Genomic DNA, 56,098 nt, shown 5'->3' with positions numbered 1-56,098 from the left:
CGTTCCGGGATTCAGACAGTGAACTCTCCGGATGTGCGCGGCCCAGATGACGCGCCAGCCATCGGGCAGGGCGTTGTGCAGCGCGCTGTACGCCTCCGCGTAGTTCGCCCCTCCGCGCTAGTCTCGCGAGTGACTTGCACGGTCGTGCCGCTGGAGTCGGTGAGGGGCTGCTCGATCAGCACGCGATGGTGGTCCCGCCTACAAGGATGTGGCGCATGACGCAGACCCCCGCGGTCGAAGCGGAGGACGTGCCCCCGGACGACGTTGAGTTGTCCGCCTGGCAACGCTTTCGCACGGGTGCGACGACCGTGCGGTCCTGGACTGGTGCCCGAGTCGTGGCGGGGGCACTCCTCGGGGGGGCGTTCGTCGTATTGGTTGACCCACCGATCGACATGAATTGGACCGAGCTGGCACCGGTCATCAACGACCTGGCCCCGATCGCGACGCTCACCGCTGCCTCGCTGGCAGCGTGGATTGCGTGGCGCACGCTGCGACAGCGGGACGAAGCAGACCGGCGCAGCGAGTGGTGGCGTCGAGCCCAGTGGGCCGTAGACAAGTCACTGAGCAGCGAGGCGAACGTCAAGGAGGTCGGCGAGGCCGCGATGCGCATGCTGATCGACAGCCCTCTGGCTGATAAGGGCGAGGCCGAGCTGCTCAAGGCTTTCGTCGTCGACGACAACGACTCGCTGCCGGACCTGCCCGGTCATCTCGACACGGACACCGGCGAGACCGATACTGGAAAAAGCAAAACAGCTGAGCGAACGGAGGAGTCATGAAGGTCTACAAGATCACCCCCTCCCAGGTCTACGCCGCCCAGACCCGTGTCAAGGCCGACCGAAAGCTCGGGATCACGACCCGTGACGCGCGCGTGCTCCTGGCGTCCAGGGGGATCGCAGGTCAGCGGGTGCCGGTCGAGTTCAATGGCGTGAAGTACGTCGTGGACGCCTCCCGTACGCCCAGCGTCAGCGCCTGACGCCCACTCCGGCCGTCGCGGCAATCTGCGTCATGGTGCGCCGGTCCACCCGAATGTCCACACCCTCGGAGTTGCAGCACCGGCGACGTCGCTCCAGTCTGGCCAGGTACCAGTACGTGGGATTTTGGTCCTTTGGACGCGTCGTCCGTGCGCACCGTCCCTGACTGCTTCGCCGTCTCGGAGGAACTGGCTACTAGGTCGAGCGGCGGGGCGTCGGTCAGCCGGACGCGGAGGCTCTCCCAGCCGACCGCGGCGATCGAAGCCATCGGTTCCGGAGGCTCTCGGCGTGGCCGAGCGCCTCGTGGCCCGGATGACCTGAGGCCGGTGACGTGTACGACGGCGTTCTCATCGAGCACCGCCTGGCGTGCACCGCGCGGGCTCGGCACCATGGGCAGCATGGATCTCGACGACCGCCCCATCGCCCCCGACCCCTACGACCAGCTCCCGCCGGTCCCCTCGTTCACCCTCACCAGCACGGACGTCACCGACGGCGAGGAGATCGCGAACACCTTCGCCGCCGCGGGCGACGACGTCTCCCCCGCCCTCGGCTGGTCCGGCTTCCCCGACGGCACGCGCTCCTTCGTCGTCAGCTGCTTCGACCCCGACGCGCCGACGCCCGCCGGCTTCTGGCACTGGACCGTCCTGGACCTCCCCGCGACGACGACGGCGCTGCCCACCGGCGCGGGCGCGCCCGACGGCGCCGAGCTACCAGCCGGCGCCCTCCAGGTCCGCAACGACGGCGGGGGCACCGGGTACACCGGGATGGCGCCCCCGCCGGGCGACCGCGCCCACCGGTACGTCTTCGCCGTGCACGCCCTGGACGTGGCGTGGCTCGGCCTCGATGCCGACGCCTCCCCCACGGCGGTGGCGTTCAACGCCCTGTTCCACACGATCGGCCGGGCGACCCTGACCGGCACCTACGCGGTCCCCGCGGAGGCCGAGGCGTGAGCGACGCGCACCCCGCCTCCGTCCTCCCCTCGCTCGGCAGCCTCGACTGGGTCCCGGCGCTGGAGCGCCCGGACCTCCTCGCCGTCCCCGTCCTCGACGCGCTGCGGCGCTGGGCGGCCGACGACGCCCGGGTCGCCGGCCAGGTCGCGGTCACCGAGATCGACCCCGACCACGCGGACACCGCGACCCTCAACGCCGTGCACGGCCTCGCGCCGGAGGCGTCGGCCAACTGCGTGCTCGTGGCGGGGCGCCGGGCCGGCGAGGAGCGCGTCGCGGCCGCCGTCGTGCGGGCCACGACCCGCGCCGACGTCAACACGCGCGTGCGGCACCTGCTCGACGCGCGCAAGGCCTCGTTCCTCGCGCAGGAGCGTGCCGTGGTGGAGTCCGGGATGGAGTACGGCGGGATCACCCCGATCGGCCTGCCGTCCGCGTGGCGGGTGCTGCTCGACGCGCGGGTCGCCGAGCCGGGCACGCTCGCCCTGATCGGCAGCGGGGTGCGGCGCTCGAAGCTGCTGCTGCCAGGCGACCTGCTGGGCGCCCTCCCGGGGGCCGAGGTCGTCGACGGGCTCGCCACCCCGGTGCCACCGGCCTGAGCCGGGCGGCGGGCTCAGCGTCCCGCGACGGCCGCCCCCGTGGCGACGTCGGCGATCCGGGCGAACCGCTCCCACAGCGCCGGGTCGAGGGCGTGGTCGGTGCCGAAGGCGTACACCACGAGGTCGCCACCGACGAGCTCCGCCGCGAGCGCCGGCGCGGCGACGAGGTGGGGCGCGACCGCGTCGACGAGCTCGCCCGCCGGCGACCCGTCGGCCAGCTGGGCGGCGTCGCGCGGGTCGCCGTGGACCTCGACGCCGCTGCGGGTGCCGATCACGGGCGGCTCGATCGTCCCGCGGTAGGCGTGCGTGCGCCCGGCCGCCAGCAGCGCCACGCGCGGCAGCAGCGGTCCGTCCTGGCCGGCCGACGCCAGGCGCACGACGAGGTAGCGACAGCTCTGCTCGCGCGGGCCGACCTGGGTGCGCCCGTAGGTCGCGACCTCGACGGGCGCCTGCCCGCTGCCGGTGCCCTGCACCCAGGTGACGCGGTCCGTCGTCGTCCCGCTGCGCCCGAGGGCGAACCAGGTCGCGGGCGGCTCGCCGGGCGCGGCGACGGGCTCGACCACCAGGCCGTTGGCCTGGGCGAGGGCCACGACCCGCGCCCGCTCGCGCCACCGGCGTCGCATCACGGCCCGCCCGACCACGACGAGGACGACCCACAGCACCACGTCGGCGGCCAGCAGGCCGAGCACGATCGGCAGGTTCGCCAGGTCACGCGAGAGCGGGACCGACAGGATGAGGCAGAACGCGATGCCTCCGCCCACGAGGGCCGCGAAGCAGCCGCCCGCACGGCGGTCGGCGCGCGCGGCGTCCCGGGTCGCGAGGCCGTAGTCCCCCGCGCGGGCGTCCGTCTCGAGCTGTGCCACAGCGGCCCTGCTCGGGCGCGCGGACAGGGGTGTGGTGTCGATCGTGCGGGCAGGCATGTGCCCGACGATAGTTCGCGGACCTGGGAGGTCGCTCGGGGCGCTCGCTCAGAGCTCGGAGCGGCCCTGGCGCCAGTAGCCCATGAACGCCACGGCGCGGCGGTCCACGCCGAGCTCGCCCACGAGGTAGCGGCGCAGCGTCTTGATGACGCCGGCCTCGCCCGCGAGCCACGCGTAGAGCACGGTGTCCTGGACGAGCGGGATCCCCGCCTCGTCGAGCGGGACCTCCCACAGCAGCGCCTGGTCGACGTCGACGTCCTCCAGCGCCGCGGGCAGCGCGCCCGACGACGCGGCGGAGAGCTCGCTCTCCGAGCGCCGCACGCCCATCGCGAGCAGCCGCTCGGCGGCGGCGCTGACGGCCGGCACCAGGGCGTCGCCGTGCGGGGCGCCGTCGCGGGGCAGCCACGTCACGCGGACGCCGGCGGGGGTGTCGAGGGTCCAGGTGTCCCCGGCGGTCGGGACCTCGAGCAGCACGTCGCCGACGGCGTCGTCGGGCAGCGACTCGCAGATCGCGGCGATGGCCGGCACGGCGGTCTCGTCGCCGGCCAGCAGGAGCGCGTGGCTGCACGCGGGCGGCGTGAACTCGAGCCCCCCGTGGCGGCCGTCGTGGCGGGCGTTGGGCCCGAGGATCACCAGGGGCGTCCCGGGGCCGGCGGAGGTGGCCCAGCGCGACGCGGGCCCGCCGTCACCGTGCAGGACGACGTCGACGTCCACCTCGCGGCTCTCGTGCCGCACGGCGCGGACCGTGTAGGTGCGCAGCGGGTTGCGGCGCTCCTCCGGCTGCGCCCGCCACGCGGCGTACCACTCGGGGCTGCGGTCGAGGTGCACGTACCCGCCGTCGGGCGCGGGGAGGACGAACTTGATGCGCTGGTCGCGGCCGTTGTCGGCGAACTCGTCGAGGTCCTCCCCCGTGAACGTCACGCGGACGAACGAGGAGCACAGGCGCGTGACCCGCGCGACCCGGACGTCGAACATGCGCCACGGCTGGGTGGTGGTCGCGGTCGAGAGCTCCGTCATGGTGGCAAGGCTAACCTCACAACGGCCCAGCCGGAAACCACCGTCCACGGGCACGGGGATGCCGGGCGTCAGACGCGCGTGGCCCAGAACGCCACCGCGCTCGCCGCGGCCACGTTGAGCGAGTCCACGTCCCCCGCCATCGGGATCTTCACCACGGTGTCCGACGCAGCCACGGCGGTCGCGGACAACCCGTCGCCCTCGGTGCCGAGCACCAGGGCGAGCCGCTCGGGCGGGTCGGACTCGAGCTCGTCGAGCGAGAGGGCGTCGTCGGACAGCGCGAGGGCCGCGACCGTGAACCCCTCCGCGCGCAGCGCGTCCAGCCCGCCGGGCCACGCCTCGAGGCGCGTCCACGGCACCTGGAACACGGTGCCCATCGAGACCCGCACCGAGCGGCGGTAGAGCGGGTCGGCGCAGCGTGGCGAGACGAGCACCGCGTCGACGCCCAGCGCCGCGGCCGAGCGGAAGACCGCCCCCACGTTGGTGTGGTCGACGAGGTCCTCGAGCACCGCGACCCGGCGGGCACCCGCACCGCCGCGCGCCGCGGCGAGCAGGTCGTGCACGGCCGGGAGCGCCGGGCGGTGCATGGCCGCGAGCGCTCCGCGGTGCACGTTGAACCCGGTGACCTGCTCCAGCACCGCGGGCTCGGCGAGGTGGACGGGGACGGGCGCGCCGTCGTCCCCGGGCGGCAGGCCGGCGATCAGCGGGGCGAGCTCGGGGAGCCACTTCTCCGCCATGAGGAACGAGCGTGGCCGGTGGCCCGCCGCGATCGCCCGCCGGATGACGGTCGAGCTCTCCGCGATGTACAGGCCCTTCTCGGGCTCGTGCTTCGAGCGCAGGCGGACGTCGGTGAGGTTCGTGTAGTCGCCGAGGCGCTCGTCGGCGGGGTCGGTGACGCGGACGACGCCAGGGACGCCGGCGGGATCGGAGGTGCTCACCCGGCGATTCTCCCGCACCCGTCAGCCCTGGCCCTGGTCCTGCACGAGCCACCGCCCCGTGGCCGCGTCCCGGACGAGGAGGTAGGTCCACCCCGTCGTCTCCCCCTCGGTCATCGAGGCGTCGCCGTGGCGGATCACGAACGTCACCGGGACGTCCGCGCTCGTCTCCTCCGGGCCGGGGCTCGCGGCGTCGTCGCGCGGCAGGAACGTCAGGTCGTCGATGCGCGTGCCGACCCAGACCTCGCTCTGCTCGGCGGTGGCGGGCGTCGAGAGCGCCCGCAGGGTCTCGCGGTCCCGACCGTTGATCGCGGCGACGTACGCCCCCACCACCTCCTCGGGGGACGCGCCTTCGGGCGGGAGCGGGACGTCCTCGTGCGTCGCGGCGTGCCACCACAGCGCCCCGGCGACGATCACGCCGACCCCTGCGAGGCGCAGCGCGACGGCGCGGGTCGCCCGGGGCGGGGCGACGCGCCGCGGCGCCGTCACCATTCGTCGTCGGTCGCCAGGTCGTCGCCGGCCGCCAGCTGGTCGCGGAGCGACGGGGGCCCCTCGCCGGACGCCGGAGCGCCGTCGGCGAGCACCTCGGCGCCCGGGTGCTCGGGCTCGCCTCCCTCTCCGTCGCTGACCGGCGCCGCGAACTGGCTCTGGTACAGCCGCGCGTAGGCGCCGCCGGCCTCCAGGAGCGCGTCGTGCGAGCCCTGCTCCACGATCGAGCCGTGCTCCATCACGAGGATCACGTCGGCGTCCCGGATCGTGGAGAGCCGGTGGGCGATGACGAACGCGGTGCGCCCGGAGCGCAGCGCGTTCATCGCCTGCTGCACCAGCACCTCGGTGCGGGTGTCCACCGAGCTGGTGGCCTCGTCGAGGATGAGGATCGCCGGGTCGGCGAGGAAGGCCCGCGCGATGGTCAGCAGCTGCTTCTCGCCGGCGCTGACGCTGCCGCCCTCGTCGTCGATGTGCGTCGCGTACCCGTCGGGCAGCGTCCGGACGAACGCGTCCACGTGCGTGGCGGTGGTCGCCGCGAGGAACGTCTCCTCGTCGACCGTCTCGCCCTCCCGGACGCCGTAGCGCAGGTTCTCCTCGATCGTCCCGCCGAAGAGCCAGGTGTCCTGCAGCACCATGCCGATGTCCTCGCGCAGCTCGTGGCGGGTCATCTGCCGGGTGTCGACGCCGTCCAGCGTGATGCGGCCGTCGTCGACCTCGTAGAACCGCATCACGAGATTCACGAGCGTCGTCTTGCCGGCACCCGTCGGGCCGACGATCGCGACCGTCTGGCCCGGCTCCACGACGAGGTCGAGGTGCTCGATGAGCGGCGCGCCCGGGTCGTAGGAGAACGACACGTCCTCGAACGCGACCCGGCCCCGCACGGGGCGCACCGAGGTCCCGCCGGCCGGGTCCGCGTCCTGCTCGTCGGCCTCCAGCAGGTCGAACACCCGCTCGGCCGACGCCACCCCGGACTGCAGGAGGTTCATCATCGACGCGATCTGGGTGATCGGCTGCGTGAACTGGCGCGAGTACTGGATGAACGCCTGCACGTCCCCGAGCGTCAGCGATCCCGACGCGACCTTGAGCCCGCCCACGACCGCGACGATCACGTAGTTGAGGTTCGCGATGAAGCCCATGGCGGGCTGGATGGCGCCCGAGATCGCCTGGGCCTTGAAGCTCGCCCCGTACAGCGCCTCGTTCTCCCGGTCGAAGTCCTCGAGCGCGGTGTGCTGGTGGCCGTAGACCTTGACGAGCGTGTGGCCCGTGTACATCTCCTCGACGTGGGCGTTGAGGCGTCCCGTCGCGGCCCACTGCTGCACGAACTGGGGCTTGGACCGCTTCGCGATGGCGGCCGTCACGATCACGCTCAGCGGCACCGTGACCAGCGCGATCACCGCGAGCAGCGGCGAGATCCAGAACATCATGCCGAGCACACCGACGACCGTCAGGACGGCGGTCACCAGCTGCGAGAGCGTCTGCTGCATGGTCTGGGAGACGTTGTCGATGTCGTTCGTCACGCGCGAGAGGATGTCGCCGCGCTGGTTGCGGTCGAAGTACGACAGCGGGAGCCGGTTGAGCTTCGCCTCCGCGTCCGCCCGCAGGGTCCGTGCGGTCCGCTGCACGACGACGGCGGTCAGCCGGCCCTGCATCCAGCCGAAGACGAACGAGCCGACGTACACGAGCACGACGACGAGCAGGATCTGGCCGAGCCGCGTGAAGTCGATGCCCTGGCCGGGCACGACGTCCGTCCCGGCGACGAGGTCGGCGACCTGGTCCTGACCCTGCGACCGCAGCCCGTCGACCGCCTGCTCCTGGGAGATCCCCGCGGGCAGGCGCGCGCCGATGACGCCGTCGAAGATGACGTTCGTCGCGTCGCCGAGGATCTTGGGCCCGGCGACGGCGGCGGCGACGGACGCGATCCCGAGGAAGGCGATCAGCACCACGAGCAGCCGGTGCGGGCGCAGCCGGACGGCGAACTTCTTCAGCGACCCGCCGAAGTCCATGGCCTTCTCGCCCGGCATGCCCATGTTCCCCATGGGGCCGCGGCCCTGCGGGGGCCGGGCCGGCGCCGCCGCGCCGGTCGGCGCGCTCGCGGCCGCGGGCGGTGCCGTGCGTCCCGCCGGAGCCTGGTTCGTGCCGCTCATGCCGTCGCCTCCTCGGCCGAGAGCTGGGAGTAGACGATCTCCTGGTAGGTCTCGTTGGTCTCCAGCAGCTCGTCGTGCGTGCCCTGCCCGACGATGCGGCCGTGCTCGAGCACGACGATCACGTCCGCGCTGCGGATCGTCGCGACGCGCTGGGCGACGACGACGACCACCGAGTCCCGCGTCCGTGGCGCGAGCGCGGCGCGCAGCGCCGCGTCGGTCGCGTAGTCGAGCGCCGAGAACGAGTCGTCGAAGAGGTACACGCGAGGGTCGCGGATCACCGCACGGGCGATCGCGAGCCGCTGGCGCTGCCCGCCGGAGAAGTTGGCGCCCCCCTGGGAGACGGGCGCCTCGAGCCCCGCCTCGAGACGCTCCACGAAGTCGCGCGCCTGGGCGACCTCGAGGGCCTGCCACATCTGCTCCTCCGTCGCGTCGGGACGCCCGTAGCGCAGGTTGTCGGCGACCGTCCCCGAGAACAGGAAGGCCTTCTGCGGCACGAGGCCGATGAGCGACCCGAGGTCCTGTCCCGACAGCTCGCGCACGTCGATGCCGTCGATCCGCACCGAGCCCTCGGTGGCGTCGAACAACCGCGGCACGAGGTTGAGCAGGGTCGTCTTGCCCGAGCCGGTCGAGCCGATGATGGCGGTCGTCCGCCCCGGCTCCGCGACGAGGTCCACGTGGTGCAGGACCGCCTCCTCGGCGCCCGGGTAGGCGAACCCCGCGCCGACCAGCTCGAGGCGGCCCGTCGGCCGCGCCGGCAGCGGCGTCGGCGCCGTCGGCTCCACGACGCTCGAGGCGGTGTCGAGGACCTCCGTGATCCGCTCGGCGGCGACCGCCGCGCGGGGGACCATGACGAACATCATCGTCGACATCATCACGGACATCAGGATGTACATGATGTAGCTGAGGAACGCCGTGAGCTCGCCGATCTCCAGCTCGCCCTGGTCGATCTGGTGGCCGCCGAACCACATCACGGCGACGCTGGAGAGGTTCATCACCAGCATCACCGTCGGGAACATCAGGGCCATGAGCTTGCCGGCGCGCAGCGAGGTGTCGAACAGCGACTCGTTGGCGACCTCGAACCGCGCCTCCTCGTGGCGCTCGCGCACGAACGCCCGGATGACCCGGATGCCCGTGATCTGCTCGCGCATCACCTGGTTGATGCGGTCGATCCGCTTCTGCATCACGCGGAAGTACGGCACCATCCGGGAGACGATCAGGCCGACGGTCACGGCCAGCACCGGGACCACCACGACGAGCAGCAGGGACAGCGTGGCGTCCTCCTGCAGGGCCAGGATGATGCCGCCCACCAGCATGATCGGCGCCATGATCATGATCGTGAACGACATGAGGACGACCATCTGGACCTGCTGGACGTCGTTGGTCGAGCGTGTGATCAGCGACGGTGCGCCGAAGCGGTTGACCTCCTGGGCCGAGAACGACTGCACCTGGCGGAAGAACCCGCGGCGCACGTCGCGCCCCATGGACATCGCGGCGCGGGCGCCGAAGAAGACCGCGGCGACGGCGCACACGACCTGCCCGAGGCTGATCAGGAGCATGACCATGCCGGTGTGCATGATGTAGTCGGTGTCGCCCGTCGAGACGCCCTTGTCGATGATGTCGGCGTTCAGGCTCGGCAGGTAGAGGGTCGCGAGCGTCTGCGCGAGCTGCAGCACGAGCACGGCGGTGATAGCGGCGGTGTAGGGCCGCAGGTACTCCTTGAGGAGTCTGATGAGCATCGGTTCTCCGTGGTCTCGGCCGGCCCGCACCACACTAGTCGCGGCCACCGACGACGCGCCGCCCGATCGAGGGCGGCGCGTCCGTCGCGCGGATCAGTCCCGGGTCGTGCCCGGAGCGTCGTCGTCCGCCGGCGGGACGGGAGGCACCGGGGGCGCGGGAGGAGCGTCGTCCGTGGCGGCGTCGTCCCCGCCGCCCAGCGCGCGGGGCGCCGCCCCGCGCCGGGACGAGCCGCCCCGCGTCGGCGCACCGCCCGGGCGCTGCCCGGACTCGCTCGACGGGTCGAACGGGCGCCCGGAGTAGGTCCCCGCGCTCGTGGCGTCCGCCGTGGCGGCCTGCGCCTGGCGGCGCGCCTCCGCGAGAGCCTCGGCGGGGTCCGTCAGCGACGTGCCGAGCGGAGACCGCTCGCGGCGGCCCGACCGGCCCGGCTCGTCCTCGCCGGCCGGGCCGGCGTCGTCCCCGGACGGTCCGGCCGACGGCGCGGCAGGTCCGGCGCCGCCGCCGAAGCCCTTGGTGATGCTCTCGAGCGCCGCGGTGAACTCCGTGGGCACGAACCACATCTTCGACGACTGGCTGTCCGCGATCTGCGGGAGCATCTGCAGGTACTGGTAGGCGAGCAGCTTCGGGTCCGCGTCGCCCTCGTGGATGGCGTCGAACACCTGGAGGATGGCTCGCGCCTCGCCCTCGGCGTTGAGGATCGCCGCCTGCGCCTGCCCCTCGGCCCGCAGGATCTGGGACTGCTTCTCGCCCTCGGCGGTGAGGATCTGCGACTGCTTGACGCCCTCGGCGGTGAGGATCGTCGCGCGACGGTCGCGCTCGGCGCGCATCTGCTGCTCCATCGCGCCCTGCACGCTCTGCGGCGGGTCGATCGACTTGAGCTCGACGCGGTTGACGCGGATCCCCCAGCGGCCGGTGGCCTCGTCGAGCACGCCGCGGAGCTGGCCGTTGATCTGGTCGCGGCTCGTCAGCGTCTGCTCGAGGTCCATCGACCCGATGACGTTGCGCAGCGTGGTCACGGTGAGCTGCTCGATCGCGGTGATGTAGTTGGCGATCTCGTAGACCGCCGACTTCGGGTCCGTGACCTGGAAGTAGATGACCGTGTCGATGCTCACGACGAGGTTGTCGGAGGTGATCACCGGCTGCGGCGGGAAGGAGACGACCTGCTCGCGCAGGTCGACGCCGGCCCGCTGCCGGTCGATGAACGGCACCAGCAGGTGCAGGCCCGCGTCCAGGGTGCGCGAGTAGCGCCCCAGGCGCTCGACGATCACGGCGGTCGCCTGCGGCACGATCTGCACGGCCTTCGCCAGTGCGACGAGCACGAAGATGACCACGACCAGGAGGACCGCGTACAGCACGAAGGTCCCGGGTCCGATGTCGCTCATACAGCTGTTCCTCCGGTCGGTGGTGCGGTGGTGGTGCGGTGGCCGGTCACGCGGCGGCCGAGGAGCCGGGCGTCGTGCCCGCCCCGGGGCCCTCGACCCGGGTGCCGCGCACGACGGCGGTGGCACCCGCGATGCGCACGACGCGCACCTCCTCGCCCACGGCGAGCTCGGGCGCGTCGTCCTCCGTCCGGGCCGACCACACCTCGCCGGAGAGCTTGACGAGCCCGCCGTGCCCGGTGACCCGCTCCACCACGAGGGCGGGGCGCCCGACCTGGGCCGCGACGTTCGTCTCCGTCAGCGGCACGCGCGAGCGCAGGTGGCGCAGGAGCCACGGCCGCAGCGTGAAGAGCAGGAGCGCCGCGACGACGAGCGCGACCAGGACCTGGAGCCAGACCGGGCCGCCCAGCGCGGCGACCAGCGCGCCCGCGAGCGCTCCACCGGCGAACATGATCAGCACGAGGTCCAGCGAGACGATCTCGAGCAGACCGAGCAGCGCCGCACCGCCGATCCACCACAGCCACGCCATCGTGCGTCCCTTCCCCTGCCGGGCCGCGTGTGCGGCCCGTCACATGTCGGTCACACTACCGAAGTCGGACGGCGATTCCTACCGTCCGCTCCGCCCGCCTCGCGGCGGGCACCGGCCGCTCAGCGCGCCGCGCGCGCCGTCCAGCGCCCCGCGTCGTGCGAGACCTCGAGCGGCACGCCGAACGCCTCCGTGAGGTTCTGCGAGGTCATGACCTCCTCGACCGGGCCGGCCTGCAGGACACCGCCGTCGCGCATGAGCATCAGGTGCGTGAACCCGGGCGGGATCTCCTCCGGGTGGTGCGTGACGAGCACCAGCACGGGCGAGGCGGGGTCGCCCGCGAGCTCCGCGAGCGCCGCGACGAGCTCCTCGCGCCCACCCAGGTCGAGCCCCGCGGCCGGCTCGTCCAGCAGCAGCAGCTCGGGGTCGGTCATCAGGGACCGGGCGATCTGGACCCGCTTGCGCTCGCCCTCCGAGAGCGTGCCGAACCGGCGGTCCGCGAGCGTGTCGACGCCGAAGGCGGCGAGCAGGTCGCGGGCGCGGTCCTCGTCGAACTCCTCGTAGGCCTCGGTCCAGCGCCCGGTGACGCCGTAGGCGGCGGTCAGCACGACGTCGCGCACCGTCTCGCCCCGGGGGATGAGGTCCGCGAGCGCCGCGCTGGCCAGGCCGATGCGGGGCCGCAGCTCGAACACGTCGACGCCGCCGAGCCGCTCGCCGAGGATCTCCACCGACCCGGCGGTCGGGTGCATGCGCGTGGACGCGAGCTGCAGGAGCGTCGTCTTGCCGGCTCCGTTGGGCCCGAGGATCACCCACCGCTCGCCCTCGGCGACCTGCCAGTCGACGCCGTCGAGGATCATCGTGGTCTCGCGGCGCACGCGCACGCCCTGCAGGTCCAGAACCCAGCTCATGGCTCGACCTTATAGGTTGGCGCGCATGGATCGGAACGACGACCGGCTCCCCCGGAGCGTCCTGCTCGCGCTCTGGGCCGCCGACGTCGTCGGCGGCCGCAGCACGCCCGGCGAGGGGGCGCGCGCCGTGCAGCGCGACGACGAGCCGCACGCCCTCACCGGGGACCCGCCGGCCGCGTGGTCCGGGTCCGTGGAGGCTCTGCTGGAAGACCTCGCGGGCCTGGCAGTGCCCGGGATGCCCGGGATGCCCGGGATGCCCGGGGTGCCCGCCGTCGAGGTGTGCGCGGTCCTTCCGGTGCCGGGCGACCCGGCCGGCGCCCCCGCCGTCGTCGGCGTCGAGGCGACCGACGCGCGCGAGGCCGTGCTCGTGGGCCGGGGGCAGGACGCCTGGGCCCTGGTCCCAGAGGTCGAGGCCTTCGGCTCCGCGTGGGAGCCCGGCCACCTCGTCACCTGGCGGGTGACGCCCGTCCCCCCGTGGACGACGGCGGTGCACGGCACCCTCGGCTCGCCCGCGGACGCGGAGCGCGACCTGCGCACGGCCCTGACCACGGCCGTCGACGCGCTCGACCGCCTCGACGTCGCCCGGTGGCGCGAGGACGCCGCCGAGCAGATCGCCGCGCTGCGCGCGCGGCCCTCCGGACGTGGCCTGCCGTCGCGGCTCGACGCCCGGCGCGCCCGCGTGCTCGAGGAGGCCCTGCGCCTGCGCGCGATCGTCGCCCTCGCCACCGACGACGACGGGGGCGCGGTCAACCTCTGGCAGGCGGACCAGCGCACGGCGGCGCTGCGGGACGTCGACCGCACGGCGCGGCGCGCCGTCTCGACCGCGACGCTCGCCGCCGTTCAGCGCCCCGCGAGCACCGACTCGTAGACGGCCACGGTCCGGTCCGCGATCGAGTCCCACGAGAAGTGGTCCTCGACGCGCCGCCGGGCGGCCACGCCCATCTCCCGGGCGCGAACCGGGTCGCCGACGACGTCGCGCAGCGCGCGGGCGAGGTCGGCGACGAACGCGTCCGGGTCGACCGGTGTGCCGGTGCCGTCGGTGACCTGGTCGATCGGCACGAGGACGCCGGTCACCCCGTCGTCGACGACCTCGGGGATGCCGCCGGTCGCGGTGCCGACCACCGGCAGCCCGACCGCCATCGCCTCGAGGTTGACGATGCCCAGGGGCTCGTAGACCGACGGGCAGACGAACACGGTCGACGCGGCCAGCACGGCGACGAGGTCCGGGCGCGGGAGCATCTGCTCGATCCACACGACCCCGGTGCGCTCGGTCGCGAGGCGCGCGACGGCGTCGGACACCTCGCGGGCGATCTCGGGGGTGTCGGGCGCGCCCGCGCAGAGCACGAGCTGAACCTCGGGCGGCAGCTCGCGCGCGGCGCGCAGCAGGTACGGCAGCCCCTTCTGGCGGGTGATGCGGCCGACGAACACGACCGCCGGCCGCTCGGGGTCGATGCCGAGCCCGCGGACCACGGTGTCTGCCCGCGCCCGCTCGTCCTCGCCGCTCGGGCGCACCCAGCCCTCGAGGTCGATCCCGTTGTGCACGACGTGCACCCGGTCGGGGTCGACGGCGGGGTAGCTGCGCAGGATGTCCGCGCGCATCCCGCCCGAGACGGCGATGATCCCGTCCGCTCCCTCGTACGCGGTCCGCTCCGCCCAGCCGGACAGCCGGTACCCGCCGCCGAGCTGCTCCGCCTTCCACGGCCGCAACGGCTCGAGGGAGTGTGCGGAGACCACGTGCGGGATCCCGTGCAGCAGCCCCGCGAGATGGCCGCCGAGGTTCGCGTACCAGGTGTGGGAGTGGACGAGGTCCGCCCCGGCGACGGCCGCCGCCATCTGCAGGTCCACGCCGAACGTCCCGAGCACCGGGTCGGCGCCCGCGAGCTCGGCGGGCACCGCGTACCCGTCCACGCCCGGCGCGTCGCGCGGGCCGTCGAAGCATCGCACGCGCACGTCGACGCGCGAGCGCAGGACGGCGGAGAGCTCGGCGACGTGCACGCCGGCGCCTCCGTAGACGTGGGGCGGGAACTCGCGGCTGAGCAGGTCGACTCTCACCGGCCACACGCTAGCGCCCCCGCGGGCCGGTCGCGCCCGGCGTCCCGGATGCTGCCCGGCGGATGCGTGCCATGGTCGCCTCGGCATACCCTCGGCCCATGGCAGCCCCCAAGGTCCTCGCGATCGTCCTGGCAGGAGGCGAGGGCAAGCGCCTGATGCCGCTCACCGCAGCCCGCGCCAAGCCCGCGGTGCCGTTCGGCGGCCTGTACCGCCTGGTCGACTTCGCCCTGTCGAACCTCGTCAACTCGCACTACCTGCAGATCGTCGTCCTGACGCAGTACAAGTCCCACAGCCTCGACCGGCACATCACCAAGACCTGGCGGATGTCCCCGCTGCTCGGCAACTACGTCGCCCCGGTCCCGGCGCAGCAGCGCGTCGGCAAGCACTGGTACCTCGGCAGCGCCGACGCGATCTACCAGTGCCTGAACGTCATCGAGGACGAACGCCCGGACATCGTCGTCGTCGTGGGTGCCGACCACGTGTACCGCATGGACTTCTCCCAGATGGTCGACGCCCACATCGCCTCCGGCGCGGAGTTCACCGTCGCGGGGATCCGTCAGCCCATCGCGATGGCCGACCAGTTCGGCGTCATCGACACCGACCCGCAGGACCCGACGCGGATCCGCGAGTTCCTCGAGAAGCCGACGGACCCGACGGGCCTGCCCGACTCCCCCGGCGAGATCCTCGCGTCGATGGGCAACTACGTCATCGACGCGGACGCGCTCATCGAGGCCGTCACGGCCGACGCCGCCAGCTCGGGCTCGCGCCACGACATGGGCGGCGACATCGCGCCCGCGTTCGTGGCCCGGGGCACGGCGCGGGTCTACGACTTCAAGGACAACGACGTCCCGGGCTCGACGGACCGCGACCGCGACTACTGGCGCGACGTGGGCACGATCGACTCCTACTACGAGGCCAACCAGGACCTCATCAGCATCGAGCCGGTCTTCAACCTCTACAACGACGAGTGGCCCCTGTTCACCGGGTACACGAGCCAGCCGCCCGCGAAGTTCGTGCACGCCGGTTCCGGGCGCCTCGGGCACGCGGCCGACTCGCTCGTCTCGCCGGGCGTCATCATCTCCGGGGCGACCGCGGTCGGCTCGATCCTCTCCCCCGGCGTGCGCCTGCACTCGTGGTCGTCGGTCTCCGACAGCGTGCTCATGGACGACGTCGTCGTCGACCGTCACGCGCAGGTGCACCGCGCCATCCTCGACAAGAACGTCTACGTCGCCGAGCGCGCCCGCGTCGGCCTCGACCCCGACCAGGACCGCGAGCGCGGCTTCACGGTCACCGCGTCCGGCCTGACGGTCGTGCCGAAGGGGACCGTGGTCGAGTGAGCGCTCCCGTCCCGGGCCCGGCGGCCCGACGGCTGCTGGTGATGGACGTCGACTCGACCCTGATCCAGGACGAGGTCATCGAGCTGATCGCCGAGCACGCGGGCACCCGCGCGGAGGTCGCCGCCGTCACCGAGCGCGCCATGCGCGGGGAGCTCGACTTCGCGGGCTCGCTGCGCGAGCGCGTCGCGACGCTCGCCGGGGTCCCCGTCTCGGCGCTCGACGACGTCCGGGCGCGTGCCCGCTACACGCCCGGCGCGCGGGAGCTCGTCGCGGAGGCGCACCGTCGCGGCTGGGTCGTCGCCCTCGTCTCGGGCGGGTTCGCGGAGGTCGTCGCGGGCCTCGCGGCGCCGCTGGGCATCACCCGGTTCCGGGCGAACCGGCTGGAGGTGGCCGACGGCGTCCTCACCGGCCGGACCACCGGTCCGGTCGTCGACCGGGCCGCCAAGGAGGTGGCGCTGCGGGAGTTCGCCGCGGCCGAGCAGGTCCCCCTCGAGCGCACCGTCGCGGTCGGCGACGGCGCGAACGACCTGGACATGATCGGCGCCGCGGGCGTCGGCATCGCCTTCGCGGCCAAGCCGCTCGTCGTCGCCCGGGCCCCGTACTCCGTCCCGGGCCCGCGCCTGGACGCGGTCCTGGACGTCGTCGACCGCGTCGACCGGGCCGCCCGCGCGCTCCTGTAGCCGGCGGTCAGCGGGGCGGGCGGTGCACCCGCACGAGCCGCGCGCCGCGCGGCTCCCAGGCCTGCCACGACGCGTCGGACTCCAGCACGCTGTAGGTGGCCGTCGGCACGCCCACGCGCACCTGCGCGACCGCCGACGTGTCCGAGCCCGTTCCGGCGAGGTGCTCGGCGGTCGCCGCCATCGTCGGCTCGTGGCCGACGACCAGGACGGTGCGCGCCCGCGCGTCCAGGCCGTGCACCACCTGCATGAGCTCGGCGACCCCGGCAGGGTAGAGCGCGTCCACCGTCCGCACCTCCGGGTCGACGTCCCCGAGGCGCGACGACGCGAGCTCCCACGTCTGGCGCGTGCGCACCGCCGGTGAGCACAGCACCAGGTCCGGGACCAGCCCGTCGGCGACCAGCGCCGTGCCGACGTTGCCGGCGTGCTTGCGGCCGACGAGCGCGAGTGGGCGCAGCACGTCGTCCGTCGCGCCGCCCGGCTCCGCCTTCGCGTGGCGCAGCAGGACGAGTCGGTGCAGGCCGCCCCCGGGTCCGGTCACCGACGTCAGAGCCCCATGGCGTGCACGCCGCCGTCGACGTGCACGATCTCCCCGGTGGTCGCCGGGAACCAGTCGGACAGCAGCGCCGCGACGGCGCGCGCCGCGGGCTCCGGGTCGGTCTGGTCCCACCCGAGGGGGGCCCGCTGCGGCCAGCCCTCCTCCATGGACGCGAAGCCCGGGATCGACTTGGCCGCGGTGGTGCGGACCGGTCCGGCCGAGACGAGGTTGCACCGGATGTTGTCCGGGCCCAGGTCGCGGGCGAGGTAGCGGCTCGTCGACTCGAACGCCGCCTTCGCGACGCCCATCCAGTCGTAGACGGGCCATGCGAAGCTCGCGTCGAACGTCAGGCCGACGATCGCGCCACCACCGGTCATCAGCGGCTTCGCGGCCACGGCGAGCGACTTGAGCGAGAACGCGGAGACCTCGAGCGCCGTCGCGACGTCGGCCCACTCCCCCGCGAGGAAGTTGCCGCCCATCACGGACTGCGGGGCGAACCCGATCGAGTGCACCACGCCGTCGAGGTGGTCGACGTGCTCGCGCACCGCGTCCGCGAGACCGGCGAGGTCGTCGTCGTCCGTCACGTCGAGCTGGACCACCGGTGCGGGCTGCGGGAGCCGGCGGGCGATCGCCTGCGTGAGGCGGAACTGCCGGCCGAACGAGGTGAGCACGACCTCGGCGCCCTCCTGCTGCGCGAGCCGGGCGACGTGGAACGCGATCGAGGCGTCGGTGAGCACCCCCGTGACGAGGAGCTTCTTGCCGTCGAGCAGACCCATGACTGTCCTTCCGTTCGAGATGCGTGCTGAGCGTACTGGGCCGCCGGACCGGGCGTGCGGAACGGCGGCGGAGCGGTCGACGACCGGGGTCAGTGCCCCATGCCGAGCCCGCCGTCGACGGGGATCACCGCGCCGCTGATGTAGGCGGCGGCGTCGGAGGCGAGGAAGCTCACCACGCCGGCGACCTCCTCGGGGCTGGCGAAGCGGTTCGCGGGGATCGACGCCTTGTACTGCTTCTGGCGCTCCTCGGGCAGCTCGGCGGTCATCGCCGTCTCGATGAACCCCGGCGCCACGACGTTCGCCGTGATCCCGCGGGCGCCGAGCTCGCGCGTCACCGATCGGGCGATGCCGACCAGCGCCGCCTTCGACGCCGAGTAGTTGACCTGACCCGCCCCGCCGAACAGACCGACGACCGACGAGATCAGGACGATGCGGCCGCGGCGCGCCCGGATCATGCCCTTCGACGCCCGCCGCACGCAGCGGAACGTCCCGGTGAGGTTGACGTCGACGACCGACTCGAACTCCTCGTCGGTCATCCGCATGAGCAGCTGGTCACGGGTGATGCCCGCGTTCGCGACGAGGACGTCGACCGTCCCGAGCTCCGCCTCGATCTGCGTGAAGGCCGCGTCGACGGCCGCCGTGTCCGTCACGTCCGCGACGGCGCCCAGGACGCCGTCGGGCAGGTCTCCGCCCCGGTAGATCGTGGCGACACGGTCGCCGTCGGCCACGAACCGCTCGGCGATGGCTCGGCCGATGCCGCGGGCCGCGCCCGTCACGACGACGGTGCGCGCACCGGTTCCGGTGGTCTCGGTCACGTCGGTACTCCCTGGTGTCGTGCTGCGTGTGCGCCGGCCGGGCCGGCCCACGGCCCGGTCGCCCGCACGACGCTACCGGCTGGCGCCCCCGGGAGGCGCCCCGGGACGGCCAGACGCGCGGGGCGCGGCTTGTCGGGTTCCGACAACCCGGACCCACGGGCCCGGGCGGAGCACCTAGACTGACCGGGTGAAGAGCACCCGTGCGCACGAGCCGGTGCAGAGCGTCACGCAGGCACCGCAAGCGTTGTCCGACGACCAGGCACGACGCTTTCGCAACTACGCGATCCAGATGTCCATCAGGACGCTCTGCTTCCTCGCGTGCGTCCTCATCGACAGCTGGGTCCGCTGGGTCTTCGCCGTCTTCGCGGTCTTCCTGCCGTACGTGGCCGTGCTGCTCGTCAACGCGGGGCGCGACCAGAAGCACACGGACGTAATGCGCGTCGACCGCCAGGTGATCGGCGCCGCACCGAGCGTGCAGACCCCGACCGGTGCGCCGGGCGGGCCGGCCCACCACGCTCCCGCCGCCCAGGAGCCCTGGGACCCGGAGCACGAGCGCGGGCACGACGACCCTCGGGACGGCGGTCACGACGGCGCGGCGCCCCCCGACGCCCCCGGCACCCACGACGCCGGCCCGGAGGACTCGCGATGAGCGGGATCGACGTCCTCGGCGGCGCGACGCCCGACGCCGTCGGCGACCTGGTGTGCAGCGCCAAGGGATGCCGGGACGAGGCCCGCTGGGGCCTGTTATGGAACAACCCCAAGATCCACACCCCGGAGCGCCGCAAGGTGTGGCTCGCGTGCGACGCGCACCGCGAGCACCTCGAGACGTTCCTGGGCGCGCGCAGCTTCTGGCGCACGACGGTCCCGGTGGCCGAGCTGCCGAGGATCGTCCCGTGACCGCGACGGCCCCGCCGGCCGCCCAGCCCCGCGCCGCGCCGCGCGAGCAGCCCGCCCGCACCCCGCGCGACTGGGTCGTGCTGGGCCTGGGGGTCGTCGTCCTCGCCGCCCTGTGCCTGCTGGCCGCGCAGTGGCAGTGGCACCGGTACGAGAACCGCGAGGCGGAGATCGCCGTCGTCCAGGAGAACTTCACCGCGGACCCGGTGCCCGCCGACCAGGCGCTGCCCGCGCCGGGCGAGCCGTTCGACCCGACGTCGGAGTGGCGGACCGTGGCGATGACGGGCCGCTACGACACGCAGCGGACCGTCCTGCTGCGCAACCGTCCGGTGGACGGCGAGGCCGGTTTCCACGTGCTGGTGCCGTTCGAGATCACCGCCGGCGGTCGCGCCGGGGACGTCGTCGTCGTCGACCGCGGGTTCGTGACCTGGGGCAAGGACGCGAACACCCCCGCGGCGATCGCCCAGCCGCCCGCCGGCACCGTCACCGCGGACGTCCGGCTGCGGCCCGACGAGCCCGCGGCGACGCGGGACGCGGGCCCGGGGCAGGTGCAGGCCATCTCGACCGAGCAGGTGCTCGACGCCGCCCCGGGCGGCGGGGCGTGGGCCGACGGACGCACGACGACCGCCTACGGCGCGCTCGTCTCGGAGGATCCCGCACCCGCCGAGGAGCTCGTGCCGCTGCCGGACCCTGACACCGACCCGGGCTCGCACCTGTCCTACACCGTGCAGTGGCTGATCTTCGCGCTCGGCGCGGTCGGCGGGTTCCTCCTGCTGATCCGGCGCGAGCGGGCGCCCCGGCTGGTCGCCGGCGACCTGCTCGACGAACCCGACGGCAGGGCCGCGCGGCGGCGGCGCCGGGCCGCGCGCCCGACCGAGGAGGAGATCGAGGACGCCTTCGTCGACGCGCAGGAGCAGGAGCGGGAGGCTGCGCGCTAGCCGATCCCGTGCCATGCGACCCGCGACGTCCTCGCGGGTCAGAGCCTGAGCAGCAGGGTGTCGGAGCCGCCCACGCGGCCCGCCCGGACGAAACCCCGACTCTCGTACAACCGCCGGGCCGTTTCGTTGCCGTCCTCGACGCTGAGGCTCACCGCCCGACGACCGGCGCCCCGCAGCGCGTCGACGCACGTGTCGAGCAGCGCCCGGCCGACACCCTGGCCGCGATACGGGGAGAGGACGGCCATGCCCAGCTCGGGGACGTCCTCGGACACGTACCCGTAGCCGGCCTCGCCCACCGGGACGACGCGCGCCCACGCGGCCCCGACGGGCTCACCGCTCGGCGCCTCGGCCACGACACCCAGGTCGGTGGACCGCCGCCAGCCGCGGAGGTGGTGCGCGTGCTGCGGGTCGGTGCGGACCTCGGCGAGCGTGACGCGTGTCTCACCGGTCCAGTTGAACGCCTCGACGAGCAGCCGCTCGAGGAGGTCGAGGTCGGACGACGTCGCGGGTCTCAGGTGCACCCGCACAGCGTGCGCGGCCCGCGCCTCGCGGATCAAGCGGATTCCCGGGGCGCCACGCGCCTCGGCGTCAGGCGAGCGAGACGAGCTCCGCGTAGCTGTCGTTCCAGAGGTCCTCGTCGCCGTCCGGCAGCAGCAGGACCCGCTCGGGGTTGAGCGCGGCGACCGCCCCGTCGTCGTGCGTGACCATCACGACCGCGCCCTCGTAGGTGGACAGCGCGCCGAGGATCTCTGCGCGCGAGGCCGGGTCGAGGTTGTTGGTCGGCTCGTCGAGCAGCAGGACGTTCGCGGAGGAGACCACGAGCGTCGCGAGCGCCAGGCGGGTCTTCTCGCCGCCGGAGAGCACCTTGGTGGGCTTGTCGGCGTCGTCCCCCGAGAACAGGAACGACCCGAGGACGCCGCGCACCTCGGTGTCGCCGAGGTCCGGCGCGGCGTGCCGCAGGTTCTCCACCACGGTGAGGTCCATGTCGAGGGTCTCGTGCTCCTGGGCGTAGTAGCCGAGCTTGAGCCCGTGCCCCGCGTGCACCTCGCCGGTGTCCGGGTCCTCGACGGCGCCGAGGATCCGCAGCAGCGTGGTCTTGCCCGCACCGTTGAACCCGAGCACCACCACGCGGCTGCCGCGGTCGATCGCGAGGTCGACCCCGGTGAACACCTCCTGCGAGCCGTACGCCTTCGACAGGCCGGTCGCGGTGAGCGGGGTGCGCCCGCACGGGGCCGGCTTCGGGAAGCGCAGGTGCGCGACCTTGTCGCTGACCCGCTCGCCCTCGAGCCCGGAAAGCATGCGCTCGGCGCGCTTGATCATGTTCTGCGCGGCGACGGCCTTGGTGGCCTTGGCCCGCATCTTCTCGGCCTGGGCGAGCAGCGTGCTGGCCTTCTTCTCGGCGTTCTGCCGCTCCCGACGGCGCCGGCGCTCGTCGGCCTCGCGCTGCTCCAGGTAGCCGTCCCAGCCCATGTTGTACTGGTCGATCTCGCCACGGTTGGCGTCCAGGTGGAACACCTTGTTGACGATCGCGCGCAGCAGGTCGTTGTCGTGGCTGATGACGATCAGGCCGCCCGAGTAGTTGCGCAGGTACTCGCGCAACCAGATGATCGAGTCCGCGTCCAGGTGGTTCGTCGGCTCGTCGAGGAGCAGCGTCTCGACGCCGGAGAACAGGATCCGGGCGAGCTCGATCCGGCGGCGCTGGCCGCCGGAGAGCGTGCCGAGGGTCTGGGCGAGGACGCGCTCGTCGAGCCCGAGGTTCGAGGTGATCGTCTCGGCCTCGCTCTCGGCGGCGTAGCCCCCCGCGGCGACGAACCGGGCCTCCAGGCGCGGGTACCGCTCCATCGCGGCCTCCTGCGTCTCCGGGTCGAGGCTCGCCATCGCTCCCTCGGTCTCGCGCATCTGCCGCACGATCTGGTCGATCCCCCGGGCCGAGAGGACGCGGTCCATCGCGAAGGTCTCGAGGTCGCCCGTGCGCGGGTCCTGCGGCAGGTAGCCGATCTCGTTGCCGCGCACGATCTTCCCGCCCGTCGGCTGCGTCTCGCCGGCGAGGGTCTTGGTCAGCGTGGTCTTGCCCGCGCCGTTGCGGCCGACGAGTCCGATCCGGTCGCCGGGGGCGATCCGGAAGGACGCGTCGTGCAGCAGGACGCGTGCGCCGATGCGCAGCTCGACGGACTGGGCGTTGATCACGGGGTTCCTTCGCACGAGGAGGCGCGCCGCGGAGCTCCAGGGCGCGAGGGACAAACGCCCACCAGTCTAGGCGCGCGCCCGCGGGCCGCGGGGGCCACGCCCCGTCCTGGGTCTGTGGGGCTCGACACCCGGCACCCTCGCCCGCCGGACGCCCTCGCCTCCCGGAGCCCCGACCGGCGAGCAGATCGTGGCCGACCTACGGTCGGCGTGACCCTGCCGGAGCACGCCCTCGCACCGCGCCGCAGCCGGCGGTAGCCCGGTCCGGCGCAGCACCACCGCACGTCGCCGGCTCCACCGTGCCCGCCAGCACCCAGGCGAACCTGCTCCTCCTTCTCGACGCTCGAGCCGAGCCGCGTCACCCGAGCTCCGGAGGCCGGTCCGTGACCCCCCGACCGCGCCGCGACCCACTCGCGGGCCGTGACGACGACGTCGGTCAGGTCGCCCACGGCGGCGAGCCCGGTCGCCCGCTGGCCCGACGACGCGGGGTCCGGCGGCACGAGCGTGGTCAGCGCCAGGTCGGCGTCGTCGAGGACGCGGAGCTGGTCGAGCAGCGCCGTGTCGGCGACCGGCCCGGTCAGCCGGCCGCGCGAGAGCTGGTCCACCACGAGCTTCGTGGTCTGCGCCGCCGACCCGGCCTCGGCGAGCGCGTCCGCCATGCTCCGCGCCCTCGCATCACGCCCCGATGATTCACCGGGGCGACCGTCGCCGCACGTCGGCCGCCGCAGCACCCCGTTCCGATGGTGACGAGTCCCGGGATGTGCTGTTCTCGGAGCAGCGCGGCTCCCGCCCCGGAAGCCCGTTCTCCGAGCATTGGACGTTTCGAGGAGGACCCATGAGCAGCAACGAACCTGGCGGCCGCGCCCAGCCCACGGTGGGCGAGCTGGTCTCCGATCTCGGCGAGAACCTCTCGCGGCTGGTCCGCGACGAGATCCGGCTCGCCACCACCGAGCTCAAGGAGTCGGCGAAGCACGCCGGCACGGGGGCCGGCATGTTCGGCGCGGCGGGGATCCTCGCCCTGTACGGATTCGGCGTCCTGATCGCGACCGGGGTGATCGCCCTCGCGCTGGTCGTGGACTGGTGGCTGGCGGCGCTCATCGTCGCGCTGGTCCTGTTCGCCGTCGCGGCCGTCGTCGCGCTGCTGGGCCGCAAGCAGCTCCAGCAGGCCTCGCCCACCCCCGAACGCACCATCGAGAACGTCAAGCGTGACGTCGCCGAGGTCAAGGAGGCCCGATCCGCATGAGCACCCCCGCAGGATCCACGGAACCCGGCCCGCTGCCCGACGACGGGCCGGCGGTTCCGTCGCCGTCCCCCGCTCCGGCCCCGCCCGCGCCCGACGCCGACGCGAGCGCCGACGAGATCGAGGCGGACATCCGCCGCACGCGCGAGGGGCTCGGCGAGACCGTCGACGCGCTCGCGCAGAAGTTCGACGTCAAGGCCCAGGCGAGCGCGCAGGTGACCGAGATAAAGCGCCGCACCGCGGCCCAGGTGGACGCTGCCCGCGACCAGGGCGCCGCGCTCGTCGACCGCGCCAAGCACGCCGCCCAGGACGAGCAGGGCAACACGCGTCCCGCGGTACCGGTAGCGCTCGGCGCGGTCGCCGCGGCTGCCCTCGTCGTGGTGGCCGTGGCCCGGAGACGGCGCCGATGACGACGGTCCCGGCGATCGCCGGGACCCACGAGATCTACCACGACCACGACCACGAGGAGCAGGGATGACAGGCGAACAGAAGTCCAGCACGTCCGCGAAGATCCTCTACCGGCCGGTCGGCCTCGCCGGCTCGGTGATCGGGGGGCTGCTCGCGGGGATCGTCTTCAAGCAGGTCTGGAAGCACGCCACGCCGGGTGACCCGACCGACCCGCCCACGTCGCTGCAGTCCGAGTACCCCCTGGGGCAGATCCTGCTCGCGGCGGCCGTCGAGGGCGCGATCTACTCGCTGATCAAGGCGTCCATCGACCGCGGCGGCGCGCGGCTCTTCCAGCGCGTGACCGGCGAGTGGCCCGGGGACTGACGCGGCACGACGACGGGGCGCGTCCGGGCGGCCCGTAGGCTCGCCGCGTGACCACCCGCCTGGCTCTGCTGGCCGTCTGCGTCGTCACGGCGACGGCGGGGCTCGCCACCCGCGGGCTGCCCGAGCCCGCGGGCGACCCGCTGGGTGACGTGCTCTACGCCGCGCTCGTGGCCGTCCTGTTCCTGCTCGCAAGCCCAGGGACACGGCCGAGGTCCGCCGCGCTCGTGGCGCTGACCGCCTGCGTCGCGCTCGAGCTCTTCCAGCTCACACCGGTCCCGCAGGAGCTCTCCGGGCGGTGGCCGGCGAGCAGGCTCCTGCTCGGCACGACCTTCGCGGCCGTCGACCTGCTCTGGTACGCGGCGGGCGCCGCGATCGGCGCGCTCGTCGGCGGAGCCGTCGTGCGACTCATGGCGAGCCCCGGGCCGTCGCCGGTTCGCGACCAAACCTAGCGGTAGGTATGGTGCTCCCATGAGCACCTCGACCGATGCGCGCGACCGGCTCGTCGCCGCCGCGCAGGAGCAGTTCGCCGCCCGCGGCGTCGGCCCCACCAGCCCCCGCCAGGTCCTGGCAGCCAGCGGCGTCGGCCAGGGCAGCCTCTACCACCACTTCCCCACCAAGCACGACCTGGCGCTGGCCGCCGTCGGCGCCACGGTCGACGACGCCCTGGGTGCCGCCCGGCGAGACCTCGCCGGGTCCGCGGACCCGGTCGCCCGGGTCCTGGCCTATCTCGAGCGCCCCCGCGACGCGCTCGCCGGCTGCACGGTCGGCCGCCTCACGAGCGACGAGACGGTCATCGACGACGACGCGCTGCACGACGTCGTCGCGGACTACTTCGCCCGGCTCCTCGACGCCCTCGCCGCCACGTTCCGCGAGACCGGCCTGCCCGACGACGCCGCGCGCGACCGCGCGCACACCGCCGTCGCCGTCGTCCAGGGGGGGTACGTCCTCGCCCGCGCCACCCGCGACCCCGAGGCGATGCGCGCCGCCGTGCGAGGCCTCGCCACCATCCTTCAGGGGACCCCGTGACCACCGTGACGCACGCCCTCGCCGACGCCGACGCGGCGCTCGGGACGCTGGTCGACGCGGTGCGCGCCCTCCCTGCCGACGCCGGGTCGGGCCCGTCGCTGCTCCCTGGCTGGACGCGCGGGCACGTGCTGTCCCACGTGACGAACGTCGGGCACGCGATGGCACGCCAGGCCGAGCACGCCGGCCGGGGCACCACGATCGAGCCGTACGACGGCGGCAGGGCGGGCCGCGACGCGGCCATCGAGGCGGGCGCGGGCCGCACGGCGACCCAGCACGTCGCCGCGCTGGAGGCCGCCCGGGCGCGGCTCGCGGCGTCGTGGCCGGCTCCGGGCGCCCCGGCATGGTCCGCGCCGGTCGCCTACCGCGACGGCGTGCTCACGGACGTCGCGCTCGCCTGGTGGCGCGAGGCGCGCATCCACGCGGTCGACGCCGTCGTCGGCATCGACGTCGACGCCTGGGACGACGCCTTCTGCGCCCACCTGCGCTCGTTCCTCGCGGAGCGGCTGCCCGACGGCGTGCGGCTGCCCGACGGCGCGGACGCCGTCGAGCTCGAGGGCGCGCCGCGCGACGTGGCCGCCTGGCTGGCGGGCCGGACGCCCGCCGGGCCGGTCACCGCCCGCCGGCACGGCGTCGACGTCGCTCTCCCCGAGCTGGGGCCGTGGCCCTCCTCCACGCGGTGACGCCGCACGGCTGAGGGCCCGGGCGACGCCCGGACGACCGACCTCAGACGTTGAAGCCGAGCGCCCGCAGCTGCTCGCGGCCGTCGTCGGTGATCTTCTCCGGCCCCCACGGCGGCATCCACACCCAGTTCACGCGCATGCCGGTGACGATCCCGTCGAGCGCCTCGCTCGTCTGGTCCTCGATGACGTCCGTGAGCGGGCACGCGGCCGAGGTCAGCGTCATGTCGATGATCGCCTGGTTGTTCTGGTCGATCTGGACCCCGTAGACGAGCCCGAGGTCGACGACGTTGATGCCGAGCTCGGGGTCGATGACGTCCCGCATCGCCTCCTCGACGTCGGCGGCGGTCGGCGGCGTGGGCGCCGCAGAGATGTCCGTGCTCATGCCTGCTCCTTCGTGGTCATGACCCCGGCGGTCACCAGGGAGTCCTTCAGCGCGGCCCAGCCGAGCAGCGCGCACTTGATCCGTGCGGGGTACTGCGCGACCCCGGTGAACGCGACGGCGTCGCCGAGCTCCTCCTCCGCGTCCGCGTCGTCGAGCCCCTTGCCCCGCGAACCCATGAGCTCACGGAAGACCTCCCCGGTCCGCTCGACCTCGATGACCGGGCGGCCGCTGACGAGGTCGTGCAGCACGGAGATGGAGGCCTGCGAGATCGAGCAGCCCTGGCCCTCCCAGCTCACCCCGGTCACGGTCGGCACGCTCGACCCGTCCGCGCCCGCGACGTCGGCGACCTCGACCCGCAAGGTCACCTCGTCGCCGCACGTCGGGTTGACCTGGTGCGACTCGCCGGCGACGTGCCCCGCCGCGGTCTCCACCAGGCCCTTGCCCTGCGGGGCCTTCGCGTGATCGAGGATCACCTGCTGGTACATCTGCTCGAGCGAGCTCATCGGTGCGGCTCTCCTGTCGCGTTCGCTGAAGTGGTGCGGGCGGTGCAGCCCGTGCGGCTCGCCGTGGTCCCGGGCGTCATGCCACCGAGAAGAACGTCCGGACCCCGGCGAGGGATTCCCGCAGGGCCGCGACGTCGTCGGCCGTGGTGTACACGGAGGCGGACGCGCGCGCCGTGGCGGCGATCCCGAACCGGCGGTGCAGCGGCTGCGCGCAGTGGTGACCCACCCGCACGGCCACCCCCGCGTCGTCGAGCACCTGCCCGACGTCGTGCGCGTGCACCCCGTCCACGACGAACGACACGACCGCCAGGCGGTCGGTCGCCTCGCTCGGCCCGATGATCCGCACCCCGGGCAGGTCGCCGACGCCCAGCAGGTCGGCCGCGAGCTCGCGCTCGTGGGCGGCGACCGCGTCCATGCCGAGGTCGGACAGGTACGTGGCCGCGGCGCCGAGGGCGACCGCCTGCGCCACCATCTGCGTCCCGGCCTCGAACCGCTGCGGCGGGGGCATGTAGGTCGTCTCCGTCATGGTGACGACCTCGATCATCGACCCGCCCGTCGTGACCGGCGGCAGGGCCTCGAGCAGCTCGCGGCGCCCGTACAGGACCCCGACGCCCGTCGGCCCGAGCATCTTGTGCCCGGAGAACGCGGCGAAGTCCACGCCGAGGGCGTGCAGGTCGACGGGGATGTTCGGCACGCTCTGGCACGCGTCGAGCACGGTCAGCGCCCCGACCTCGCGGGCGCGGGCCACGAGCCGCGCGACCGGCGTGATCGCACCCGTCACGTTCGACGCGTGGGTGAACGCCAGCACCCTGGTGCGCTCGGTGACGACGTCCGCGGCCTCGTCCACGCGGATCCGGCCGTCGTCGTCCACCCCGAGCCAGCGGACCACGGCGCCCGTGCGGGCGGCGAGCTCCTGCCACGGGACGATGTTCGCGTGGTGCTCCGCCTCGGTGATGACGATCTCGTCGCCGGGCGCGAGCGCGAACCGGCGCGCCGCGTCGCCGCCGCGCCCGAGGGTCGCGTTGGACAGCCCGTACGCCACGAGGTTGATCGCCGCCGTCGCCCCGGACGTCCACACGATCTCGCCGACGTCCGCGCCCACGAACCGCGCGATCGAGGCCCGGGCGTCCTCGAACGCCTCCGTCGCCTCCTCCGCGAGCTGGTGCGCGCCGCGGTGGACGGCGGCGTTGCGCTTCTCGTAGAAGTCCTGCTCCGCGTCGAGGACGGGGTTGGGCTTCTGGGAGGTCGCCGCCGAGTCGAGGTACACCAGCCGGCGCCCGCCGCGCACGGTGCGCTCGAGGATGGGGAAGTCCGCGCGGACGGCCGCGAGCTCCCGCGGGCTCAGCGCGGTGTACGTCGGGCAGTGCGGCTGCAGCTGGGCTGCCTGCACCGCCGACGCGTCTGCCGTGGTCGTCATCCTCGTCCTCCTGGGGCTGCTGTGGCTGCTGGGGGCCCGCTCGGTCCGCGGCGGGGAGGCGAACCCGCCCCGCCGCGGTGCGGCGTCAGAGTGCCGCGGCCTCGGTACCGGTGAGGAAGCGGTCGTAGCCCTCCTCCTCGAGCCGGTCGGCGAGCTCGGAGCCGCCCTCCTCGGCGATGCGACCGGCGACGAAGACGTGCACGAAGTCCGGCTTGATGTAGCGCAGGATGCGCGTGTAGTGCGTGATGAGCAGGAAGCCCGCGTCGGTGTTCTCCTTCACGCGGTTCACGCCCTCCGAGACGATCCGCAGCGCGTCGACGTCCAGGCCGGAGTCCGTCTCGTCGAGCACCGCGAACTTCGGCTTGAGCAGCTCGAGCTGGAGGATCTCGTGGCGCTTCTTCTCGCCGCCGGAGAAGCCCTCGTTGACCGAGCGCTCGGCGAAGGTCGAGTCCATGCGCAGCTGCTCCATGGCGACCTTGACGTCCTTGACCCAGTGCCGCAGCTTCGGGGCCTCGCCGTCGATGGCGGTCTTCGCGGTGCGCAGGAAGTTCGAGACGCTGACGCCCGGCACCTCCACGGGGTACTGCATCGCGAGGAACAGGCCGGCGCGGGCGCGCTCGTCGACGGTCATCGCGAGGACGTCCTCGCCGTCGAGCGTCACCGAGCCGCCGGTGACCTGGTACTTCGGGTGACCGGCGAGCGAGTACGCCAGCGTCGACTTGCCCGAGCCGTTGGGGCCCATGATGGCGTGCGTCTGGCCGCTGTCGATCGTCAGGTCGACGCCGCGGAGGATGGGCTTGGGGCCCTCCTTCGTCTCGACGCTGACGTGCAGGTCGTTGATCTCAAGAGTGGACATGCGGTTTCTCTCCAGGAGTCTTCTGTGCGCGTTCAGTGGGAGGTGACCATGGCGTCGACGTCGACGAGCACGCGCTCGCCGTCGACGGTCACGGGGTACACGGGGACGGGGCGGGTGGCGGGCAGCTGCTTGGGCTCACCGGTGCGCAGGTCGAACTGCGAGCCGTGCAGCCAGCACTCGATCAGGCACCCCTCCACCTCGCCGTCCGAGAGGGAGACGGCGCCGTGCGAGCACACGTCGGAGATGGCGTGCCAGCCGCCGTCGGCGTCGCGGGCGACCGCGACCTCCACCGGCCCGCCGGCGCCCTCGAGCTCGACCCGCAGCGTCCCCTCCACGGGGACGTCGGAGGTCAGGCACGCGAGCTGAGCGCTCATGCGCCCGCCTCGATCACGCTCATCGACTTGGCCAGCTCCGCCTCGATCGACGCGAGCAGGCGCTCCTCGACCACGTCGACGCCGATCTCGTGGATGAGCTCGGCGAAGAACCCGCGCACCACGAGGCGACGGGCGTCCGCCTCCGGGATGCCCCGGGCCTGCAGGTAGAAGAGCTGCTCGTCGTCGAACCGGCCGGTGGCCGAGGCGTGCCCGGCCCCCTCGATCTCGCCGGTCTCGATCTCGAGGTTCGGCACCGAGTCGGCCCGCGCCCCGTCGGTCAGGACGAGGTTGCGGTTCAGCTCGTAGGTGTCGGTGCCCTCCGCCTCGGCACGGATCAGGACGTCCCCGACCCAGACCGTGTGCGCGCCCTCGCCCTGCAGCGCGCCCTTGTACGTCACACGGGACTTGCAGCGCGGGACGGCGTGGTCGACGAACAGCCGGTGCTCCTGGTGCTGGTCGGTGTCGGCGAAGTACAGACCGACCATCTCGACCTCGCCGCCCTCGCCGACGAACTCGGCGTCGGGCGTCACGCGCACGACGTCGCCGCCGAAGGTGACGACGACGTGCTTGAGCCGCCCGTCCTTGCCGATCCGCGCGCGGTGCGAGCTCGCGTGCACGGCGCCGGCCGTCCAGTCCTGCACGGACACGACGGTGAGCTGAGCACCCTCGTCGACGACGATCTCGACGGTCTCGGTCAGCGTCGCCGAGCCCACGTGGTCGAGGACGACGACCGCGGAGCTGTTCTCCTGCGCGTGCAGCAGCAGGTGCGCGGCCGTCGGGTCGGACGACGTGCCCTCGATGCGCACGGACGTCACGTCGGACGCCGTCACGCCGGCGGGCACCGTCACGACCGTCGCCTCGGCGACGGCGTTCCAGGCGACGACGGCGGTCCGGTCGCCCGGGCGACCGGCGCGGCCGAGCCGCTCGTCGTCCCGGCCCACGATCTCCACGTCGACCTCGGGCGCGTCGACGACGGTCGTGATGATCCCGGCGCCGGAGATGCCCTCGTCGAAGAGCGGCGCGAGCCGCGCGACCGGCGAGAAGCGCCACTCCTCCTCGCGCCCGGAGGGCACCGGGATGGCGGCGAGGTCGAAGGACGTCAGCCGCTCGGCTCGCGAGCCCTGCGGCTTGCCGCCGACGCCGTGCGAGTGCGCGGCGTCCGCGGTGGCGCGGGTGTGGTCGGTGGCCAGGCCCTGGGGCTCGGCGCCGCCGAACGCGGCGGCCTCCTCGGCCGTGGGCGTGCTGGTCTCGGTGGTGCTTGCGGTAGTCATTTAGCCGACGGACCCTTCCATCTGCAGCTCGATGAGGCGGTTGAGCTCGAGCGCGTACTCCATGGGCAGCTCGCGCGCGATGGGCTCGACGAACCCGCGCACGATCATGGCCATGGCCTCGGTCTCGGTCATGCCTCGGGACATCAGGTAGAACAGCTGGTCCTCGCTCACGCGGGAGACCGTGGCCTCGTGGCCCATCGAGACGTCGTCCTCGCGGACGTCGACGTACGGGTACGTGTCCGACCGGGAGATCTGGTCGACGAGGAGCGCGTCGCAGAGCACGTTCGAGGCGGAGTGCTCCGCGCCCTCGAGGACCTGGACCAGCCCGCGGTAGGACGTGCGCCCGCCGCCGCGCGCGACCGACTTCGAGACGATCGAGGACGACGTGTGGGGCGCGGCGTGCACCATCTTCGAGCCGGCGTCCTGGTGCTGTCCCTCGCCGGCGAACGCGATGGACAGCGTCTCCCCGCGCGCGTGCTCGCCCAGGAGGTAGATCGCCGGGTACTTCATGGTGACCTTGGAGCCGATGTTGCCGTCGACCCACTCCATCGTCGCGCCCTCGGCGGCCGTGGCGCGCTTGGTGACGAGGTTGTAGACGTTGTTCGACCAGTTCTGGATCGTCGTGTAGCGCACGCGGGCGTTCTTCTTGACGATGATCTCCACGACGGCCGAGTGCAGGGAGTCGCTCGAGTAGACCGGCGCGGTGCAGCCCTCGACGTAGTGCACGTACGAGCCCTCGTCCGCGATGATCAGCGTCCGCTCGAACTGGCCCATGTTCTCGGTGTTGATCCGGAAGTAGGCCTGCAGCGGGATCTCCACGTGCACGCCCGGCGGCACGTAGACGAACGAGCCGCCCGACCACACCGCGGTGTTGAGCGCCGCGAACTTGTTGTCGCCCGACGGGATGACGGTGCCGAAGTACTCCTCGAACAGCTCGGGGTGCTCGCGCAGGCCCGTGTCGGTGTCCATGAAGATGACGCCCTGCTGCTCCAGGTCCTCGCGGATCTGGTGGTAGACGACCTCGGACTCGTACTGCGCGGCCACGCCGGCGACGAGCTGCTGCTTCTCGGCCTCGGGGATGCCCAGGCGGTCGTACGTCGCCTTGATGTCCTCCGGCAGGTCCTCCCAGGAGGTCGCCTGCTTCTCCGTGGAGCGCACGAAGTACTTGATGTTGTCGAAGTCGATGCCCGACAGGTCGGAGCCCCAGCTCGGCATCGGCTTCTTCTCGAAGAGCCGCAGCGCCTTGAGCCGGCGCTTGAGCATCCACTCGGGCTCGCTCTTCAGCGCCGAGATGTTCTGCACGACGGCGTCCGACAGCCCGCGCTGCGCGGACATCCCGGCGGCGTCGCTGTCGTGCCAGCCGTACTCGTACGAGCCGATCGAGGCGATGATCTCGTCGTCCGACTGCGGGGTCACGTTCGGTGTGTCCTGCGTGGGAGCGCTCATGTCAGTCCTTCCGCGTTCCTGGGGCGTGCAACGGGGCGTGCAACGGGGCGTGCAAGGTCAGGTGGTCCGTTCCGTCGGCGCCCGGCCGGGGGCCGGGCGAGGGTCTGGGGCCGGGCGTGGGGATGGCGCGTCGGCGCCCGGCGGGTGCACGGGGACGTTCGTCGTGCAGGCGTGCCCGCCCCCGGCGAGGGTCGCGAGCCGCTGCACGTGCGAGCCCAGCAGCTCCGAGAACGCCTCGGCCTCGGCCTCGCAGAGCTGCGGGAACTCCGCCGCGACGTCCTGCACCGGGCAGTGCCCCTGGCAGAGCTGCAGCGCGAAGCCGCCCGGCACGGGGCGCACGCTCGCGGCGTAGCCCTCGCCTGCGAGCACCTGGGCGAGCTGGCGCGCCCGGCCCTCGACGTCGTCCGCCGTCACCGACCCCGCGGTGCGCCGCGTGAACTCGGCGGTGCGCGCGCGGGCGAAGCGTTCGACGGCGGCGTCGCCCGCCGCCTCGCGCAGGAAGCGCAGCGCCTGGACCGCGAGGTCCGGGTAGGCGGCGGCGAGCTCGGACTGCCCGCGCGACGTCGCGACGAACAGGCGGGCGGGGCGCCCGCGGCCGCCGTCGGCGAGCGCGGTGCGGTGCTCGGAGATCAGCCCCTCGCCCTCGAGCTGGGCGAGGTGGCGGCGCACGCCCGCGGGCGTGAGCCCGAGGGTCGCGGCCAGGGCCACGGCGCCGACGGGCCCGTCCGCGATGACGTGGTTGAGCACGCGGTCGCGGGTGGAGACGTCCGCCTCCGGCTCGCGGGTGCGCGCAGGCGCGTGCACGACGCCGCCGGTCGGCATACCGGGTACCGCCACGCGCACCTCCTCCGCAGTCGTCACAGATATAGGAAACATAGTTGTTCCCTATTTCGGTCCGCGCAAGCAAGGCGGACCTCACCTCGGGGGACCGAGGGCGCGCCGGGGCCGCGGACGGACAGGGGCGTGGCGCACCTCACACGCCCGCACGCACCGCCCCGCGGTGCCTAGACTCTGCGGGTGCCCGACTCCCCCGCCGTCGTCATCGACGACCTCGTCAAGCGGTACGAGGGACGCGCGGTCGTCGACGGGCTGAGCCTGGTGGCGGCGCGCGGCGAGGTCACCGCCGTCCTCGGCCCGAACGGCGCCGGGAAGACCACGAGCGTCGAGTGCTGCGAGGGCCTGCGCTCCCCCGACGGCGGCACGGTGCGCGTCCTCGGCCTCGACCCCCGGTCCGACGCACGCCTGCTGCGGCCCCGCGTCGGCGTGATGCTCCAGGACGGCGGGCTGCCGACCGGGGTCCGGGCGCTCGAGATGCTCCGCCACGTCGCCTCCATGTATGCCCGCCCCCTGGAGGTCGACACCCTCGCCGAGCGGCTCGGGCTGCACTCGTTCGCCGCCACCACGGTCCGTCGCCTGTCGGGGGGGCAGCGCCAGCGCCTCGCGCTCGCCGCGGCCGTCGTCGGGCGGCCGGAGGTCGTCTTCCTCGACGAGCCGAGCGCCGGCATGGACCCGCAGAGCCGGCGCGCCGTGTGGGACCTGGTGCGCGAGCTGCGCGAGGACGGCGTCGGGATCGTCCTGACCACCCACCTGATGGACGAGGCGGAGGACCTCGCCGACCACGTCCACGTCGTCGACCACGGAACCGTGATCGCGCACGGCACGACGCGCGAGCTGCTCGCCGACGCGGCCTCGGCCGCGCGGGTCCGCACCACGCCGGGGCTCGACGCCGCCGCGGCCGCCGCGGCGCTGGAGGTCGCGACCCCCGGCCCCTGGCGCGTCGAGGAGACGGAACCCGGCGCGTACACCGTCCGCGGTCCCGTCGACCCCCGCTCGCTCGCGGCGCTCGTCGCGTGGCTGGGGGCGCAGGACGCGCTGGTGACCAGCCTGACGGTCGGGCGGCGCACGCTCGAGGACGTGTTCCTCGACCTCACGGGACGGAACCTGCGATGACCACCGACCAGCACCGCGCGCCCGCCGCCGAGCCCGGCGCGGGGGCGGCGCCCGCCTGGCGCCGGGTGGCCGCGCAGACCGTGTTCGAGACGCGGATGATCCTGCGCAACGGCGAACAGCTCCTCATCACGCTCGTCCTGCCCGTGCTGCTGCTCGTCGGGCTGACGCAGACCGACATCATCGACCTCGACACCCAGGGCGTCGCGCGGATCGACTTCGTGACCCCCGGCGTCCTCGCGCTGGCCGTGATGTCGACGGCGTTCACCTCCCAGGCGATCGCGACCGCGTTCGACCGGCGCAACGGCGTGCTGCGCCTCCTGGCGACCACGCCGCTCGGCAGGGGCGGGCTGCTCGCCGGGAAGATCCTGGGCGTGCTCCTCGTCGAGGTGGTCCAGGTCGTCGTCGTCGGCGTGGTGGCCGCGGGTCTCGGCTGGCACCCCGAGGCCTCCGGGATCCCCGGCGCGCTCGGCGCCGGGCTCCTCGGGACCGCGGCGTTCACGTCGCTCGCCCTGCTGCTCGCCGGCACGCTGCGCGCCGAGGGCGTGCTCGCGGTGGCGAACCTCGTCCTGGTCCTGCTCGCCGTCGGCGGAGGCACGCTCGTGCCCGCCGAGCAGATGCCGGGGCCGATGCAGCACGTCGCGGTGCTGCTCCCGTCGGGGGCCCTGGGCGAGGCCATGCGCGGCGCGCTGATCCACGGGTCCGTGCCCGCCTTCTCCGTCGTCGTGCTGCTGGGCTGGACGGCCGCCCTCGGCTGGGGCGCGGGACGCCTGTTCCGCTGGCAGTAGGCCCGGCCGGGCCCGAGCGGACCCGGCAATCTCACACCCGGCGCCGCCCGCGGGCGCGCCGACGCCGACTACCGTGGGCCCTGTGAGCACGAAGCCGACCGACGCCGCGCCGACGACCCCGGCCACCCCCTCGGCCGTGGCGGCGCCCGCAGCCGCCGCGGCGCCCGCACGGGGCCCCGGCGCGCTGCTGGCCCGGGCCCGGCGCTGGACGCACCCGGTCCTCGTGGCGAACCTCGTCGCACAGATCGGGATCATCGTCACCGGGGGCGCCGTGCGGCTCACCGGCTCGGGGCTCGGCTGCTCGACGTGGCCCGAGTGCGAACCCGGGCAGTTCACCGCGGCGTTCCACTCCGAGACCTCCTACCACCAGTACGTCGAGTTCGGGAACCGCACGCTGACCGGCGTGCTCGGCGTGATCGCCGTCGTCGTGGCCGTCCTCGTGTGGTCGGACCGCTCGCGCACGCGGCCCTACCGGCTCCTCGGCCTCGCGCCCCTCGCGGGGGTCGTCGCCCAGGCGGTGCTCGGCGGCGTCGTCGTGCGCATGCACCTGAACCCCGGGCTCGTCTCGCTGCACTTCGTCATCTCCGGGGTGCTGGTGGCGACGTCGCTGCTCCTGCTGCACCGCTCCGGGGAGGGCGACGGCCCGCCCGTGCCGGTCGTCACGCCGCGCCTGCGGGCCCTGGGCACGACGCTCTCCGTGCTGACCGTGCCCGTCGTGGTCCTCGGCGTGATCGTCACGGGGGCCGGCCCGCACAGCGGCGACGACGAGATCGCCTACCGGATCGCCGTCGACCCGGCGCTGATGACGAAGTTCCACGCCGCCTCGGTCTGGCTGTTCCTCGCCGTGCTCGTCGCGACGCTGGTCGTGGCCGTGCGGACCGCGGCGCCCGGCACGGTGCGCCGCTCGCTGTGGCTGCTGCTGGGCATCACGCTGCTGCAGGGCGCGATCGGGTACGTCCAGTACTTCACGGGGCTGCCGTGGGTGCTCGTCGGCCTGCACATGCTCGGCGCGGCGCTCCTGGTCGCCGGGGCCGTCCGCGTGCCGCTGACCATGCGCACCCGGGCCGTCGTCGAACCGGTGACAGCGCATGACAGCGCGCGGGACCGCGCGACATCGCCGTGACAGAGGCCTGACAGCCGCCGCCTGCAGGGTGGGTACCAGCACATCGGAACCCACCAGCACAGGAGGCACCATGTCGAATCCCGACCTGGCAGTCGAGGCCCACGGCCTCGTCAAGACCTTCGGCACCCACCGCGCCGTCGACGGCGTCGACCTCGCGGTCCGCACGGGGAGCGTCTACGGCGTCCTCGGGCCGAACGGTGCCGGCAAGACCACCACCATCCGCATGCTCGCGACGCTGCTGCGGCCCGACGGCGGCTCGGCCACGATCTTCGGCCACGACGTGCGCCGCGAGGCGTCGGTCGTGCGCCGGCTGATCGGCGTCACGGGCCAGTACGCGTCCGTCGACGAGAACCTCAGCGCGACGGAGAACCTCGTGATCTTCTCGCGCCTGCACGGCCTCGGACGGGCCGAGTCCCGCGCGAAGTCGACCGAGCTCCTCGAGGCCTTCGGCCTGACCGAGGCCGCAGACCGCGCCCTGAAGAACTTCTCCGGGGGCATGCGCCGGCGCCTCGACCTCGCGGCGAGCCTCATCGGCCACCCGCCGCTGATCTTCCTCGACGAGCCGACGACGGGGCTCGACCCCCGGACCCGGGCCCAGATGTGGGAGACCATCCGGTCGCTCGTCGCCGGGGGCTCGACCGTCGTCCTGACGACCCAGTACCTCGACGAGGCCGACCAGCTCGCGGACCGCATCGCGGTCATCGACCGCGGCCGGGTCGTCGCCGAGGGCACGTCGGACGACCTCAAGGACGCCGTCGGCGAGCAGTCGCTCAACCTCACCCTCGCCGCGGCGTCGGACGCGGGCCGCGCGGCGGCCGTCGTCGAGGAGACGCTCCGCACGCCCGCGGTCCTGTCCCCCGAGTCGCGGCGCCTGACCGTGCCCGTGCCCGGGCCCGACGCCGTGACGGACCTCCTCGTCCGCCTGCGCGCGGAGCGCATCGAGGTGGCCTCGCTGAGCATGGACAAGCCCAGCCTCGACGAGGTCTTCCTCACGCTGACCGGCAAGCCGGTCGAGGACGAGGACGAGACGGCAGGACCCACCACCGCAACGACCGCACGAGAGGCGGTGCCCGCATGAGCACGAACACCCTGACCCGACCGGAGCAGACCCGGACCGCCGTCGTCGCGCCGGACCTGTCCTCCCGGACGAGCGTGCGCCAGACGCTCGCGAACACCCGGACCATGGCCTACCGCGGCCTGCTGAAGATCCGGCGCACGCCCGAGCAGCTGTTCGACGTGACCCTGATGCCCATCATCTTCACGCTGATGTTCACCTTCATCTTCGGCGGCGCGGTCTCCGGCGACGTCGCGAGCTACCTGCCGGTCATCATCCCCGGCGTCCTCGTCCAGACGGTCGTCTCGACGTCCACCGTGACGGGCACCCAGCTGCGCGAGGACATGGACAAGGGCGTGTTCGACCGGTTCCGGTCCCTGCCCATCGCGCGGATCGCGCCGCTGACGGGCGCGCTGCTCGCCGACACCGTCCGCTACACGATCGCGACCGTCATCACGTTCGCGGTCGGCTACGCCATCGGCTACCGGCCCGCGGCCGGGTTCGGCAGCGTCGTGCTCGCCGCGCTCCTCGTGATCGTGTGCGCCTGGTGCCTGAGCTGGATCTTCGCCTTCTTCGGCGTGATCGCCCGCTCTGCCTCGAGCGTCCAGGGCATCTCCATGATGGTCGTCATGCCCCTGACGTTCCTGTCGAACGCGTTCGTCCCGGCGGACACCATGCCGGACTGGCTGCAGGGCTTCGTGAACGTCAACCCGGTCTCGCACATCGTCACCGCCGTGCGCGAGCTGACGACGTACGGCACCGTCGGGAGCGACCTGGTCTGGTCCCTCGTCGGTGCGGCCGCGGTCGTCGCGGTGTTCGCCCCTCTGACCGTGCGCGCCTACATGCGCAAGGCCTGAGGACCGCACCCGCCGCGGCGGGCAGCCGCCCGCGGCGGGCGAGGCCGGCGGGGCAGCACGGGGCAGCACGGGGCGGGGCACGGGCGACCGTGCCCCGCCCCGCCGTCGTTCATCCCGGCGTGCGCGTCCAGGGTCGGCGCTCGAGCACCTCGCGCGCCAGGGCCAGCGGGTCGGGGGCGTCCGCGACGCGGGCGCGGGCCCGCTCCAGCCGCTCGCCGGGGTCGGCTGCGGGCACGGCGTCGGGCAGTGTTCCGAGCGCCGCCGTGAGGTGCCGCTCCCGCGCGAGGAACGTCCAGTCCTGGCGCGACCCGAGGCGCTCGGCCAGCGCCAGGAGGACCAGGGCGTCGTCCGCCCGGCCCGCCGGCGCCACCGCGCACAGGCACGAGCCGAGCACGAGGCACGCCGCGCCGAGCACCGGCCGGTCGACGGTCTGGGGACCCGCGCGCAGGCCCGCGAGGGTCCGCGCCCGCAGGCTCAGCACCCGCCGGTCCCAGGCCGCGCGCTCGGCGTCGGGCACGCCCTCCGTGCCCAGCGCCATGGGCGCCAGGCGCCCCGCCTCGTACAGGACGAGCGAGTGCGCGCCGGCGCGGCGCCCCTGGGTGCGCACCTCCGCGAGCGCGGCGTCCATCCGCTGCACCGCCTCCTCGTCGTCGCCGCGGGCGAACGCGACCTGCGCGAGCCCCACCTGGCCGTACGTGCGCCGGTCCGACGGGCTGACGATCATGTCCCCCTCGGCGACCGCGCCCTCGTCGGGGGTCTCGACCATCTGCCGGAGCACCGGGGCCACCGCCTCCACCTCGCCGAGCGCCACGCGGGCCGACGTCTCGAGCAGGCCGAGCTGCAGCTGGATCTGCTCGGTGTCGAAGCCCTCGAAGCTCGAGCGCGCGATCCGGGCCCAGCGCAGGACGCCGGCGGGGTCGCCCGTCGAGGAGGAGAGGTCGGCGAGCGACTGCGCCGCCATCGCCCTGCCCCAGGCGTCGTCGTGCTCGGTCGCGAGGGCGAGCGAGCGGTGGGCGAGGCGCAGCGCCTCGGCGGGCCGCCCGCGGTTCTCCGCGAGCTGCGACGCGAAGAAGTTGGCGACCATCGCGACGTTCCAGTCGTCGGACCCGCGCAGCCGCTCGACGAGGCCCGCGACCTCCTCGGCGGTGCCGCGCACGGCCACGACGGCGAGCTCCGCGTAGGCGCGCGTCGCGGCGCCCAGGTGCACGTCCGTCCTGGCGAGCAGCCGCCGCAGGCGCGCGATCGAGCGCAGCGCCCCCGACGTGCCCTCGACGAACGCCAGCGGGGAACCGCCGGCGAGGAAGGCCCACGCCGCCCACTCCGCGCGGGCGGGCGTCACGGGGCGCCCGGCGAAGGCCAGCGCGACGGCCCGCCCGACGCTCGTCAGCTCGCCGAACGTCCAGCGCAGCATCCAGAAGCGCGCGAGCAGCGCGAACAGCGGACCGAGCACGTCGAGGTCGCCGTTGCGCTGGACGCGGTGCAGGACGTGCAGCAGGTTGTCCTGCTCGGCCTCGACCCGGTGCAGCGCGGCGACCTGGCCGCTGCCCGAGAGCCGGCCCAGCGTCTCGCCCACGAGCGCGAGGGCCCAGCGGTCCACCGCGGCGTCCGTGGCCGACTGCTCCCCGGCTGCCGCGAGCTCCTGCACGGCGAACTCGCGCACCGTCTCGAGCATGCGGTACCGCACTCCCCCGCCCGCCGGGTCCTCGACGACCATCAGCATGGACTGGCGCACGAGGCCGTCGAGCGTGTCCAGCATGCCGACCTCGCCCGTGTCCTCGTCGCCGACGGCGAGCGCCACGTCGAGACCGAACGAGTCGGGGAGCACCGCGAGCCGGCGCAGGAGCCGCTGCTCGCCGTCGTCCAGCAGGTCCCAGCTCCAGGCGATGACGGCGTGCAGCGTCCGGTGGCGCTCTGGCACCGACCGGTCGGTGGAGGTCAGGAGCGCGAAGCTCGACGCGATCCGGCGCTCGACCTCGGCGACCGACAGGGAGCGCACCCGGGCCGCGGCGAGCTCGATCGCGAGCGGCAGCCCGTCGAGCCTCCGGCACAGTCGCACCACGACGTCCTCCGGCAGGTCCACGCCCGGGCGGGCCGCCCGCGCCCGCGCCTCGAAGAGCTCGACCGCCGCCCCGGTGTCCCCGGAGCCTGCGCCGCCGCCGCGAGGACCACGTCCGCTCCCGAGGCCGCCGAGCGGCGGGAGCGGGTAGACCGCCTCCGCGGCGAGGCCCAGCGACGCCCGGCTCGTGGCCAGCACCGTGGCACGCGTGCCGGCGACGACGTCCGCCGCCCAGGCGCTCGCCCCTTCCAGCACGTGCTCGCAGTTGTCGAGCACGAGCACCGTGCCCGGCTCGGCGAGCCGCTCCAGGACGCGCCCTCGCGCGTCCGGCCCGGTGACCTCGCTGAGGCGCGTCGTCGCCCGCACGTCCCGGACGCCGAGCGCGGAGGCGATCACGAGACCGACGTCGTCCGACGTCCGGACGCTCGCGAGCTCGACCACCGCGACCAGCGGGGAGCCGGCCGCGGCCCGGTGGGCGACCTCCTGCGCGAGGCGGGTCTTGCCGATGCCCCCCGGGCCGAGGACGGTGACCACCCGCGCGGTCGTCATCAGCGACTCGACCCGTGCGACGTCGCCCGACCGCCCGACGAGCGCGTTGGGCGCCTCCCGGAGACCGACGGCACGTCCGGGGCGCGGCACGCGCGACGCCGCCGCCCCGGCGGTCGCCGTGGCGGGCGCGTCGGCCCGCAGGCACTGCTCGTGCACGGCGCGGACCTCGGGACCCGGGCCGACGCCCAGCTCGTCGGCCAGCGACTCGCGCAGCGTCGCGAAGACGCGCAGCGCGTCGGCCACCAGGCCGCGGCCCAGCAGCGCGCGCATCAGGCCCGCGGCCGCGGCCTCGTCCGTGGGGCTTGCCTCGAGGAGGCCTTCCCCGGCGGCAGCGGCGCCCGCGAGGTCTCCCTCGGCGAGCAGCGCCGCCAGGAGCGCGTGCTCGAGCCCGGCCCGCAGCCGCGAGCCCTCGGCGCGCAGCTCGCCGGCGAGGCCGGCCGAGACGTCCGCGCCGGGGTCCCCGCGCCACAGCGTGAGGGCGGCGCGCAGCGCCGCGGAGCCGGCGTCCCCGCGACGGGCGGCGTGCAGCACCGCACGCGCCGCGTCGAGGTCGGTCCGGGCGGCCAGCGCGTAGCCGCCGGGGACGGAGCGGATGGCCGGTACCTCGCGTCGCGCCCGAGAGACGACGTTCTGCAGCGCGGCGCGCGGCGCCTCCGGCAGGGCGTCCGGCCACAGCTCGTCCGTCAGCGCCTGGACGCCCGCGGCCCGCCCCGAGCGCAGCGCGAGCGCCACGACGAGGGTCGTCGACCGCGCGCCGCGCAGCGGCACGAGCCCGTGCTCGCCCCGGACCATGACCGGGCCGAGCACGGCGACGTCCACGCCGTCGGCGACCTCAGGTCCGCCGACGACGTCCTCGGCGGGATCCCCGGGCCGGGCCGTCACACCCCGTCGCCCGTCCCGTCCGGGTCGGGCGGGGCGTCGGTGAGGCGACCCGTGCGCCGCTCCGGCCACGGGGCGTCCGCCGGGCGGAGCGTCGCCCAGCCGCGGTCGCGCGCCGCCGCGACGGCGAGGACGCCGACCACCGCGGACGGGTTGTGCAGGTCGCCGGCGAGCACGGCCTCGACGGCCTCGTCGACCGGCACCCAGAGCGCGGGCATGTCGCGCTCCTCGTCCTCGCGCGCGAAGCGCTCCTCCGCCGGGACGGGGCGCAGGTCTCGGGCGAGGAACACGCGCAGCGCCTCGGTCGAGCCGCCAGGCGTGGTGCTGTAGTCCACCAGGACGTCCCAGCGCGCCGCACGCAGGTCGGCCTCCTCGTAGAGCTCGCGCTCCGCGGCCGCCCGCGCGTCCTCCCCGTCCACGTCGAGCAGCCCCGCGGGCGGCTCCCACATCTCGCGCCGTGCGGGGTGGCGGTACTGCCGCTGCAGGAGGACGCGCCCGTCGTCGTCCATCGCGACGACCGCGACCGCGCCGGGGTGGTCGATGACCTCCCGCTCCACGGCGTGCCCCGGCGAGAGCTCGACCGTGTCGGCGACGACGTCCCAGATCGGGCCGCGGTGGACCAGGCGCCGCGCGCGCACCGGGCGGCGTGCCGCGACGTCGCGCGGGCCGTCGGGACCCGTCACTTCTGCTCGGCGATCGCCGCGGCCACGAGCCCCTGGAACAGCGGGTGCGCGCGCGTCGGGCGCGACTTGAACTCGGGGTGCGCCTGGGTGCTCACGTAGTAGGGGTGCACCTCGGCGGGGAGCTCCACGAACTCGACCAGCGAGCCGTCCGGCAGCGTGCCGGAGACCACGAGACCGGCCTCCTCGAGCTGCGCGCGGTAGGAGTTGTTGACCTCGTAGCGGTGCCGGTGGCGCTCGGAGACGCTGGTGGCGCCGTAGGCGCCGGCGGTCACCGAGCCCGGGACCAGCGCGGCGTCGTACGCGCCGAGGCGCATGGTGCCGCCGAGGTCCCCCTGCCCCTCGACGAACGCGAGCTGCTCCGCCATCGTGGCGATCACGGGGTGCTCGGTCCCGGGGTCGAACTCCGTCGAGGACGCGTCCGCGATCCCGAGCACGTTGCGCGCGTACTCGATGACCATGGACTGCAGGCCGAGGCAGATCCCGAGCGTGGGGACCTTGCTCTCGCGCGCCCAGCGCAGCGCGCCGAGCTTGCCCTCGATCCCGCGCACCCCGAACCCGCCGGGCACGAGGACGGCGTCGACCCCGCCGAGGGCGTCCTCCGCGCCCTCCGGGGTGGCGCACTCGTCCGACGCCACCCAGCGGATGACCACCTTGGCGTCGTTGGCGAAGCCGCCCGCGCGCAGCGCCTCCGTCACGGACAGGTAGGCGTCCGGGAGGTCGATGTACTTGCCCACCAGCGCCACCTCCACGCGGTGCTCGGGACGGTGCACGCGCTCGAGCAGCTGGGACCAGCCGTCCCAGTCCACGTCGTGGAACGGCAGGTTCAGGCGGCGCACGACGTAGGCGTCCAGCCCCTCGCGGTGCAGCACCCGCGGGATGTCGTAGATGCTCGGGGAGTCGACGGCGGCGACCACGGCCTCGTTGTCGACGTCGCACATCAGCGCGATCTTGCGCTTGACGGAATCCGGGAGCTCGCGGTCCGCGCGCAGGACGAGCGCGTCGGGCTGGATGCCGATCGAGCGCAGCGCGGCCACCGAGTGCTGCGTCGGCTTGGTCTTCAGCTCGCCCGACGGGCCGATGTACGGCACCAGCGAGACGTGCAGGAAGAAGACGTCGTCACGGCCGAGCTCGTGGCGGACCTGGCGGGCGGACTCCAGGAACGGCTGGGACTCGATGTCCCCGACGGTGCCGCCGATCTCGGTGATGATCACGTCCACGTCCGGGCTCGCCTGGGCACGCATCCGCCGCTTGATCTCGTCGGTGATGTGCGGGATGACCTGGACCGTGTCGCCGAGGTACTCCCCGCGCCGCTCGCGCGCGATCACCTGGGAGTAGACCTGCCCGGTGGTCACGTTCGCCGACGAGTGCAGGTCGACGTCGAGGAACCGCTCGTAGTGCCCGATGTCGAGGTCCGTCTCCGCGCCGTCCTCGGTCACGAAGACCTCGCCGTGCTGGAACGGGTTCATCGTCCCCGGGTCGACGTTGAGATACGGGTCGAGCTTCTGCATCGTCACGCGCAGGCCGCGAGAGCGCAGCAGGCGACCGAGGCTGGACGCCGTCAGGCCCTTGCCGAGCGAGGAGGCGACACCGCCCGTGACGAAGATGTGCCGCGTGGTGTGCGTCGCACGCGCGCCGTGGTCGAGTGGACGGGGGGCTCTGGGAAGGTGATCTGCCACGGAACTCCATGCTAACAGCGACCCGGACGCACGGCACGGACTCGCCGGGCCGACACGCCCGGCGCCGCAGCGCACGGACGTGAGACGCGCCTCAGTCGTCGGCGACGGCCGACGGCCGCAGCACCGAGACCAGCGCGGACCGGTCGAGGACGAGCGAGGCCGCGAGGAGCACCGCGACCGCCACGAGCGCGCCGCCGAGCCCGACGGCGATCGCCGCGGCCAGGGAGGCCTGCGCGGGCAGGACGTTCACGGTCAGCACGTACCCGAGCACGCCGCCCGCGACCGCGCCGCCCAGCGCCACGGGCAGCGTCCTGCCGAGCCCCTCGACGGTGCGCGGACCCCCGTGCCGGCGCACGGCGAGCAGCAGCAGCACCCCCGCCACCGTCATCCCGATCGAGCTCGCGGCGCCGAGCGCGGCCAGGATGCCGTCGCGGACCGCCTCCGCCTCGGCGGCCGTCCGGGCCGCCGCCGGCGCGGCGTCGGGCACGACGAGCGCGGGCAGGACGACCGCGCACGCCGCGGCGACGAGCCAGCCGGCGCTCGTCGCGAGCACGGCGGAGCGGCCATGGTCGAGCGAGTACAGCGCACGCGAGAGATGGAAGATCAGCGCGAAGCCCAGGAGGCCGGGCGCCATCCAGACCACGCCCTGCGTCATGCCCGCGACCGAGCCCTGGGAGAACGAGGAGAACGCCGACTCCACGGCCGCGCTCGCCGCGACCAGCGCCGCCGCCCCGGCCGCCGTGATCGTCAGCAGCCCGCGCGTGGTCAGCGCGAGCAGGTGCGAGAAGCCGGCGCGGTCCCCCGCCGACGCGCGCTGCGCGAGGCGCGGGAACGCGCTCGTGGCGAGCGGCACCGCGAGGATCGCGTACGGCAGGAAGTACACGGTCTGGGTGCTGAAGTAGACCGTGTACGCGCCGTCGTCGTCGAACCGGCCCGAGGACCACATCACGGCGACGACCGAGACCTGCTGGGCCAGCAGGGCCCCGACCCCCGCGATCGCGAGGGCGCGGGCGCGGCGCCCTTCGCCGCCCGGAAACCGCAGGGTCAGCCGCAGCCGGAGCCCGGTGCGGTAGGCCGGGACGAGCAGGGGCAGGCTCATCGCCACGACACCCGCCGTCGTCCCCCAGGCGAGCCACGCGAGGGCGGACGCCGGGATCTGGCCGACGGCCGCGTCGGACCCGCCCGAGACCGCCCCGAACACCACGTACGTCGCGATGACCACGACGCTGGAGAGCATCGGGGCCGCCGCGGGCCAGAAGAAGCGGCGGTGCGACTGCAGCACCCCCGACATCACGGTGCCCACGCCGTACAGCGGGATCTGCAGAGCGAACACCCGCAGGAAGTACGCCGCAAGCTCCGACGGCTCGCCCGGCGCGACGTTGAGGACCGGGACGATGAGGTCGGCGAGCAGCGCGACGAGCACGGCCACGGGCACGAGGATCACCAGCGCCCACGTGAGCAGCGCGGAGGCGATCGCGGACGACTCGACCCGCGCGCGCCGTGCGACGGGGCCGGCCAGGAGCGGGACGATGGCTCCCGCGAGGGCGCCTCCGGCGGCCACCTCGAACATCACGTTCGGGACGGTGTTCGCCTTGAGGTAGATGTCGCCCACGGCGGTGGGGCCCACGTTCGCCACCAGGGCGATCTGCCGCAGGAAGCCCACGAGCCGGCTCGCGAGGTTGACGAGCGTGATCATGGCGGCGGCGCCCGCGAGGGTCCCCGCCGCCGCCGTCCAGCGTGGCGACACGTCAGCCCCGGTGCCGGGGCCGGCGGCCCAGCCCGTCCACGAACCGCAGCGCCGGGTTCGCGTCGATCACGGCGGAGAAGCTGATGCGCTCGCTCGCCAGCGTCAGGGCGACCACCCCGGCGAGCGCCAGGACCCGCACCGAGCGGTTCCCGGCGAGCACGACCTCGACACCGAGCAGGGCGCCGAGCGCGTTCGCGCCGCCGTCGCCGAGCATGTCCGACTCGCGCAGGTCCGCGCCGGCCGCCGCCGCCGAGGCGCCGAGCACCGCGCCGGAGAGCCCCGCCGCGCCCGACGACGTCCCGAGCGCGGCCAGGGCAGCGGCCGCCTTGAGCGCCCGGCCGGGCCGCAGGTCGAGCAGGTTCACGAGGTTCGCGGCGGAGGCGACGAGCGCGCCGTCCACGAGGACGTCCACGACGCGGACCACGCCGGACGAGGACCGCGCCGGGACGAGCTCCGCCGCCGCCAGCGAGGTCGCCCCGATGCCCAGCACCTTCAGGCCGCCGGTCGTGACCTGGCCGCGGGCCAGCGCGCCGAGGTGGCCGCGCAGGCCCTTGGTGCGCGTCCCGGTGTCCTCGGCGAGGTCGTCGACCACCCCGAAGCCGCCCGCGCCGACCACGGCGAGCGCCGCGACGGCCCCCGCCCGCGCGCTGCCTGCCCCCGCGAGCGCACCGGCGGCGAGCCCTGCCGCGACGGCCGGGCCCTCGAGCATGCTGACGGGCTCCCCCCGGTGGTTGGAGCGGGCCCACCGCGCCGGGCCGCCCGGCGGCCGCGTGCCGAGGGCGGCCCGCGCGGTGGCGGTCGCGCCGGCGGCGACGGTCAGGCCCGCGAGGAGCCGGGTGCTCGGACGCACGATCAGCCCTTCGTGCCGGACGAGGCACCGGGCTTCGCCGACGAGCCGCCGGACGTCACCGGTGCGAGGTCGACGGCGGGCGGGATCACCGCGGTCGCCGAGTCCTCGAACCCGTACTGCCCGGTCTGGTCGTCCAGCTCCGCGGCGATCGCGAGCGGCACCGAGATCTGGCCGGCGGAGGCGCCGATCCCGCTGACCGTGCTCGTCCCGCTCTTCGTCCGCTTGTCGTCGCGCACCGCCGAGACGAGGTCGCCGTCCGTCGCGGTCGGGCCGGCCACCACGGACCCCCCCGAGAGCTTCTGGGCCGAGACCACGAGCTCGGTCTCGATGTCGGTCTGCGCGCTGGTGTCCACGGCCTCGGGCGACGGGGACGAGCCCGCCGCGGCCTTGGCGCCGGCGGCGTCCGCGGACTGCGGCGGCACCACGACGAGCACCGCGTCCCCGGGCGCGGTCGGCTCGTCGGTGACCGTGACCAGACCGGCCTCGACGAGCGAGTCCTGCAGCGCGACCGCCGTGGCCGAGCGCTTCTCGAGCTCGGTCGTGCCCCGGTCCACGAGCGAGGTCACCAGCGCGTCGGAGAGCACCGCGGACGTGTCCGCGTCGCCGGCGACGTCCATCTCCTTGCCCAGCTGGCCGGCGACGTCGTCACGCGCCTTCGCGGCGTCTTCCGCGGTCCAGTCGGCGGTCAGGTCGACGTGGCCGCTGACGCTCGCGCCCGCGGAGGTCAGCTGCGCAACGATCGGGTCGTACCAGTCGTCGTCGAGGGGGCCGAGGCCGACGACGGCGACGCGGCGGCCCTCCAGCGACCCCGCGACGAGCTCCGGCCCCGAGGCCTCGATGAAGTCGTCCGCGTCGTCGAGCGTCGCCTTGCCGGCGTTGAGCTGGTCGCGCAGGTCGTTGCGCTCGGTACGGAGCTGGTCGACCTGACCGCTGAGCTGTTCGCCCAGCGTCCCCTGGAGCGGGCCGGCGCCGAGGATGATCCCGACGGCGAGCGCCAGGAACACGGAGATCAGCGAGACGATGTGGTACCTGAAGTCGATCACGGGGCGGTTCGGTCCTTCGTCGGTGGCGCCGGTGGCGCCGTGTCGGGCAGGGCGGGGTGGTCCGCGGGCGTGCGCCGGCGGTCAGCCCCCGCCGAACAGGGAGCCGACCCAGGACCACAGGTCGTCGAGGCGGGCACCGACGATACCGAAGAACGTCTGGCCGGCGGCGGTCGCCATGAGTGCCATGACGACGGCGAACAGGCCCGCGAGGGAGAGCAGGACGAGCTGGGTGTTGGAGATCCGCTGCCGGTACAGGCGCGAGACGCCCTTGGCGTCGACGAGCTTGCCGCCCACCCGCAGCCGGGTCAGGAACGTGCTGGCCATGCCGGCCCGGCCCTTGTCGAGGAACTCGACGAGGGTCGCGTGCGTGCCGACCGCGACGATCACCTCGGCGCCCGCGTCGTCCGCGAGGAGCATGGCGATGTCCTCGCTCGTGCCGGTGGCCGGGAACACCACCGGGTCGACGCCGAGCTCGCGCACCCGCTCGAGGCCCGGCGCGTTCCCGTCGCGGTAGGCGTGCACGACGACCTCGGCGCCGCACGAGAGCGCGCGGTCGGACACCGAGTCCATGTCACCGACGATCATGTCCGGCTTCCACCCGGCGTCCAGGATGGCGTCCGCCCCGCCGTCGACCCCGATGAGCACCGGGCGGTAGTCGGCGATGTAGGGCCGCAGCGTCGCCAGGTCCTCGCGGTAGTGGTACCCGCGCACGACGATGAGGACGTGGCGCCCCTCGATGGTCGTCCGAACGTCCGGGACGCCGACGCCGTCGAGCAGCAGGTCACGCTCGCGGCGCAGGTAGTCCATCGTGTTCTCGGCGAAACGTTCGATCTCGTCCGACAGGTTGGCGCGCGCCGCCTCGAGGCTGGCCCCGACGGTCGCGGGCGTCTGCAGCGTCCCCTCGGCGACCACCACGTCGCCGACCAGCACGCGGGAGCCCTCGATGCGCACCGTGCGGCCGTCCGCGATCGACATGGCAGCGTCACCGAGCCCGTCGACGAGCAGGATCCCCGCGTCGACGAGGATCTCGGGCCCGAGGTTCGGGTAGCGGCCGGAGGTGGACCGGGCGGCGTTCAGCACCGCCACGGGCCCGGCGGACACCAGGGCGTCGGCCGCGACGCGATCGATGTCCACGTGGTCGATGACCGCCACGTCGCCGGGGCTCAGCCGCTTGGTGAGGTCCTTGGTCCGGGCACCCACGCGCGCCGGCCCCGCGATCCCGTCCGGGGACCCCGTGCCGTCGACGGTGGCGGATCTGTGAAAGGGAAGTCTCATCGGGCGCAATGATCCCACGTCGCGCGCGCCGCGCGGTCGACGCCGCGCCCCCGGGGCGCCGGGCGTGACCGGGGCCACGCCCGGCGGACGGCTCCTGCCACGGCTCTGCCCGTCGCTCGGCGGCCCGTCGCTCGGCGGCCCGTCGCTCGGCGGCCCGTCGCTCGGCGGCCCGTCGCTCGGCGGCCCGTCACGCGGCTGCCCGTCACGGCTCGGCCCCCGCCGCCGCCGAGGACTCGAGGAGCTCGAGCGCGTGCCGGTGCGCCGTCTCCGACCCGTCCTGCCCGGAGAGCATCCGTGCGAGCTCACGCACACGGTCCTCACCCGTCACCTCGCGCACCCCGGTGACGGTCGCCCCCGCGTCGGCGTCGTCGCCCCCGGAGCCCACCGCCGCCTCGACGGTCTTGGTGACGACGAGCTGGCGGTCGGCGAACGAGGCCACCTGGGCGAGGTGGGTGACCACGACCACCTGCGCGTGGTGCGCGAGGACCGCCAGACGACGCCCCACCTCGAGCGCGGCCCGGCCACCCACGCCGGCGTCGACCTCGTCGAAGACGAACGTCCGGCGGCCTGTGCCGCCCTCCGCCGCGGCCGCGAGCGCCACCTCGATGGCGAGCATCACACGGGAGAGCTCGCCGCCCGAGGCGCCCTTGCCGAGCGCGCGGGGCGGGGCGCCCGGGTGCGCGACCAGCGACATCTCGACGCGGTCCCCGCCCCAGGGCCCGGGCTCGTCCGCGGGCGCCACCAGCACGTCGAGCCGCGCCCCGGACATCGCGAGCCCGCCGAGCTCGGTCGTGACCGCGGCGCCGAGCGACGCGGCCGCGGCGGTCCGCCCGTCGGTGATCTGCCTGGCCAGCGCGGCGACCGCCTCGTCGAGCTGCTCCGCACGCTCGGCCATGGACGCGAGCTCTGCCCCGTCGTCGTCCAGCGCGAGCAGGCGGAGCCCGGCGGTGCTCGCCCAGCGGAGCACCTCGTCGACGTCCGCGCCGTAGGAGCGGGTCAGGCCGGTCAGCTCCGCCAGGCGCGCGTGCGCCGCCTCGAGCCCACCGGGGTCGGCCTGGAGATCGTCCTGGTACGCGGCGGCGTCGGACGCCACGTCGGTGAGCGCGTACTCGGCCTCGGCGACGCGCGCGGCGAGCGCCGCGAGCGCCTCGTCGGACCCGGCGGCGGCCTCGAGCGCCTTGCGCGCGCGGTCGACGGCGCCCAGCGCGCTGCCCGCGAGGTCGCCGGACTCGTCGCCGACGAGCGCGTCGTGAGCCGTGCGCGCCGCCGAGCGCAGCTCCTCCGCGTTCCCGAGCCGCACCACCTGGGCCTGCAGGTCCCGGTCCTCGCCCGCCTGGGGGTCGATCCGCTCGATCTCGGCGAGACCGAGCCTGAGCAGCTCCGCCTCGCGCGCCCGCTCCTGGGTGCGGGCCGCCAGCTCCACCCGGCGGCGCAGCAGCGCGGCCCGCTCCGCCCACGCGTCGCGGTAGCGCCCGACGAGCGCCGCGTGCTCCTGGCCGGCGTAGGCGTCGAGCGCCTCGCGCTGCCGGCTCGGGGTCCGCAGGCGCACCTGGTCCGCCTGCCCGTGCACCGTGACCAGCTCGTCGGCGACCTCCGCGAGCAGCGCCTGCGGCACGCTGCGCCCGCCGAGGTGCGCCCGCGAGCGCCCCTCGGCCGCGACCGACCGCACGACGAGCGCCGTGCCGTCGTCGTCGAGGACACCCCCGGCGTCGGTCATCCGTCCCAGCGCGGCCGAGCCCGCGGGCAGGTGCACGCGGCCCTCGACGACCGCGGAGGACGCGCCCGGCCGCACCGTCGACGGGTCGGCCTTGCCGCCCATCAGCAGACCCAGACCGGTCAGGAGCATGGTCTTGCCCGCGCCGGTCTCCCCCGTGATGACGGTCAGTCCGCGGTCCAGCGGAACGACGGCGGAGCGGATGACCCCGAGGTTGTCGATGCCGATCTCCTCGATCACTCGTCGCCTCCCGGGCTCGTGGTCCGCGCCTCGGCGCCCGGGGGGCGAGACGCGCCCGGGCGCAGGCCGCGCCACCCGTCGACCGGCAGCGAGAACTTGGAGACGAGCCGGTCGGTGAACGGAGCGGTGCCGAGCCGGGCCAGCCGGACCGGCTCCGGGCTGCGCCGGACCTCGACGCGGGCCCCCTGCGGGAGGTCGATCTGGCGGCGCCCGTCGCACATCAGCACCCCCGGGGACGACGAGCGGCCCAGGATCTCGACGGCCACCACGCTCGACGGGCCCACGACGAGCGGCCGCGCGAAGAGCGCGTGCGCCGAGATCGGCACAAGGAGCATCGCGTCGACGTCGGGCCAGACCACCGGCCCGCCCGCGGAGAACGCATGGGCCGTCGACCCGGTCGCCGTGGACATCACGACGCCGTCGCAGCCGAACGCCTCGAGCGGTCGCCCGTCCACCTCGACCGCCACCTCGATCATCCGCTCGCGGGAGGCCTTCTCGACCGTCGCCTCGTTCAGCGCCCAGCCCCGCACGGGTTCCGCGCCGCCCGGGAGGTGGACGGCGACGTCCACCGTCCGCCGCTCCTCCACGGTGTAGTCCGCGTCCGCGAGGCGACGGACGGTCGCGCCAAGGTTCTCCCGCTCGCTCTCCGCGAGGAAGCCGACGTGCCCGAGGTTGACGCCGAGCAGGGGGACGTCGGTGCCGTGCGTGAGCTCGGCCGCGCGCAGGATCGTGCCGTCCCCGCCGAGCACGAGGACGACCTCGGACTCGTCGACACGTTCGCGGTCGCGGACGCGCTCGATCCCGTCCTCGCCCACGCCGAACTGCTCGGTGAGCTCGTCGTCGTGCAGGGAGACCGCGAACCCGGCCGCCTCGAGCTCACGCACGGCCTCGCGCAGCGCGGTCACCGCCTCCGGCCGCCCGCCGTGCGTGACGATCAGCACCCGTCGTGTCACCGGTCCTCCAGCTCCTCGGTCCTCGTGTCTCGCTCGCCCCGGGCCGGGACGCTCGCGCCCGGGACGCCACCCGTCGCGCGGGAGCGCGTCACGGCGTGCCCGCCGCGCCCAGGCGGACCACCGGCGGGGTGGCCGGCGTCCTCCCGGGAAGTGTCGCAGGTGGGTCCCACGCGACGGCGCGCCGCGCCGCCGCACGGTGGGCGGGGTCGGGCCCCGGCGGTGCGCCCCCGGCCCGCAGGAGGACGAAGAACTCGCGGTTGCCGCTCGGGCCGGGCAGCGCGCTCGGCACGACGGCCCGGGCGGCGAGCCCGTGCCGCGCGCAGACCTCGAGCACCCGCGCGACGGCATCCGCCTGCTGCTCGCGGTCACGGACGACGCCTCCGGAGCCCAGCCGCTCACGGCCGACCTCGAACTGCGGCTTGACCAGGAGCAGCAGCAGGGCCCCGGGGGCGACCAGCGGCGCGACGGCCGGCACGACGAGCGTCAGGGAGATGAACGAGAGATCGCCCACCACCAGCGTCGGCGACGGCGTCCCGAGGTCCTCGGCGACGAGGTCGCGGACGTTGAGCCCCTCCCGGACGCTGACGCGCGGGTCCTCGCGCAGCGCCGCCACCATCTGCCCGTGGCCGACGTCGACGGCGGTCACGTGCGCGGCGCCGCGGCGCAGCAGCACGTCGGTGAACCCCCCGGTCGACGCGCCGAGGTCGAGGCAGACCGCCCCCGCGACGGGGAGGCCACACCCGGCACCGGCCGGGCCCTGCGCCGGGTCTGCCGCCCCCGTCGCGCCGGACGCGTCGAGCGCGTCGAGCGCGCCGGCGAGCTTGTGCGCGGCCCGCGAGGTGTACCGCGGGTCGTCGTCCCGGCCCTCGACCTCGAGCCGCTGCCCGGGGGCGACGGGCGTCGAGGCCTTGGACACCACGGCGCCGTCGAGGCGTACGCGGCCGGCCGCGACGAGCTCCGACGCCTCCTTGCGCGCACGTGCGAGGCCACGACGCACGAGCTCGGCGTCGAGACGGCTCCCGCTCACGCCCCGGTGCCCCGCAGCCGGGCCTCCAGGTCGGTGCGCACCTGCTCGAAGGCGTCCGCGTGCTCGGCGACGGGCGTGTCGTCGAGCCCCGCCAGCCTCTGCCGGACGGCCTCGGCCAGCGAGGTGTCCGCGACGGACGCCAGCGCGCCCTCGGGCTCGGGGACGGCTGCCACCTCCGGTCCGGGTGCGGTCATGGGGACGCTCCTTCCTGCGCCGCCTCCGGCGCGGTGTCCGGGGCTCAGCCGAGGTCCGGGACCGAGGCGGGGTCGAGCACGCCGCCGTCGTCGACGAACCGCCAGGTGGCGGCGCACGCCGCGCGGACGCGGTCGAGCGGCTCCCCCGTCGGCTCCTGCTCCCGGGTCTCCAGCCTTCCGTCGACGACGCGGGCGGCCCGGCCCCGGCAGTCCCACCAGCCGTCGTCCGTCTCGAGCGGCACGGGGTGCGGCACGTGCAGCCCCCGCAGGTCCGTCGCCAGGAAGTGCGGGCGCATGCCCGCCTCGGCGAGCACGGCGTCGCGCGCCGAGCTGACGCCGGTCAGGACGTGCAGGCCGGGGAACCCTGCGGCCCGCGCGCCGGAGAGATCGGTGTCCAGCCGGTCGCCGACGACCAGCGCCTCCGTGGCACCGGCACGCTCGACCGCCAGCCGGTACATCGTCGGCTCCGGCTTGCCCGCGCTGTCCGGCTCGACCCCGGTGGCCGCCTGCACGGCGGCCACCAGCGTCCCGTTCCCAGGCGCGATCCCGCGGGCCTGCGGGAGCGAGAGGTCGCGGTTGCTCGCCACGTGCCAGGCCCCCGCCTGCACCGCATAGGCCGCCTCGGCGAGGTCCGACCACCCGAGGTCCGGCGAGAACCCCTGGACCACGGCGTCGGGGGCGTCGTCGGCGGACGGCACGATCTCGAACCCCTGCGCCACCACCGCGGTGCGCAGCCCCTGACCCCCGACCACGAGCACCCGCGCACCCGCCGGCAAGCGCGTGGCGAGCAGCGCGGCCGCCGCCTGGGCGGCCGTCATGACGTCGCCGGCCTCGGCCGGGATGTCGAGGCCGCTCAGCTGGGCCGCGACCTCCTCGGGCTCGCGGGACGCGTTGTTGGTCACGAAGACCAGGCGCATCCCCGCCGCGCGGGCGCCTTCGAGGCTCCGCGCCGCGTGCTCGATCGGCTCGTGGCCCCGATAGGCCACCCCGTCGAGGTCCACGAGCGCGAGCGGGTAGCGCTGCGAGAGCGGGACGTCGCAGGCGAGCAGACCCGCGCTCACCGCTCGTCCTCGCCCTCCGAGGCGTCGTCCGCCTCGAGGTCGTAGACCACCTGGTCCTCGTCGTCGCCGGGCAGGTAGCGGGGATCGATGCCGGCGAGGACAGCGGCCGCCTCCGCCGTGCGACCGAGCTCCTCCAGCACGGCGGAGCGGGCGAGCGCGACGCGTGCAGCCAGCTCGCCCGTCAGGCCCTGGAGGCCGTCGAGCACGGCGAGGGCGGACTCGGGCTCCCCGAGGTCCGAGCGCGCACCGCTGACGACGATCGCCAGCTCCGCCCGCCCCTGTGCGTCGAGCGTCGACGCCTCGTCGGACGCAGCGAGCGCGACGGCCCGCTCGGGGCGACCCAGGCCCCGCTCGCAGTCCGCCATCACCGGCAGGTGCTCCGAGGACCCGTTGAGCCGCCGCACGGTCCGCAGCTCGCGCAGCGCCTCCGCGTAGCGCCCCGTGCGATACGCCGCCAGACCCGCCGCCTCGCGCACGACGTCGACACGCCCGGCCCTGCGCACGGCCGCCTGGGCGTGCTCGTACGCCAGCTCGGGGTCGTCGTCGATCAGGCGGCCCGCCATCACGAGGTGGGCGCCGACCTGCTCCGCGTTCGCCTTGCTCAGTGCGCGCAGACGCGAGCGCGCGTCGCGATCGAGCTCCTGCCACGAGACCGACTCCGGGACGGCAGGCTCCTCGACGCGCGGCCGGTAGGGCCGCTCGGACGCGGGACGCTCGGAAAAGCCGCCGGGACGGTCGGAGCGGACCGGACGGCCGCCCGTGGACGGGCGGGCGCCCGTGGGCCTGCCGGACGTCGGACGTCCGCCCGCGCCTCGCGCGCCCTCGCGACCCGAGCCGCCTCGCCCGACGGCGCGGTCGCCACCGGAACCGCGGGGGCGCTCCGCACCCGCACCACGGGAACGGTCTTCACGGGCACCTCCCGAACGGCTCTCGCCGGAGCCGCGTGGACCGCCGGCTCGCGGGTTCTCGCCGTACCGCGAGCGACCGCCCTGCGTGGACGAGCCGCCCCGGCGGTCCCCGTACCTGGCACCGCCCGCAGCGGACCCGCCGGCGCCCTGCGGTCGACCGGCGGAACCTGAGCGGGGCGCGCCACGGCCCGCGTCCCGACCGTCGGCGCGAGAGCCGGAACCTGCACCGGGCGTCTCGTTCTCCGACCGCTCGTCACGCTCCGGACGTGAAACGTCGTCCACCGTCATTCCTCTCGTCAGTTGTCAGGCCATGCTCCCACGGACCCGCCGCACGCGTCCGCCGGCACACCCCGCGCGGGCACGAGCCGGCAGGCGGAGGTCACGGCGCGGGTGGGGGGTGGGGTTTGGGTATGCCGAAGGCCCACCCCGGTGTCGGGGTGGGCCTTCGGTTGATGGGTGTTCGGCGGCGTCCTACTCTCCCACCCCGTCTCCAGGGCAGTACCATCGGCGCTGAAGGGCTTAGCTTCCGGGTTCGGAATGGGACCGGGCGTTTCCCCTTCGCTGTGACCGCCGTAACAGTATCGAGTTGTCGGGCTGGCCCCCCGCAGCTCACGCACCCCAAGGGGTGTGTGGTGGGGGGTTGGTGGTGCCCGTTTCTCGGGAACCGCACAGTGGACGCGTGCATGCAAAAGGTGTTGTGTTGTGAAGTTGTCGGCTGATTAGTACCGGTCAGC

58 protein-coding genes and 1 rRNA gene (1 of these 59 cut by a window edge) are annotated in these 56,098 nt (G+C 74.5%); 22 read left to right on the top strand and 37 right to left on the bottom strand.

Annotated elements, in window-relative coordinates; all coding sequences use genetic code 11:
* From EDF32_RS10400 to EDF32_RS10380, 5 genes are all read left to right on the top strand, one after another.
* Positions 1-22, top strand: the 3' end of a protein-coding gene (locus EDF32_RS10400; RefSeq protein WP_123308488.1) for a hypothetical protein. 515 nt of this gene lie to the left of the window's left edge; only the last 22 of its 537 coding nucleotides appear in the window; its start codon lies beyond the left edge, outside the window; its stop codon occupies positions 20-22.
* A 193-nt stretch (positions 23-215) separates the two neighbouring features.
* Positions 216-776, top strand: coding sequence for a hypothetical protein (locus EDF32_RS10395; RefSeq protein ID WP_123308487.1), 561 nt, complete (start codon positions 216-218; stop codon positions 774-776).
* Complete coding sequence (locus EDF32_RS10390; RefSeq protein WP_123308486.1) at positions 773-973, top strand: hypothetical protein; 201 nt, start codon at positions 773-775, stop codon at positions 971-973. Before EDF32_RS10395 ends, EDF32_RS10390 begins: the two co-directional genes overlap by 4 nt.
* Positions 974-1,369: 396 nt before the next feature.
* Positions 1,370-1,921 carry a YbhB/YbcL family Raf kinase inhibitor-like protein gene (locus tag EDF32_RS10385; protein ID WP_123308717.1) on the top strand — a complete coding sequence of 184 codons (552 nt, stop codon included), beginning with the start codon at positions 1,370-1,372 and terminating at the stop codon, positions 1,919-1,921.
* Complete coding sequence (locus tag EDF32_RS10380) at positions 1,918-2,514, top strand: YbaK/EbsC family protein (RefSeq protein ID WP_123308485.1); 597 nt, start codon at positions 1,918-1,920, stop codon at positions 2,512-2,514. Before EDF32_RS10385 ends, EDF32_RS10380 begins: the two co-directional genes overlap by 4 nt.
* Positions 2,515-2,528: 14 nt before the next feature.
* Here EDF32_RS10380 and EDF32_RS10375 read toward each other — a convergent pair whose 3' ends face one another.
* The 9 genes from EDF32_RS10375 to EDF32_RS10335 form a co-directional block, all read right to left on the bottom strand.
* Entirely contained in the window at positions 2,529-3,434 is a 906-nt protein-coding gene (locus tag EDF32_RS10375) for a hypothetical protein (RefSeq protein WP_148061593.1), read from the bottom strand.
* Positions 3,435-3,482: 48 nt separating this feature from the next.
* Positions 3,483-4,451: a siderophore-interacting protein gene (locus EDF32_RS10370; protein ID WP_123308483.1), complete on the bottom strand. Its 969-nt coding sequence runs from the start codon at positions 4,449-4,451 to the stop codon at positions 3,483-3,485.
* 68 nt (positions 4,452-4,519) lie between these two features.
* Positions 4,520-5,386: an RNA methyltransferase gene (locus EDF32_RS10365; RefSeq protein ID WP_123308482.1), complete on the bottom strand. Its 867-nt coding sequence runs from the start codon at positions 5,384-5,386 to the stop codon at positions 4,520-4,522.
* A 21-nt stretch (positions 5,387-5,407) separates the two neighbouring features.
* Entirely contained in the window at positions 5,408-5,875 is a 468-nt protein-coding gene (locus EDF32_RS10360; RefSeq protein ID WP_123308481.1) for a hypothetical protein, read from the bottom strand.
* Complete coding sequence (locus tag EDF32_RS10355; RefSeq protein ID WP_123308480.1) at positions 5,869-8,016, bottom strand: ABC transporter ATP-binding protein; 2,148 nt, start codon at positions 8,014-8,016, stop codon at positions 5,869-5,871. The genes EDF32_RS10360 and EDF32_RS10355 overlap by 7 nt, the downstream gene beginning before the upstream one ends.
* Positions 8,013-9,752 carry an ABC transporter ATP-binding protein gene (locus tag EDF32_RS10350; RefSeq protein WP_123308479.1) on the bottom strand — a complete coding sequence of 580 codons (1,740 nt, stop codon included), beginning with the start codon at positions 9,750-9,752 and terminating at the stop codon, positions 8,013-8,015. Before EDF32_RS10350 ends, EDF32_RS10355 begins: the two co-directional genes overlap by 4 nt.
* A 93-nt stretch (positions 9,753-9,845) precedes the next feature.
* On the bottom strand, positions 9,846-11,132 hold the full coding sequence (locus tag EDF32_RS10345; protein WP_123308478.1) for an SPFH domain-containing protein: 1,287 nt from the start codon (positions 11,130-11,132) through the stop codon (positions 9,846-9,848).
* 46 nt (positions 11,133-11,178) lie between these two features.
* Positions 11,179-11,658 (bottom strand): NfeD family protein, encoded by a 480-nt coding sequence (locus tag EDF32_RS10340; protein WP_123308477.1) that lies wholly within the window; start codon positions 11,656-11,658, stop codon positions 11,179-11,181.
* Positions 11,659-11,777: 119 nt separating this feature from the next.
* Positions 11,778-12,563: an ABC transporter ATP-binding protein gene (locus EDF32_RS10335; RefSeq protein WP_123308476.1), complete on the bottom strand. Its 786-nt coding sequence runs from the start codon at positions 12,561-12,563 to the stop codon at positions 11,778-11,780.
* A gap of 25 nt (positions 12,564-12,588) precedes the next feature.
* Here EDF32_RS10335 and EDF32_RS10330 point away from each other — a divergent pair, with 25 nt between their 5' ends.
* Complete coding sequence (locus EDF32_RS10330) at positions 12,589-13,431, top strand: hypothetical protein (protein WP_123308475.1); 843 nt, start codon at positions 12,589-12,591, stop codon at positions 13,429-13,431.
* On the opposite strand, the gene glgA is transcribed toward EDF32_RS10330, so the two are convergent.
* Complete coding sequence (glgA, locus tag EDF32_RS10325) at positions 13,404-14,615, bottom strand: glycogen synthase (RefSeq protein WP_123308474.1); 1,212 nt, start codon at positions 14,613-14,615, stop codon at positions 13,404-13,406. The genes EDF32_RS10330 and glgA overlap by 28 nt on opposite strands.
* Positions 14,616-14,713: 98 nt before the next feature.
* On the opposite strand from glgA, the gene EDF32_RS10320 reads away from it, so the two are divergent.
* The gene (locus EDF32_RS10320; protein ID WP_123308473.1) at positions 14,714-15,952 is read left to right on the top strand and encodes a glucose-1-phosphate adenylyltransferase; all 1,239 of its coding nucleotides are present in this window, start codon (positions 14,714-14,716) and stop codon (positions 15,950-15,952) included.
* A complete protein-coding gene (gene serB / locus EDF32_RS10315; protein WP_370449963.1) occupies positions 15,949-16,632 on the top strand; it encodes a phosphoserine phosphatase SerB in 684 nt (227 codons plus the stop codon). Before EDF32_RS10320 ends, serB begins: the two co-directional genes overlap by 4 nt.
* A 7-nt stretch (positions 16,633-16,639) precedes the next feature.
* Here the strand turns inward: serB and EDF32_RS10310 are convergent, their stop codons facing one another.
* From EDF32_RS10310 to fabG, 3 genes are all read right to left on the bottom strand, one after another.
* Positions 16,640-17,170, bottom strand: a complete 531-nt coding sequence (locus tag EDF32_RS10310) for a histidine phosphatase family protein (protein ID WP_233565858.1) — start codon at positions 17,168-17,170, stop codon at positions 16,640-16,642.
* Positions 17,171-17,175: 5 nt separating this feature from the next.
* A complete protein-coding gene (fabI, locus tag EDF32_RS10305; protein ID WP_123308472.1) occupies positions 17,176-17,943 on the bottom strand; it encodes an enoyl-ACP reductase FabI in 768 nt (255 codons plus the stop codon).
* Between the two features lie 89 nt (positions 17,944-18,032).
* Positions 18,033-18,758 carry a 3-oxoacyl-ACP reductase FabG gene (gene fabG, locus EDF32_RS10300; protein WP_123308471.1) on the bottom strand — a complete coding sequence of 242 codons (726 nt, stop codon included), beginning with the start codon at positions 18,756-18,758 and terminating at the stop codon, positions 18,033-18,035.
* Positions 18,759-18,945: 187 nt separating this feature from the next.
* Here fabG and EDF32_RS10295 point away from each other — a divergent pair, with 187 nt between their 5' ends.
* Genes EDF32_RS10295 through EDF32_RS10285 form a run of 3 tightly spaced genes read left to right on the top strand, consistent with a single transcriptional unit; the run spans position 18,946 to position 20,590 of the window.
* Positions 18,946-19,407 (top strand): DUF3099 domain-containing protein, encoded by a 462-nt coding sequence (locus EDF32_RS10295; protein ID WP_123308470.1) that lies wholly within the window; start codon positions 18,946-18,948, stop codon positions 19,405-19,407.
* Positions 19,404-19,655: a hypothetical protein gene (locus tag EDF32_RS10290; protein ID WP_123308469.1), complete on the top strand. Its 252-nt coding sequence runs from the start codon at positions 19,404-19,406 to the stop codon at positions 19,653-19,655. Before EDF32_RS10295 ends, EDF32_RS10290 begins: the two co-directional genes overlap by 4 nt.
* The gene (locus EDF32_RS10285; protein WP_123308468.1) at positions 19,652-20,590 is read left to right on the top strand and encodes an SURF1 family protein; all 939 of its coding nucleotides are present in this window, start codon (positions 19,652-19,654) and stop codon (positions 20,588-20,590) included. The genes EDF32_RS10290 and EDF32_RS10285 overlap by 4 nt, the downstream gene beginning before the upstream one ends.
* Positions 20,591-20,628: 38 nt before the next feature.
* Here the strand turns inward: EDF32_RS10285 and EDF32_RS10280 are convergent, their stop codons facing one another.
* The gene (locus EDF32_RS10280; RefSeq protein WP_123308714.1) at positions 20,629-21,111 is read right to left on the bottom strand and encodes a GNAT family N-acetyltransferase; all 483 of its coding nucleotides are present in this window, start codon (positions 21,109-21,111) and stop codon (positions 20,629-20,631) included.
* A 67-nt stretch (positions 21,112-21,178) separates the two neighbouring features.
* Positions 21,179-22,777: an ABC-F family ATP-binding cassette domain-containing protein gene (locus tag EDF32_RS10275; protein ID WP_123308467.1), complete on the bottom strand. Its 1,599-nt coding sequence runs from the start codon at positions 22,775-22,777 to the stop codon at positions 21,179-21,181.
* Positions 22,778-23,609: 832 nt separating this feature from the next.
* On the opposite strand from EDF32_RS10275, the gene EDF32_RS10265 reads away from it, so the two are divergent.
* The 6 genes from EDF32_RS10265 to EDF32_RS10240 all read left to right on the top strand — a co-directional run bounded on the left by EDF32_RS10265 (position 23,610) and on the right by EDF32_RS10240 (position 26,491).
* On the top strand, positions 23,610-24,017 hold the full coding sequence (locus tag EDF32_RS10265) for a phage holin family protein (protein WP_123308465.1): 408 nt from the start codon (positions 23,610-23,612) through the stop codon (positions 24,015-24,017).
* Positions 24,014-24,424: a DUF3618 domain-containing protein gene (locus tag EDF32_RS10260; RefSeq protein WP_123308464.1), complete on the top strand. Its 411-nt coding sequence runs from the start codon at positions 24,014-24,016 to the stop codon at positions 24,422-24,424. Before EDF32_RS10265 ends, EDF32_RS10260 begins: the two co-directional genes overlap by 4 nt.
* Before the next feature lie 64 nt (positions 24,425-24,488).
* A complete protein-coding gene (locus EDF32_RS10255; RefSeq protein ID WP_123308463.1) occupies positions 24,489-24,785 on the top strand; it encodes a DUF4235 domain-containing protein in 297 nt (98 codons plus the stop codon).
* 47 nt (positions 24,786-24,832) lie between these two features.
* Positions 24,833-25,234 carry a DUF2809 domain-containing protein gene (locus tag EDF32_RS10250; protein ID WP_123308462.1) on the top strand — a complete coding sequence of 134 codons (402 nt, stop codon included), beginning with the start codon at positions 24,833-24,835 and terminating at the stop codon, positions 25,232-25,234.
* A 19-nt stretch (positions 25,235-25,253) separates the two neighbouring features.
* Entirely contained in the window at positions 25,254-25,811 is a 558-nt protein-coding gene (locus EDF32_RS10245; RefSeq protein ID WP_123308461.1) for a TetR/AcrR family transcriptional regulator, read from the top strand.
* Entirely contained in the window at positions 25,808-26,491 is a 684-nt protein-coding gene (locus EDF32_RS10240) for a maleylpyruvate isomerase family mycothiol-dependent enzyme (RefSeq protein WP_123308460.1), read from the top strand. Before EDF32_RS10245 ends, EDF32_RS10240 begins: the two co-directional genes overlap by 4 nt.
* Before the next feature lie 43 nt (positions 26,492-26,534).
* Here EDF32_RS10240 and EDF32_RS10235 read toward each other — a convergent pair whose 3' ends face one another.
* The 8 genes from EDF32_RS10235 to EDF32_RS10200 form a co-directional block, all read right to left on the bottom strand.
* Entirely contained in the window at positions 26,535-26,873 is a 339-nt protein-coding gene (locus tag EDF32_RS10235) for a metal-sulfur cluster assembly factor (protein ID WP_123308459.1), read from the bottom strand.
* Positions 26,870-27,376, bottom strand: coding sequence for a Fe-S cluster assembly sulfur transfer protein SufU (gene sufU / locus EDF32_RS10230; protein WP_123308458.1), 507 nt, complete (start codon positions 27,374-27,376; stop codon positions 26,870-26,872). The genes EDF32_RS10235 and sufU overlap by 4 nt, the downstream gene beginning before the upstream one ends.
* Positions 27,377-27,452: 76 nt before the next feature.
* Positions 27,453-28,793 (bottom strand): SufS family cysteine desulfurase, encoded by a 1,341-nt coding sequence (locus EDF32_RS10225; protein ID WP_123308457.1) that lies wholly within the window; start codon positions 28,791-28,793, stop codon positions 27,453-27,455.
* An 85-nt stretch (positions 28,794-28,878) separates the two neighbouring features.
* The gene (gene sufC, locus EDF32_RS10220; protein WP_123308456.1) at positions 28,879-29,649 is read right to left on the bottom strand and encodes a Fe-S cluster assembly ATPase SufC; all 771 of its coding nucleotides are present in this window, start codon (positions 29,647-29,649) and stop codon (positions 28,879-28,881) included.
* A gap of 32 nt (positions 29,650-29,681) precedes the next feature.
* Positions 29,682-30,023, bottom strand: a complete 342-nt coding sequence (locus tag EDF32_RS10215) for a non-heme iron oxygenase ferredoxin subunit (protein ID WP_123308455.1) — start codon at positions 30,021-30,023, stop codon at positions 29,682-29,684.
* Positions 30,020-31,294 carry a Fe-S cluster assembly protein SufD gene (gene sufD / locus EDF32_RS10210; RefSeq protein ID WP_123308454.1) on the bottom strand — a complete coding sequence of 425 codons (1,275 nt, stop codon included), beginning with the start codon at positions 31,292-31,294 and terminating at the stop codon, positions 30,020-30,022. The genes EDF32_RS10215 and sufD overlap by 4 nt, the downstream gene beginning before the upstream one ends.
* A complete protein-coding gene (gene sufB / locus EDF32_RS10205; RefSeq protein ID WP_123308453.1) occupies positions 31,295-32,740 on the bottom strand; it encodes a Fe-S cluster assembly protein SufB in 1,446 nt (481 codons plus the stop codon).
* Positions 32,741-32,797: 57 nt separating this feature from the next.
* Positions 32,798-33,577, bottom strand: coding sequence for a metalloregulator ArsR/SmtB family transcription factor (locus EDF32_RS10200; protein WP_199734908.1), 780 nt, complete (start codon positions 33,575-33,577; stop codon positions 32,798-32,800).
* 180 nt (positions 33,578-33,757) lie between these two features.
* On the opposite strand from EDF32_RS10200, the gene EDF32_RS10195 reads away from it, so the two are divergent.
* The 5 genes from EDF32_RS10195 to EDF32_RS10175 all read left to right on the top strand — a co-directional run bounded on the left by EDF32_RS10195 (position 33,758) and on the right by EDF32_RS10175 (position 38,509).
* Entirely contained in the window at positions 33,758-34,690 is a 933-nt protein-coding gene (locus EDF32_RS10195) for an ABC transporter ATP-binding protein (protein ID WP_123308452.1), read from the top strand.
* Positions 34,687-35,475 carry an ABC transporter permease gene (locus EDF32_RS10190; RefSeq protein ID WP_123308451.1) on the top strand — a complete coding sequence of 263 codons (789 nt, stop codon included), beginning with the start codon at positions 34,687-34,689 and terminating at the stop codon, positions 35,473-35,475. The genes EDF32_RS10195 and EDF32_RS10190 overlap by 4 nt, the downstream gene beginning before the upstream one ends.
* A gap of 82 nt (positions 35,476-35,557) precedes the next feature.
* Positions 35,558-36,598 carry a heme A synthase gene (locus EDF32_RS10185; RefSeq protein ID WP_370449961.1) on the top strand — a complete coding sequence of 347 codons (1,041 nt, stop codon included), beginning with the start codon at positions 35,558-35,560 and terminating at the stop codon, positions 36,596-36,598.
* Between the two features lie 70 nt (positions 36,599-36,668).
* Entirely contained in the window at positions 36,669-37,676 is a 1,008-nt protein-coding gene (locus tag EDF32_RS10180; protein WP_123308450.1) for an ATP-binding cassette domain-containing protein, read from the top strand.
* The gene (locus EDF32_RS10175; RefSeq protein WP_123308449.1) at positions 37,673-38,509 is read left to right on the top strand and encodes an ABC transporter permease; all 837 of its coding nucleotides are present in this window, start codon (positions 37,673-37,675) and stop codon (positions 38,507-38,509) included. The genes EDF32_RS10180 and EDF32_RS10175 overlap by 4 nt, the downstream gene beginning before the upstream one ends.
* A 109-nt stretch (positions 38,510-38,618) precedes the next feature.
* On the opposite strand, the gene EDF32_RS10170 is transcribed toward EDF32_RS10175, so the two are convergent.
* The 14 genes from EDF32_RS10170 to rrf form a co-directional block, all read right to left on the bottom strand.
* Positions 38,619-41,996 carry a BTAD domain-containing putative transcriptional regulator gene (locus EDF32_RS10170; protein WP_123308448.1) on the bottom strand — a complete coding sequence of 1,126 codons (3,378 nt, stop codon included), beginning with the start codon at positions 41,994-41,996 and terminating at the stop codon, positions 38,619-38,621.
* Entirely contained in the window at positions 41,993-42,676 is a 684-nt protein-coding gene (locus EDF32_RS10165; RefSeq protein WP_123308447.1) for an NUDIX hydrolase, read from the bottom strand. The genes EDF32_RS10170 and EDF32_RS10165 overlap by 4 nt, the downstream gene beginning before the upstream one ends.
* Positions 42,673-44,352 carry a CTP synthase gene (locus tag EDF32_RS10160; protein WP_123308446.1) on the bottom strand — a complete coding sequence of 560 codons (1,680 nt, stop codon included), beginning with the start codon at positions 44,350-44,352 and terminating at the stop codon, positions 42,673-42,675. Before EDF32_RS10160 ends, EDF32_RS10165 begins: the two co-directional genes overlap by 4 nt.
* A 91-nt stretch (positions 44,353-44,443) precedes the next feature.
* Entirely contained in the window at positions 44,444-46,099 is a 1,656-nt protein-coding gene (gene murJ, locus EDF32_RS10155) for a murein biosynthesis integral membrane protein MurJ (RefSeq protein ID WP_123308445.1), read from the bottom strand.
* Between the two features lies 1 nt (position 46,100).
* Positions 46,101-46,949, bottom strand: a complete 849-nt coding sequence (locus EDF32_RS10150; protein ID WP_123308444.1) for a hypothetical protein — start codon at positions 46,947-46,949, stop codon at positions 46,101-46,103.
* A 2-nt stretch (positions 46,950-46,951) separates the two neighbouring features.
* Positions 46,952-47,992, bottom strand: a complete 1,041-nt coding sequence (locus tag EDF32_RS10145; RefSeq protein ID WP_123308443.1) for a copper transporter — start codon at positions 47,990-47,992, stop codon at positions 46,952-46,954.
* An 81-nt stretch (positions 47,993-48,073) separates the two neighbouring features.
* Positions 48,074-49,267: a putative cytokinetic ring protein SteA gene (gene steA, locus EDF32_RS10140; RefSeq protein WP_123308442.1), complete on the bottom strand. Its 1,194-nt coding sequence runs from the start codon at positions 49,265-49,267 to the stop codon at positions 48,074-48,076.
* A 202-nt stretch (positions 49,268-49,469) separates the two neighbouring features.
* Positions 49,470-51,221: a DNA repair protein RecN gene (gene recN, locus EDF32_RS10130; RefSeq protein ID WP_123308440.1), complete on the bottom strand. Its 1,752-nt coding sequence runs from the start codon at positions 51,219-51,221 to the stop codon at positions 49,470-49,472.
* Positions 51,218-52,174 carry an NAD kinase gene (locus tag EDF32_RS10125; RefSeq protein WP_123308439.1) on the bottom strand — a complete coding sequence of 319 codons (957 nt, stop codon included), beginning with the start codon at positions 52,172-52,174 and terminating at the stop codon, positions 51,218-51,220. Before EDF32_RS10125 ends, recN begins: the two co-directional genes overlap by 4 nt.
* 88 nt (positions 52,175-52,262) lie before the next feature.
* A complete protein-coding gene (locus EDF32_RS10120) occupies positions 52,263-53,201 on the bottom strand; it encodes a TlyA family RNA methyltransferase (protein ID WP_123308438.1) in 939 nt (312 codons plus the stop codon).
* Entirely contained in the window at positions 53,198-53,395 is a 198-nt protein-coding gene (locus EDF32_RS10115) for a hypothetical protein (RefSeq protein ID WP_123308437.1), read from the bottom strand. The genes EDF32_RS10120 and EDF32_RS10115 overlap by 4 nt, the downstream gene beginning before the upstream one ends.
* A 44-nt stretch (positions 53,396-53,439) precedes the next feature.
* Positions 53,440-54,456, bottom strand: a complete 1,017-nt coding sequence (locus tag EDF32_RS10110; RefSeq protein ID WP_123308436.1) for an HAD-IIA family hydrolase — start codon at positions 54,454-54,456, stop codon at positions 53,440-53,442.
* Positions 54,453-55,019, bottom strand: a complete 567-nt coding sequence (locus tag EDF32_RS10105) for a hypothetical protein (RefSeq protein ID WP_199734907.1) — start codon at positions 55,017-55,019, stop codon at positions 54,453-54,455. Before EDF32_RS10105 ends, EDF32_RS10110 begins: the two co-directional genes overlap by 4 nt.
* A gap of 803 nt (positions 55,020-55,822) precedes the next feature.
* A 5S ribosomal RNA gene (rrf, locus tag EDF32_RS10100) occupies positions 55,823-55,939 on the bottom strand.
* Between the last annotated feature and the right edge of the window lie 159 nt (positions 55,940-56,098).

This window comes from Cellulomonas sp. PhB143, assembly GCF_003752595.1.
Taxonomy (GTDB): Bacteria; Actinomycetota; Actinomycetes; order Actinomycetales; family Cellulomonadaceae; genus Paraoerskovia.
This window is presented reverse-complemented; position numbering and strand designations above follow the sequence as displayed.

Coding starts and splice junctions, on each gene's coding strand:
- EDF32_RS10395 (WP_123308487.1), top strand. CDS start 216: ATGACGCAGACCCCCGCGGTCGAAGCGGAGGACGTGCCCCCGGACGAC.
- EDF32_RS10390 (WP_123308486.1), top strand. CDS start 773: ATGAAGGTCTACAAGATCACCCCCTCCCAGGTCTACGCCGCCCAGACC.
- EDF32_RS10385 (WP_123308717.1), top strand. CDS start 1,370: ATGGATCTCGACGACCGCCCCATCGCCCCCGACCCCTACGACCAGCTC.
- EDF32_RS10375 (WP_148061593.1), bottom strand. CDS start 3,434: ATGCCTGCCCGCACGATCGACACCACACCCCTGTCCGCGCGCCCGAGC.
- EDF32_RS10370 (WP_123308483.1), bottom strand. CDS start 4,451: ATGACGGAGCTCTCGACCGCGACCACCACCCAGCCGTGGCGCATGTTC.
- EDF32_RS10360 (WP_123308481.1), bottom strand. CDS start 5,875: ATGGTGACGGCGCCGCGGCGCGTCGCCCCGCCCCGGGCGACCCGCGCC.
- EDF32_RS10355 (WP_123308480.1), bottom strand. CDS start 8,016: ATGAGCGGCACGAACCAGGCTCCGGCGGGACGCACGGCACCGCCCGCG.
- EDF32_RS10350 (WP_123308479.1), bottom strand. CDS start 9,752: ATGCTCATCAGACTCCTCAAGGAGTACCTGCGGCCCTACACCGCCGCT.
- EDF32_RS10345 (WP_123308478.1), bottom strand. CDS start 11,132: ATGAGCGACATCGGACCCGGGACCTTCGTGCTGTACGCGGTCCTCCTG.
- EDF32_RS10340 (WP_123308477.1), bottom strand. CDS start 11,658: ATGGCGTGGCTGTGGTGGATCGGCGGTGCGGCGCTGCTCGGTCTGCTC.
- EDF32_RS10335 (WP_123308476.1), bottom strand. CDS start 12,563: ATGAGCTGGGTTCTGGACCTGCAGGGCGTGCGCGTGCGCCGCGAGACC.
- EDF32_RS10330 (WP_123308475.1), top strand. CDS start 12,589: ATGGATCGGAACGACGACCGGCTCCCCCGGAGCGTCCTGCTCGCGCTC.
- EDF32_RS10320 (WP_123308473.1), top strand. CDS start 14,714: ATGGCAGCCCCCAAGGTCCTCGCGATCGTCCTGGCAGGAGGCGAGGGC.
- fabI (WP_123308472.1), bottom strand. CDS start 17,943: ATGGGTCTGCTCGACGGCAAGAAGCTCCTCGTCACGGGGGTGCTCACC.
- EDF32_RS10290 (WP_123308469.1), top strand. CDS start 19,404: ATGAGCGGGATCGACGTCCTCGGCGGCGCGACGCCCGACGCCGTCGGC.
- EDF32_RS10265 (WP_123308465.1), top strand. CDS start 23,610: ATGAGCAGCAACGAACCTGGCGGCCGCGCCCAGCCCACGGTGGGCGAG.
- EDF32_RS10260 (WP_123308464.1), top strand. CDS start 24,014: ATGAGCACCCCCGCAGGATCCACGGAACCCGGCCCGCTGCCCGACGAC.
- EDF32_RS10255 (WP_123308463.1), top strand. CDS start 24,489: ATGACAGGCGAACAGAAGTCCAGCACGTCCGCGAAGATCCTCTACCGG.
- EDF32_RS10245 (WP_123308461.1), top strand. CDS start 25,254: ATGAGCACCTCGACCGATGCGCGCGACCGGCTCGTCGCCGCCGCGCAG.
- EDF32_RS10235 (WP_123308459.1), bottom strand. CDS start 26,873: ATGAGCACGGACATCTCTGCGGCGCCCACGCCGCCGACCGCCGCCGAC.
- sufU (WP_123308458.1), bottom strand. CDS start 27,376: ATGAGCTCGCTCGAGCAGATGTACCAGCAGGTGATCCTCGATCACGCG.
- EDF32_RS10225 (WP_123308457.1), bottom strand. CDS start 28,793: ATGACGACCACGGCAGACGCGTCGGCGGTGCAGGCAGCCCAGCTGCAG.
- sufC (WP_123308456.1), bottom strand. CDS start 29,649: ATGTCCACTCTTGAGATCAACGACCTGCACGTCAGCGTCGAGACGAAG.
- EDF32_RS10215 (WP_123308455.1), bottom strand. CDS start 30,023: ATGAGCGCTCAGCTCGCGTGCCTGACCTCCGACGTCCCCGTGGAGGGG.
- sufD (WP_123308454.1), bottom strand. CDS start 31,294: ATGACTACCGCAAGCACCACCGAGACCAGCACGCCCACGGCCGAGGAG.
- sufB (WP_123308453.1), bottom strand. CDS start 32,740: ATGAGCGCTCCCACGCAGGACACACCGAACGTGACCCCGCAGTCGGAC.
- EDF32_RS10190 (WP_123308451.1), top strand. CDS start 34,687: ATGACCACCGACCAGCACCGCGCGCCCGCCGCCGAGCCCGGCGCGGGG.
- EDF32_RS10180 (WP_123308450.1), top strand. CDS start 36,669: ATGTCGAATCCCGACCTGGCAGTCGAGGCCCACGGCCTCGTCAAGACC.
- EDF32_RS10175 (WP_123308449.1), top strand. CDS start 37,673: ATGAGCACGAACACCCTGACCCGACCGGAGCAGACCCGGACCGCCGTC.
- steA (WP_123308442.1), bottom strand. CDS start 49,267: ATGAGACTTCCCTTTCACAGATCCGCCACCGTCGACGGCACGGGGTCC.
- EDF32_RS10115 (WP_123308437.1), bottom strand. CDS start 53,395: ATGACCGCACCCGGACCGGAGGTGGCAGCCGTCCCCGAGCCCGAGGGC.
- EDF32_RS10105 (WP_199734907.1), bottom strand. CDS start 55,019: ATGGCGGGCCGCCTGATCGACGACGACCCCGAGCTGGCGTACGAGCAC.